Origin of the sequence: Nostoc sp. MS1 (assembly GCF_019976755.1) — a bacterium.
GTDB lineage: Bacteria > Cyanobacteriota > Cyanobacteriia > Cyanobacteriales > Nostocaceae > Trichormus.
Window position 1 is genome coordinate 6,586,560 of sequence record NZ_AP023441.1, and the last position, 57,671, is coordinate 6,644,230.

46 protein-coding genes, 1 tRNA gene and 2 pseudogenes are annotated in these 57,671 nt (G+C 41.1%); 27 read left to right on the plus strand and 22 right to left on the minus strand.

Annotated features, from left to right (window positions below; genetic code table 11):
- Positions 1-226: 226 nt before the first annotated feature.
- From NSMS1_RS28535 to NSMS1_RS28550, 4 genes are all read right to left on the minus strand, one after another.
- On the minus strand, positions 227-472 hold the full coding sequence (locus tag NSMS1_RS28535; RefSeq protein WP_224088021.1) for a UPF0175 family protein: 246 nt from the start codon (positions 470-472) through the stop codon (positions 227-229).
- A gap of 56 nt (positions 473-528) precedes the next feature.
- Positions 529-2,043, minus strand: a complete 1,515-nt coding sequence (gene trpE / locus NSMS1_RS28540; RefSeq protein WP_224095380.1) for an anthranilate synthase component I — start codon at positions 2,041-2,043, stop codon at positions 529-531.
- A 105-nt stretch (positions 2,044-2,148) separates the two neighbouring features.
- Complete coding sequence (locus NSMS1_RS28545) at positions 2,149-2,568, minus strand: photosystem I reaction center subunit II PsaD (protein WP_224088023.1); 420 nt, start codon at positions 2,566-2,568, stop codon at positions 2,149-2,151.
- Positions 2,569-2,733: 165 nt separating this feature from the next.
- On the minus strand, positions 2,734-4,743 hold the full coding sequence (locus NSMS1_RS28550; RefSeq protein WP_224088026.1) for a DICT sensory domain-containing protein: 2,010 nt from the start codon (positions 4,741-4,743) through the stop codon (positions 2,734-2,736).
- A 1,152-nt stretch (positions 4,744-5,895) separates the two neighbouring features.
- On the opposite strand from NSMS1_RS28550, the gene NSMS1_RS28555 reads away from it, so the two are divergent.
- The 6 genes from NSMS1_RS28555 (at position 5,896) to NSMS1_RS28580 (ending at position 14,885) form a co-directional block, all read left to right on the plus strand.
- Complete coding sequence (locus NSMS1_RS28555) at positions 5,896-8,187, plus strand: amylo-alpha-1,6-glucosidase (RefSeq protein ID WP_224088028.1); 2,292 nt, start codon at positions 5,896-5,898, stop codon at positions 8,185-8,187.
- A gap of 584 nt (positions 8,188-8,771) precedes the next feature.
- Positions 8,772-10,598 (plus strand): hypothetical protein, encoded by a 1,827-nt coding sequence (locus NSMS1_RS28560; RefSeq protein ID WP_224088036.1) that lies wholly within the window; start codon positions 8,772-8,774, stop codon positions 10,596-10,598.
- The gene (locus NSMS1_RS28565; RefSeq protein WP_224088038.1) at positions 10,595-11,875 is read left to right on the plus strand and encodes a TolB family protein; all 1,281 of its coding nucleotides are present in this window, start codon (positions 10,595-10,597) and stop codon (positions 11,873-11,875) included. The genes NSMS1_RS28560 and NSMS1_RS28565 overlap by 4 nt, the downstream gene beginning before the upstream one ends.
- A 92-nt stretch (positions 11,876-11,967) precedes the next feature.
- The gene (locus NSMS1_RS28570) at positions 11,968-12,567 is read left to right on the plus strand and encodes a gamma-glutamylcyclotransferase (RefSeq protein ID WP_224088040.1); all 600 of its coding nucleotides are present in this window, start codon (positions 11,968-11,970) and stop codon (positions 12,565-12,567) included.
- A gap of 260 nt (positions 12,568-12,827) precedes the next feature.
- Positions 12,828-13,421, plus strand: a complete 594-nt coding sequence (locus tag NSMS1_RS28575; RefSeq protein WP_224088041.1) for an NIL domain-containing protein — start codon at positions 12,828-12,830, stop codon at positions 13,419-13,421.
- Positions 13,422-13,532: 111 nt separating this feature from the next.
- Positions 13,533-14,885 carry a selenium-binding family protein gene (locus tag NSMS1_RS28580; protein WP_224088043.1) on the plus strand — a complete coding sequence of 451 codons (1,353 nt, stop codon included), beginning with the start codon at positions 13,533-13,535 and terminating at the stop codon, positions 14,883-14,885.
- Between the two features lie 556 nt (positions 14,886-15,441).
- Here NSMS1_RS28580 and NSMS1_RS28585 read toward each other — a convergent pair.
- Both NSMS1_RS28585 and NSMS1_RS28590 read right to left on the minus strand, forming a co-directional pair.
- The gene (locus NSMS1_RS28585) at positions 15,442-16,401 is read right to left on the minus strand and encodes a 50S ribosomal protein L11 methyltransferase (protein WP_224088045.1); all 960 of its coding nucleotides are present in this window, start codon (positions 16,399-16,401) and stop codon (positions 15,442-15,444) included.
- A gap of 20 nt (positions 16,402-16,421) precedes the next feature.
- Positions 16,422-16,559, minus strand: a complete 138-nt coding sequence (locus tag NSMS1_RS28590) for a hypothetical protein (protein ID WP_224088047.1) — start codon at positions 16,557-16,559, stop codon at positions 16,422-16,424.
- Between the two features lie 123 nt (positions 16,560-16,682).
- Between NSMS1_RS28590 and NSMS1_RS28595 the strand changes: the two are divergent.
- Positions 16,683-16,991, plus strand: a pseudogene (locus tag NSMS1_RS28595) (O-methyltransferase); the annotation flags it as partial.
- A 34-nt stretch (positions 16,992-17,025) separates the two neighbouring features.
- Here the strand turns inward: NSMS1_RS28595 and NSMS1_RS28600 are convergent.
- Positions 17,026-18,137, minus strand: a protein-coding gene (locus tag NSMS1_RS28600) for an IS630 family transposase (RefSeq protein ID WP_411908649.1) whose coding sequence is annotated in 2 segments (ribosomal slippage) — positions 17,026-17,717 and positions 17,717-18,137 — 1,113 coding nt in all. Because the reading frame shifts where the segments join, the coding sequence is not laid out codon by codon here.
- A gap of 86 nt (positions 18,138-18,223) precedes the next feature.
- Here NSMS1_RS28600 and NSMS1_RS28605 point away from each other — a divergent pair.
- The 6 genes from NSMS1_RS28605 (at position 18,224) to NSMS1_RS28630 (ending at position 24,279) form a co-directional block, all read left to right on the plus strand.
- Entirely contained in the window at positions 18,224-18,559 is a 336-nt protein-coding gene (locus tag NSMS1_RS28605) for an O-methyltransferase (RefSeq protein ID WP_224088049.1), read from the plus strand.
- Between the two features lie 73 nt (positions 18,560-18,632).
- Positions 18,633-20,036 carry a 3-isopropylmalate dehydratase large subunit gene (gene leuC, locus NSMS1_RS28610; RefSeq protein ID WP_224088051.1) on the plus strand — a complete coding sequence of 468 codons (1,404 nt, stop codon included), beginning with the start codon at positions 18,633-18,635 and terminating at the stop codon, positions 20,034-20,036.
- A gap of 92 nt (positions 20,037-20,128) precedes the next feature.
- Entirely contained in the window at positions 20,129-20,737 is a 609-nt protein-coding gene (gene leuD / locus NSMS1_RS28615) for a 3-isopropylmalate dehydratase small subunit (protein ID WP_224088053.1), read from the plus strand.
- 171 nt (positions 20,738-20,908) lie between these two features.
- Positions 20,909-22,288 carry a glutathione-disulfide reductase gene (gor, locus tag NSMS1_RS28620; protein WP_224088055.1) on the plus strand — a complete coding sequence of 460 codons (1,380 nt, stop codon included), beginning with the start codon at positions 20,909-20,911 and terminating at the stop codon, positions 22,286-22,288.
- Between the two features lie 102 nt (positions 22,289-22,390).
- Positions 22,391-23,029 carry a YqiA/YcfP family alpha/beta fold hydrolase gene (locus tag NSMS1_RS28625; protein ID WP_224088057.1) on the plus strand — a complete coding sequence of 213 codons (639 nt, stop codon included), beginning with the start codon at positions 22,391-22,393 and terminating at the stop codon, positions 23,027-23,029.
- Between the two features lie 101 nt (positions 23,030-23,130).
- The gene (locus NSMS1_RS28630; RefSeq protein WP_224088059.1) at positions 23,131-24,279 is read left to right on the plus strand and encodes a histidinol-phosphate transaminase; all 1,149 of its coding nucleotides are present in this window, start codon (positions 23,131-23,133) and stop codon (positions 24,277-24,279) included.
- A 303-nt stretch (positions 24,280-24,582) separates the two neighbouring features.
- Here the strand turns inward: NSMS1_RS28630 and NSMS1_RS28635 are convergent, their stop codons facing one another.
- Positions 24,583-25,122: a hypothetical protein gene (locus NSMS1_RS28635; RefSeq protein ID WP_224088061.1), complete on the minus strand. Its 540-nt coding sequence runs from the start codon at positions 25,120-25,122 to the stop codon at positions 24,583-24,585.
- Positions 25,123-25,914: 792 nt separating this feature from the next.
- Positions 25,915-26,628, minus strand: a complete 714-nt coding sequence (locus tag NSMS1_RS28640) for a GNAT family N-acetyltransferase (RefSeq protein ID WP_224088063.1) — start codon at positions 26,626-26,628, stop codon at positions 25,915-25,917.
- 483 nt (positions 26,629-27,111) lie between these two features.
- Between NSMS1_RS28640 and NSMS1_RS28645 the strand changes: the two genes are divergently transcribed.
- On the plus strand, positions 27,112-30,573 hold the full coding sequence (locus NSMS1_RS28645) for a response regulator (protein ID WP_224088065.1): 3,462 nt from the start codon (positions 27,112-27,114) through the stop codon (positions 30,571-30,573).
- A 52-nt stretch (positions 30,574-30,625) separates the two neighbouring features.
- On the plus strand, positions 30,626-31,963 hold the full coding sequence (locus NSMS1_RS28650) for a hypothetical protein (protein WP_224088067.1): 1,338 nt from the start codon (positions 30,626-30,628) through the stop codon (positions 31,961-31,963).
- A gap of 21 nt (positions 31,964-31,984) precedes the next feature.
- On the opposite strand, the pseudogene NSMS1_RS28655 reads toward NSMS1_RS28650, so the two are convergent.
- Positions 31,985-32,125 (minus strand): annotated as a pseudogene (locus tag NSMS1_RS28655) (IS982 family transposase); the annotation flags it as partial.
- 124 nt (positions 32,126-32,249) lie between these two features.
- Between NSMS1_RS28655 and NSMS1_RS28660 the strand changes: the two are divergent.
- From NSMS1_RS28660 to NSMS1_RS28685, 6 genes are all read left to right on the plus strand, one after another.
- Positions 32,250-32,320: transfer RNA gene (locus NSMS1_RS28660), tRNA-Gly, on the plus strand.
- Between the two features lie 319 nt (positions 32,321-32,639).
- Positions 32,640-34,583 (plus strand): Mu transposase C-terminal domain-containing protein, encoded by a 1,944-nt coding sequence (locus NSMS1_RS28665; RefSeq protein WP_224088069.1) that lies wholly within the window; start codon positions 32,640-32,642, stop codon positions 34,581-34,583.
- Between the two features lie 3 nt (positions 34,584-34,586).
- The gene (locus NSMS1_RS28670; protein WP_224088071.1) at positions 34,587-35,393 is read left to right on the plus strand and encodes a TniB family NTP-binding protein; all 807 of its coding nucleotides are present in this window, start codon (positions 34,587-34,589) and stop codon (positions 35,391-35,393) included.
- Between the two features lie 29 nt (positions 35,394-35,422).
- Complete coding sequence (locus NSMS1_RS28675) at positions 35,423-35,938, plus strand: TniQ family protein (RefSeq protein WP_224088073.1); 516 nt, start codon at positions 35,423-35,425, stop codon at positions 35,936-35,938.
- A gap of 121 nt (positions 35,939-36,059) precedes the next feature.
- Positions 36,060-37,016: a hypothetical protein gene (locus NSMS1_RS28680; protein ID WP_224088075.1), complete on the plus strand. Its 957-nt coding sequence runs from the start codon at positions 36,060-36,062 to the stop codon at positions 37,014-37,016.
- A gap of 144 nt (positions 37,017-37,160) precedes the next feature.
- Positions 37,161-37,706, plus strand: a complete 546-nt coding sequence (locus NSMS1_RS28685) for a hypothetical protein (RefSeq protein ID WP_224088076.1) — start codon at positions 37,161-37,163, stop codon at positions 37,704-37,706.
- Between the two features lie 146 nt (positions 37,707-37,852).
- Here the strand turns inward: NSMS1_RS28685 and NSMS1_RS28690 are convergent, their stop codons facing one another.
- The 3 genes from NSMS1_RS28690 to NSMS1_RS28700 form a co-directional block, all read right to left on the minus strand.
- Positions 37,853-38,188: a transposase gene (locus NSMS1_RS28690; RefSeq protein ID WP_224085446.1), complete on the minus strand. Its 336-nt coding sequence runs from the start codon at positions 38,186-38,188 to the stop codon at positions 37,853-37,855.
- Positions 38,154-38,504 carry a transposase gene (locus NSMS1_RS28695; RefSeq protein WP_224085447.1) on the minus strand — a complete coding sequence of 117 codons (351 nt, stop codon included), beginning with the start codon at positions 38,502-38,504 and terminating at the stop codon, positions 38,154-38,156. Before NSMS1_RS28695 ends, NSMS1_RS28690 begins: the two co-directional genes overlap by 35 nt.
- 102 nt (positions 38,505-38,606) lie before the next feature.
- On the minus strand, positions 38,607-38,753 hold the full coding sequence (locus NSMS1_RS28700) for a hypothetical protein (protein ID WP_224088078.1): 147 nt from the start codon (positions 38,751-38,753) through the stop codon (positions 38,607-38,609).
- A 220-nt stretch (positions 38,754-38,973) separates the two neighbouring features.
- Between NSMS1_RS28700 and NSMS1_RS28705 the strand changes: the two genes are divergently transcribed.
- Positions 38,974-39,234 (plus strand): helix-turn-helix domain-containing protein, encoded by a 261-nt coding sequence (locus NSMS1_RS28705; RefSeq protein ID WP_224088080.1) that lies wholly within the window; start codon positions 38,974-38,976, stop codon positions 39,232-39,234.
- Between the two features lie 38 nt (positions 39,235-39,272).
- On the opposite strand, the gene drmC is transcribed toward NSMS1_RS28705, so the two are convergent.
- The 6 genes from drmC to NSMS1_RS28735 are packed head-to-tail and all read right to left on the minus strand — an operon-like array spanning position 39,273 to position 48,133.
- The gene (gene drmC, locus NSMS1_RS28710; protein ID WP_224088082.1) at positions 39,273-40,070 is read right to left on the minus strand and encodes a DISARM system phospholipase D-like protein DrmC; all 798 of its coding nucleotides are present in this window, start codon (positions 40,068-40,070) and stop codon (positions 39,273-39,275) included.
- 5 nt (positions 40,071-40,075) lie between these two features.
- On the minus strand, positions 40,076-41,227 hold the full coding sequence (drmB, locus tag NSMS1_RS28715) for a DUF1998 domain-containing protein (protein WP_224088084.1): 1,152 nt from the start codon (positions 41,225-41,227) through the stop codon (positions 40,076-40,078).
- Entirely contained in the window at positions 41,196-44,249 is a 3,054-nt protein-coding gene (gene drmA / locus NSMS1_RS28720; protein ID WP_224088086.1) for a DISARM system helicase DrmA, read from the minus strand. Before drmA ends, drmB begins: the two co-directional genes overlap by 32 nt.
- A 7-nt stretch (positions 44,250-44,256) precedes the next feature.
- Positions 44,257-45,396 carry a hypothetical protein gene (locus NSMS1_RS28725; RefSeq protein ID WP_224088088.1) on the minus strand — a complete coding sequence of 380 codons (1,140 nt, stop codon included), beginning with the start codon at positions 45,394-45,396 and terminating at the stop codon, positions 44,257-44,259.
- A gap of 18 nt (positions 45,397-45,414) precedes the next feature.
- Positions 45,415-45,714, minus strand: coding sequence for a hypothetical protein (locus NSMS1_RS28730; RefSeq protein WP_224088097.1), 300 nt, complete (start codon positions 45,712-45,714; stop codon positions 45,415-45,417).
- 22 nt (positions 45,715-45,736) lie between these two features.
- Positions 45,737-48,133, minus strand: coding sequence for an Eco57I restriction-modification methylase domain-containing protein (locus NSMS1_RS28735; protein ID WP_224088099.1), 2,397 nt, complete (start codon positions 48,131-48,133; stop codon positions 45,737-45,739).
- A 1,424-nt stretch (positions 48,134-49,557) separates the two neighbouring features.
- Between NSMS1_RS28735 and NSMS1_RS28740 the strand changes: the two genes are divergently transcribed.
- Positions 49,558-50,094: a GAF domain-containing protein gene (locus NSMS1_RS28740; protein ID WP_224088101.1), complete on the plus strand. Its 537-nt coding sequence runs from the start codon at positions 49,558-49,560 to the stop codon at positions 50,092-50,094.
- Positions 50,095-50,239: 145 nt separating this feature from the next.
- Here the strand turns inward: NSMS1_RS28740 and NSMS1_RS28745 are convergent, their stop codons facing one another.
- Positions 50,240-50,467 carry a hypothetical protein gene (locus tag NSMS1_RS28745; protein ID WP_224088103.1) on the minus strand — a complete coding sequence of 76 codons (228 nt, stop codon included), beginning with the start codon at positions 50,465-50,467 and terminating at the stop codon, positions 50,240-50,242.
- 255 nt (positions 50,468-50,722) lie between these two features.
- Here NSMS1_RS28745 and NSMS1_RS28750 point away from each other — a divergent pair, with 255 nt between their 5' ends.
- The 3 genes from NSMS1_RS28750 (at position 50,723) to NSMS1_RS28760 (ending at position 54,331) form a co-directional block, all read left to right on the plus strand.
- Entirely contained in the window at positions 50,723-52,540 is a 1,818-nt protein-coding gene (locus NSMS1_RS28750; protein WP_224088105.1) for a tetratricopeptide repeat protein, read from the plus strand.
- 120 nt (positions 52,541-52,660) lie between these two features.
- Entirely contained in the window at positions 52,661-53,371 is a 711-nt protein-coding gene (gene rpiA, locus NSMS1_RS28755) for a ribose-5-phosphate isomerase RpiA (protein ID WP_224088107.1), read from the plus strand.
- A 420-nt stretch (positions 53,372-53,791) separates the two neighbouring features.
- A complete protein-coding gene (locus tag NSMS1_RS28760; RefSeq protein ID WP_224088109.1) occupies positions 53,792-54,331 on the plus strand; it encodes a DUF4126 domain-containing protein in 540 nt (179 codons plus the stop codon).
- A gap of 332 nt (positions 54,332-54,663) precedes the next feature.
- Here the strand turns inward: NSMS1_RS28760 and NSMS1_RS28765 are convergent, their stop codons facing one another.
- A complete protein-coding gene (locus NSMS1_RS28765) occupies positions 54,664-55,293 on the minus strand; it encodes a hypothetical protein (RefSeq protein ID WP_224088111.1) in 630 nt (209 codons plus the stop codon).
- A 257-nt stretch (positions 55,294-55,550) separates the two neighbouring features.
- Complete coding sequence (hemH, locus tag NSMS1_RS28770) at positions 55,551-56,717, minus strand: ferrochelatase (RefSeq protein ID WP_224088114.1); 1,167 nt, start codon at positions 56,715-56,717, stop codon at positions 55,551-55,553.
- A 93-nt stretch (positions 56,718-56,810) separates the two neighbouring features.
- Between hemH and NSMS1_RS28775 the strand changes: the two genes are divergently transcribed.
- A complete protein-coding gene (locus NSMS1_RS28775; RefSeq protein WP_224088116.1) occupies positions 56,811-57,443 on the plus strand; it encodes a class I SAM-dependent methyltransferase in 633 nt (210 codons plus the stop codon).
- Positions 57,444-57,671 lie beyond the last annotated feature (228 nt).

Sequence of the window (57,671 nt, forward strand, 5' to 3'; positions counted from 1 at the left end):
TCAAGTTTAACTTGTAGAGGTTGAAGCAGAGTAATATTTGTGATAGGTACAACTTGAATCCAATCTAGAGTTTGAATTGCTAGTGTACCTGGGTCTGTAGCTCCAGAATTGAGAATTTCTTGATAAACAGTTGGTGGAATAACTACATTCCCATAAAGTTTATTTAACAAACTTAACTGCCTAATTGCAGCAAGATTGCTGATAGGAGATGTGTTACTAACAACAATTAGCGCCAATCGTTTAGTTTTAATGTTTTTACATCCTCTCTAAGTTCAGCAATATCATAGTGGAGAGGAATTTTACGATTAGCCAATAAGCGCTGAAATTCTAATTGATTCATTTGGGCAAAATTACTCGCCTGTCCTAGAGTAAAACGCTCTTGTTGAAATAGCATAATAGCAATTTCTTGAAGCATTTCAGTTTCAGACATCTGTATTGTTTGTAATACCTCGTCTGGAATTATAAGGCTCATATTTTAATTAGCTTATTTGCTTCGCGTAGCGGTACTACCTAATTGATTTATTCTACTCACTGCAAACAACGAATTGCGACAAGTAACCCTCTAGCTTTATTTAAAGTTTCCTCATATTCTTTTTCTGGTTCAGAGTCAGCCACTAAACCTGCACCAGCCTGTACAGTTACGGTCTGGTCTTTAACTACCATTGTGCGAATAGCGATCGCACTATTTAATTGTCCTTCAAAATCGTAATATCCATACACACCAGAATATACACCCCGGCGGCTGGGTTCTAATTCATTAATAATTTCCATCGCCCGAATTTTGGGTGCGCCGCTAACTGTCCCGGCGGGAAAACAAGCTTTCAATAAATCCCAAGCGCTTTTATCTTTGGCTAATTTCCCCACAACATTACTCACAATGTGCATCACATGAGAATAACGCTCAACTACCATCAATTCATCAACTTTTACACTCCCGCTTGCACAAACACGCCCTAAATCATTACGTCCCAAATCTACCAACATGACGTGTTCGGCAATTTCTTTGGGGTCTTGGAGTAAATCTGCGGCGAAATCTGCATCTTCCTTCGTTGTTTTACCCCTTGGACGTGTTCCCGCAATGGGACGCACTGTAGCTACTACTTCACCATCGCCATCAAGTTCTGCTTTCACCATGACTTCAGGACTGGAACCGATGATTTGCCAGTCTTGGAAGTTAAAATACGCCATGTATGGCGAAGGATTTATTTGCCGTAGGGAACGGTACAAAGCGAAGGGATCGCCTGTGTATTGGGTGGAGAGGCGCTGCGAAATGACTACTTGAAAGATATCCCCAGCTTTGATATGTTCCTTAGCTTTTTGGACGCTGGCGCAAAATTCTGGACGAGTGAAGTTGCTGCTATATTCTTGTGTTTCCCCCGCCTTGTGGGTTCCTGGGGGTGTCCATTCTAAGATGGTTTTTTGTGGGGATAGAGGTAAAGATAATTTATTTACCATCTGACTGACGCGATCGCACGCTTGCTGATACGCTGCTTTTAAATCTACATTGGGGTCACGTAAATCAGCATAGGCTACAGCCCAAATTTTCCGCTTCACTTGGTCAAATATCAACAAGTGGTCTACCTGCATCCACAACCCATCAGGAATGTTGCGTTCATCTTGAGGATGCACTGGTACACGCTCTTCTATCCAATGAATTAATTCATAACCCCAAAACCCAAATAAACCGCCAATTCCCGGCGGTAGTTGGGGTAACTTGACTGGTTGATATGGTGCGAGACAATCAGCTAAAGTTGTAAATGGGTCGCCTGTAAACACAACCTGCGAACCATCACGGTGGGTTTGCGTAGTTGTTTCCCCCCTAGCTTCCAAAACCCATAAAGGATTACACCCCACCAAACTATAACGCCCGATTTTTTCCCCACCTTCCACCGACTCCAGCAAAAAGCTGTGAGGTTCCCCAGCACAAACTTTGTACCAAGCCGAAACGGGGGTATCTAGGTCTGCCACCCATTCCTGATACACTGGCACAAAATTACCTTGTGCAGCTAACTGCGAAAATTGAGAGAAATCGGGAAAAATCATAGGCGAATTAAGGATATTAGGTAGTGCTGAGTCCTGAGTCCTGAGTTCTGATGAAATTTTACTCGGAACTCGCAACTCATAACTCAGCACTATTTTCTCTAGTTCCTACGCATCGTAGGTAGCTGTACCAGAGAATTTAACTTTTGCAGGGCTGGGGTTTTCCCCAATACTGCGGGCGTTGAAACGAACTTTCTCACGACCTTGATTGACTTTTTCAGGGAATACGCCATCAGCTGGGTGAATGAAGGTGGTTTCACCGTTGGGTAAAATCCGGTAAATTTTGTAATCTGTGATTTTGAATTTTCGGAGTTGACCGCCTAGAGCGATACCATATTCCTTGCGAGCCAAGTACAGAAGGTTTTGACCTTCGTTCATAGTAGCTGCGCCACCTGTAGGTAGTTCAAATACCTGTTCCTTGGGGCTAGTCCAAGTGATAGCGTATTTTTCTTCTACGACTGCTTTGGTGAGCAAGCCACCAGTGCTGCCAGCAAATTTGGGAGTTTTACCTGAAAGTGTTTCTGCCATAAGGTTTTTCTCTCAACGTTTTTAGGGCATCGTAACACCGCTATCATGATCATATTGCGATCGCGTTATAGTCTGTAACAGTTTTTAGTCATTGGTCATTAGTCATTGGTCATTAGTCATTAGTCCATAGTCCATAGTCAACAGTCCATAGCCCATTACCCATAACTATCGACTCTTAACCTTCGACCGACTCTCCTCTTGCCTATTCTGGGCGATGGGGATGGTGAAATGAAACTGGCTGCCTTGGTTTTTGCCAGAGGACTCTGCCCAAATCATGCCGCCCCAGCCGTTGACGATTTGGCGACAGATGGCTAAACCTAGCCCTGTACCGCCTGCTGTGCGTCTTAAAGCCCCTTCTTCTTGGTAGAAGCGGTCAAAAACTATTTCTAGGCGATTTGGCTCTATACCGCGCCCTGTGTCGGCTACGGTGACTTCTACCATTTGACTGCCGTTGTGGGTGGCACTAATCTTGATTTCGCCTTGTTCTGGAGTAAATTTACAGGCGTTATCTACTAATTTCGCCAACACCTCGACTAGCCAATCGCCGTCTGCTCTTACTAAAGGCAAGTTTTCGTCGATTTGGGTTTTAATGGCGGGTGGTTTTTCTATTGATGGACGGGTACGGATACGGCTGAGGGCTAAATCAATACATTCTTGTAAGGTCAAGGATTCTGGATGCCATTCCACTCGACCGCTTTCTAGGTTAGATAGGGTTAAGAAATCCTGTACTAACTTCCGCATCCGTTCTGAGTCTGCCAACGCAGTATTCAACATTACCTGTTGCAACTCCACAGGCATATCTGGTTCTGTCGCCAAACTTTCTAAGCACACTTGAATTGTGGATAAAGGTGTGCGTAACTCATGCCCTGTAATGGCTATCAAGTTGCTGCGGGTACGGTCTAAGGCTTCTAGTTGCTTGTTGAGTTCTTCTAGGTTAGCGAAGGCTTCTGCTTGAATTAAGGCGGCTCCAATTTGAGTGGCGATCGCTTTTACTAGATCCAGTTCTCCTTGTTGCCATTGATGGGGGGGTAAGGAGCAATAATGTAATTCAACAATGCCTAACAATCGCCCTTGAAATAATACTGGTTCGATTAACCAGGAACGAATCGCTAATCTTTTGGCAATTAAGGACAAACTAGGGAAATTATTTACCCGATAGTCGTTTAAGGTATCGCTGACACAGACACCTTCACCATGATCTACCACTTCTTGAAATAGAGAATTTTTCTTTAATTCCCAGGTTTGACCACTAATTGAGACAGTGCCGGGAGTGATAAATTCATGCTCTATCACGGCTTGGGCTTCACCAGCCTGGGCGCGGTAAATTAAACAACGACTAGCCCCTAAATGCTGCCCTAATTCTTGGGCGGCGATTTGTAACACTTCATGAGGGTCGAGCGATCGCCTAATTGCTGTACTAATTGAGTTTACTAAACGCTCTTTTCGTGCTTGCTCTGCGATCGAGCGGTAAGCTTTGTGTAATTTGTACTGACTAGCTTGTAAGTAGGTAACTAAACGCTGCACAAAGGGATCTGTGTCAATATCACAAGCATATTCAGTCAGGACATTGCTGGCAGAGTAAACTTTCGTTTCTCCTATACCAAATCGCTGGCAAGCCCTTGCTACCTTTTTCGCCAAATCTGGGCGATAAATCAAAATCCTGTCTAATAGCAGTTGAGCTGCTTTGATGCTCACTCCCCGTTCTGATGTCCAAATACCTTCAAATCTTCGCCCTGCGTCCATATCCAGACCAGGACTCAACTCTGCTGGTAGCTTATTTTTAGCGATCGACCCTTTGCTTTCTCTACATACTAGACAAGTAGCATAATTATCAGCCACTACTACCAAATGCCACTCTTGACTCAAAGCATCACTAGGCTCAAATGCTACTTTTTCGTAGTACTCTGAGCTATTTGCAAAATCCGTCTCCGGTGCAGATAAAACATATATTTGATTACTACGTTGTGCTAATCGCTGATAGCGATGAGCTTCTTGGCGATAGAATCTCTCTCTTTGAAAGCTAGCAATCACTAAAGGCTGGTCTAGAGTCGCAGCCAACACCTGATCTTCCATTGCATGTGAAAGGGCCGTTAATGAAGCTTTGAAATATAGCTGGGGCCGCAGGTAAGGTAGGGACTGTAGCAGATCACTCAGCACGGAAGTTGAAATGCTCATGAATATCTTTAAAAAAGCCCAATCTGAAACAAGATTCGCATCACAGCTGCATTGTACAAATTACAACGGACGTTCAGGTGAAGTAGACTGTTGCAATATGTAAATAAATTTATAGTTGGGAGGCAAGAGGCAGAAGGCGGAATATCTTTCTTTTTACTTACTACTCAGCACTCAGCACTCACTAACTAGAAGATAAAGTCTGACTATTCCTAGCATTCCAGCTTTGAATATAGCCTAACCTGGGTGACTACGACTATAAATTCATGTACAGATTTAAGAAAATAGAGTCACAAAAAAACCCATAACAGCTATTAATTCGTCGTCTAAGCTCAGAGTTAACTAAAGGTATAGACAGATCATAGCGACTTTGGTCTTTAAATCTTAATTGTTATTTATCCCGTTACTGGCATGTAAATTTTCCCCAATAGGCTACTAAGCTCAATATACATTCTCAAATACCCCTCCTATCATGCCTACCGTGTATACACAAGTCGAATTGGAAGTCAAATGGGCAGAAAAGAACGGGAAATTATTTTTTAAATCCTTGATTTTCCGTTAAAGCTCTATCAATAAGCTGACACTATTGATAATCACTCACTCAACTCAAAACCTTGCCTACTAAGGCTTGTATCTTACTAAGCAAGGATTTTAGGACTTGTGTATACACCGTAGCCTATCATGCTGGGGATAAGTTTCTTGACGTGGGAGTGGGGGAGGTAGGGAAGATGAGGGGGAAGACAAGGAAGATGGGGAAATTTATTACTCGTCACTCAGCACTCACAAATCATTACTCCTAACTAGCAAACTCAGCCTTACAAAAAATAATGTTGTATCTTAGTTAAGTATTATATAGTTCTTCAGCTTTTGGTGTTTTATTTGGCAATAAATCGTTTAAAAAGCCCATTTTTCGACCTTGACATTAGATTCAAAGCAGATAAATTTATAAAAATTTGTAATTACTTTAATGTCTAGTCTGTTCGACTTTCCAACAAATTCAATCCCAATCTAAAAAGCCTCCTACTCCCTGCCCTTTCAATTTTGGATTTGGGATTTTAAATTTTAGATTAGATGGTTCAATCCAAAATCTGAAATTTTCCTACCGCCTTGAATACGATCGCAAAAATTTAGACCTTATATACGGAATTTTGGCTGATGACACCGGATACACTGACTACCCCGGACAAAATATTATTGGATGGTAAAACTTTTATCCCCGCCGAAGATTTACCGATTCCTGAGTGGCCTTGTGTGGTAAGTGAAAGACCACAACCAACTCTGACGGTAAAAGATGATGATTTATTTTTAGTCACGGACACGATGGGGAATATCTCCGGCTGTTCCCTAAATGATGGGAATCCTAGCATGGGGTTATTTTGCTGTGATACGCGATTTCTCAACCGTTTAGAGTTACAAATTGATGGGCGATCGCCTGTACTTCTCAGTAGTAGTGCGGAAAAAGGTTTTGCCCTGTCGGTTTTGTGTACCAATCCCAGAATTGATGAACAGATGAAGGCTGATACTGTAGGTATTCGTCGGGAGTTGGTACTTAATGGGGCTTTATTTGAAGAGATCGAGGTTGCTAACTACAGCACAACTACCGTTACCTTTGAACTCAGTATTAGCTTTGATGCTGATTTTGTAGATTTGTTTGAAGTCCGAGGTTACGGCAGAGGAAAACGCGGTAAACTTTTACGCTTAGTGGAACCAACCTCTGAGGATGGAGGCAGCTTGCATGGTGATAGTGTTGCATCTGTACAGTTACCTCATCTCACCCACAAGGAAGAATCTTTAACCTTGGCTTATCAAGGTTTAGATGGCTTAATTATGGAATCGCGTATCCAATTCCAGCATCGCCAACCAGACTATTTCAAAGGCTACACAGCGATTTGGCGTTTAGAGTTACCTACCCACGCCACCCAAAAGTTAGGCTATCGGGTAAATATGTTTACCAACAACAACTCTAGCTCTAATGTGAGTGCGGCTGTTACTTTAGTACAAGCCAAAGCCTCGGAGATGATGGAGGAACAGAACTGGGTACACAAAATTACCAATATCCGCGCTGATAAAAGTAACTTCAATCAAGTGATTGAACGCGCTGAACAGGATATGTATTTGTTACGCCAGTCTTTTGACAAATATAAAACCGTTTCTGCGGGTGTACCTTGGTTTTCAGCACTCTTTGGACGAGATTCCATCATTACCGCCTCCCAAACCTTGATGCTAAACCCGGAAATAGCCAGAGAAACCCTGATGTTGCTGGCGGCTTACCAAGGTAAACAAGATGATGAGTGGCGTGAGGAGGAACCAGGGAAGATTCTCCACGAGTTGCGTTTGGGAGAAATGGCAAGATGTCAAGAAATTCCTCACACTCCATACTATGGTACGGTGGATGCCACGCCTCTGTGGTTGATGTTGTATTCTGAATACTATTCTTGGACGCATGACCGGGAAACTCTAGAACAGCTATGGCCGAATGCTTTGGCGGCGATGGAGTGGATAGACCGCAATATGCAGCCTACAGGTTATCTTAGCTATCACCGCAGGTCTAAACGTGGTCTAGATAACCAGGGTTGGAAAGATTCTGGTGATTGTATCGTAGACCGCAAGGGAGACTTAGCCACTGGCGCTATAGCTTTGTGTGAAGTACAAGCTTACGTCTACGCTGCTAAAATGCGTCTGGCGGAAATTGCCAGGATGAAGAAGCGTCTTGATTTAGCTGAACGCTGGCAAGATGAAGCCAAAAGCCTCAAGGAACGGTTTAACGAAGATTTTTGGATGGAAGACCAAGATTTTTGTGCTTTGGCTTTGGATGGTGCGCTTAAGCAGGTGGATAGTATTACATCTAACCCTGGTCATTGTCTACAGTTGGGGATTTTTACACCAGAGAAAGCTTATAACGTGGCAGAACGTTTACGCGCTCCTGATATGTTTAACGGCTGGGGGATTCGGACACTAAGTAGTTTGTCGCCAGCGTATAATCCGATGGGGTATCATATTGGCTCAGTTTGGCCTCATGATAATTCTTTAATTGCGATGGGATTGCGATCGCTCGGTTTAATCGACCAAGCTTTAGAAATCTTTCAAGGTTTGTTCGATATGACAAGTCAGCAACCTTACCAACGTCCTCCAGAACTATTTTGTGGCTACGAGCGTAACGGCGATCATTCTCCTGTACAATATCCCGTTGCTTGCACACCCCAAGCCTGGGCTACTGGTACTATCTTTCAACTCATACAAATGATTGTCAATTTAGTACCTGATGCGCCAAACAATTGCCTAAGAATTATCGACCCCGCTTTACCAGAGTCAATCAGTAAATTGTCATTGCACAATTTACAAGTCGGTACAACCGTTCTGGATTTAGAATTTGAACGTTCTGGTGGCACTACTGCCTGTCGGGTAGCGAAAAAACGGGGCAACCTGCGGGTAGTAATTGAGGCTTAATATCCCATTTCCAGCATTGCCTGATACCGATACATGAATAGGGGCGCAAAGTTTTGCGCCCTTACAGTCAAACAATTTTAGATTTTGGATTGACGATTTTGGATTGACTGCACCCACAAGGGGATGCAGCTTGGAGATTTTGGATTGACGATTGCGCGATTTGTTTCGCCCACCAGGGGCAGGGCTTGAACCAAAAATGATCCAAAATCCAAAATTTAAAATCTAAAATTAGTACGGTCAATTTATCTGTGACAAACATTTTTGGAAATAATGTCTATACCCTCAAAAAATGTTTAGGAACAAACAATTAATACACCAGTCTATCTTGATATCTACACTAGCTAAGACTGTATCTCATAGAAGAAAAGCACAACCAAGCCTAAACATATTTTTTCCTACAACCTTACATTTGTTTTTCAGCTATATAACCACATAGCTAAAAACCCATGAATGGGTATAAAAATATGTTTGCTCATGTCTAATTAGAGAAGAATTACGGAATTAATCTTACTGATTTGGTATTAAATCTCAATCCTTGCAACAATCACTCTCATCATTTATTTCAGAGCTTTATCTGCCGAATTATGCTGCGAATTTATCGTTATACTAAACCAACTCAACTTATTACTGCTTTAATTTTAACTGGCATTTTATCTGCTGGTAATGGTTTCACATTTATTAAATCTGCCAGTGCTTCATCTACAGATTTTTTAGCACAAATACCCAATGAACAGCTAAAACAAAATATTAGAACCAATGGCTTACCTCGTTCGGTTGTTAATGCTGTCTTGCGCGATATCTCTCGTAGACAGGGAAGTTTTGCCGGAGCATTTCAAATTACCGACTATAGTCAACAGACTTGGCGCAATGGTTGTTTAGAATTGCAACGTCCAGAAGAACTTTGTACTCAAGCATTAGTTCCTGGTTGGCGAGTTGTGGTTTCTCGTGGTAGACAAAGCTGGGTTTATCACAGTAACCAAACAGGTTCTGTAATTAGGTTAAATGAACGAGCTAACACAGGCAGATTACCTCAAAATGTGCGAAATGCGGTGTTACGAGAAGCTAGTGAAATTAGCAGATTACCAGTCAGATCGCTGAATATTGTAGACTTTCAGCAGACAAGTTGGACTGAAGGATGTGAAAGTTCCACTTACCCTAATCCTTGCGATCAAGTTTTAGTATCCGGTTGGCAAGTGACAGTAAGTGCTGAAAATCAGCGCTGGGTATTTGTTTCTAATGAAAATGGCTCTAGAGTGGAATTAAGGTCGGGAAGTAATGCAAGCGCGAATTTACCGCAGTCTATTGTAGAAAGGGTAATAGCCGATGCTTCGAGACGGGTCAGCAGCAGAATAGCAGTCAGCCGGAGAAACATTACTCAAGCAGAACGGGTAGTTTGGAGTAATGGCTGTCTAGATTTAGGCGGCGCTGCGGAAAGTTGTCTGTTTGCACAGGTTCCTGGTTGGCGTGTAACTGTCACAGTCGGCTCTGAGAGGTTAGTTTATCATACTGATAACAATTCTCAAGTCAGGTTCAATCGGGCTGCTAGTACGACTGTTGGTAATGTGGATACGGGTGAAGCAATACCGATTCCTGAAAGTGAATTACCGCCTCCTTTAGATACAAATGTGGTGTTCCGCGAAATTTCTAGTGGTGGCTTTGCAGGTAGAACCTATGAGACAACTTTGCTCAATGATGGGCGATTAATTCGGGTGCGTCGTGGTGATGCTAATGATTCTGAGCGGACTGTGCGTCGTCTGAGTCGCCAACAATTCCAACAATTTCAGCAACTTCTGAGACGTTATAGAGGTGAGTTTGACAATCTCCGCTACCCTGCATCAAGAAACAGTGCTGATTACATTACCTACACTCTCACCAGCCAAGATGGCACAGTCGAGTACAGTGATGTTTCCCAAAATGAGCTACCGCCAAATTTACAGGCTGTAATTACTGCTTGGAATCAAATTAACGATAATCCTAGCCAAATTCCAAATGATGATACTCTCAACCCTGTACCAATTCGTCCGAGTGAGTTACCACTACCTTTAGATCAAGGTGTAGTTTTTCGAGAAATTTCTAGCGGTGGCTTTGCGGGTAGAACTTACGAAACGGTTTTACGGGATGATGGGTTGTTAATTCGTGTACGTATTGGCGATGCTAATGATTCTGAGCGGAGTGTACGCCGTGTATCCGCGCAGCAAGTACGTCAATTCCAACGATTGTTAGAACGCCAAGCTGGGGAGTTCCAAAATATCAGCTACCCAGCGCCTAGAGGATCTGCTGACTATATTACCTACACTCTCACCAGTGAAGATGGTACGGTACAGTACAATGATATTTCTCGAAATAACTTGCCTCAAAATTTACAAGATGTGCTAGAAACTTGGAGCAATATCATTAGTAATGCTCGATGATTAGTAAGCGTCTATTTTCTCTAGCAGGCGCATTGTTGATTGCTATAGTTGGCGGCGAAACAATAGCCGCCTCAACCTATGGCAATCTCCAATTTGACAAGCGTCTGGCCTTAGCAGCAGAAAATAATCAAGAAGTCCTGCTTTTAAGTATGCCTTCTGCCAAGCAGATGCAGGAATTTGTCCGCAAAGTTCTACCTCATAACCCAGGACGCTACGGTTATCGTCGTGTGTATTCACCGGAATTAATTCGGGTGAATTGTCAGGGAAAACAAACTAAGATGCCCATAAGACGACAAACAGTAGTTTATAAAGATGGTATTTCCTCTGAATCACTCACGCTAGATTTGCTGGCTTTTGAGACTAAACAGGGACAAAGATGGGTGGCAGAACCAGGTACGGATACGCCAGACTTGCTACCAAATCCCAGCAATCTTAGCCAAATGTTATTTCTTGGTAGAGGTAGGTTACGCAGTCCTTTAAATATTCTTGATGCTAAAACCTTGAAAGTGAAGCAAGTGAATGTTGCAGGATTGCGAGAAGCGATCGCCAAAGTTCAAGCTTTACGCCCCGATGAGGAGTTGGGGCCGCGTCTAACTTGGGTTTCTCAACCTCTTTGGTCACTTGATGGTAAGTTTATTGCTTTCATCTCCAACCGTAACAATTATCAAAACTCGGCTGTGTGGCTACACAATGTTGCTACTGGTGAGGATTCTCAACTTATAGAAATTCCAGGGGTAGTATTTCATCTGCATGGTTGGACAACAGATGGGCGAATTTTAGCGCGGAGTATAGTTGTTAGCAAAGAAGTTAATTCTAGTAAAGAAACAGTAGTGGCAATTAACCCTGTCACAAAGCAAATACAGCAACTTGCCGAAGGAAGTTTGTTAACTGTCAGTGATGATGGCAAAACGCTTTTATACTCTACGAGAAAGAATGAACCGCCATTCTCACAAAAAGTTTATGCCCTTTCTCTGAAAACAGGGAAAAGTCAATTAATTTTTCAAGATAGTCCTCAAGAAAAGTTTGGCAGTCGCATTATAGACTTTTCGGCTAATGGCGATCGCATCGCTTTCGCTCTGGCTGATAGTGGTAAACGCAGCCAATCTTTATTCGTCTACAACTTACCAACGCAGCAAGCCAAGCGTTTTCCTTTACCCCAGAATCATCTGGGCTTTCCAGTAGTTTGGGCTGGAGATCATCTACTAGTTCCTTTAGAAGACTTACAAAAACTTAAATCTCAAACACTATTACTCTCTGTAGAGCCTAGTTCAAAATAAATATATTAATCTACGGTTAATTTATCAACATTGCGGTGTTTGTGAAATCTTTATAGTAGAATATTGACAGTAGTACATACTTCCAGGGATAAATGAGCCAGCAAACCTCACACCCGCATCATACTTGGGTGCAATCTCATCATCCTGTAAAGTTAGAAATGGAATCGCAGCATCAGTTACACAAAGAGCCAATGTTCTATTATTTTGCTTATGGCTCATGTATGTGTCCAGTAGATTTGAAGCGATCGCTTGGGGAGAATACTCACCCCTACATCATCGGCCCTGGAGTATTAAAAGGTTATCGTTTGGGTTTTCATCTCTACTTACCGACTCGCAAGTGTGGCGTTTTAGATATAGTTAAAGACTCCAAAGCCAGTGTTAAAGGTGTACTCTACCAATTACCTCTACGCTTGAGTGAATATTTAGACCAACGTGAAGGTGTGTCTCAGAACCTCTATCGCCACGAATCAGTAGAAATCCATACACAAAATCGTATATATCAGGATGTTCGTACCTACATAGTGGTGAATAAATTAGAGGAAGAAGTCGCACCTAACGACTGGTATTTTAATGTTGTGCTACGTGGTGCAGTTACCTGTGGATTACCAGAGGAATATTGCTGGCATTTATTCAACCATATGTATAAATTACAGCAGCGTCATCAGGAAAAGCAATTCAGGCGATCGGCGTAGTATCAATTCAAAATTCAAATTAAGAAGGCTGTTTTCACAAGGATTTTTGAGTTTGGGGCTGTAGTTACGTCAGTATTAGCGTCCAAATAAAACTTACGCTATAATTAGCGGTAAACTTGTAGGTTTATTGTACTTTTAATAAGACTAACATTTTAATTTATAACTCATCAGCAATTATCAAATAGGGGAATCAATACAAGGTTTCTTGGCAACGCAGCAAATATACTTAATCTCTCATCATTATTTTAGGAATTAAGGTGATGGCTATATCTCCAGTTATACATTCTGTGGTAGGTGAAATTTGCATTCGTGTTCCTCAGTTTTACCATCGCCAGCCAGTCCTCTCACGGTTAATTTCTCGCTATGGTTTAACAGTTAATATTACCGCCGCTTTTTTAGATGCAGATACTAAAAAAGACGGTTGGTTTAATTTGGAAATACAAGGTAAAGAGGAAGATGTAAATGCAGCTATTGAATACTTGCAAACATTAACTATAGAAGTTGAAGACATTAAACTGACATATATAAAAGGCAAAGGAAGCAAATTAAAACTGGTGCATGGTAATGTTAATCAGGAGCGATTGAGCCAAGCATTAGAAGATGAAATTACAGCTATAGAAAGAAAAACTAATCGTGCTAAATTCCATGTCTGCATTCCCCAAAGTTACCGTTCATCTCCTATCATTGCTGGTTTAGTAACTTGTTGTGGATTAACCGTCAATATTTTAGGAGCTTTATTAGAAAAAAGCAGCGAAAATGATGGCTGGTTTGATTTAGAAGTTTGGGGTAGACCACAAGAAATTATCTCAGGATTAAGATATCTCAAAGAACAAGGATTACAAATTTGGTTGTAATTATACTGAATTATATCAAGTTCGGTAATTGGTAATAGGTAATGGGTAATTGTTTAATTCTATTAGCCACTACCTTAACTAAATTTTGTAAATATACAGGGGAATATAATTATGACTCATGCGTGTTGCGGCCCTGGCTATGCTTCTCCAGAAGCAGCTATTCAAGCAGAACGAGAAAAAGTATTATATGCGATCGCACTCTACACAGGTACAGGAATTGAAGCACCAGATTACCTCGCTACTATAGACGTAGATCCAGACTCACTTACATACTCGCAAATCATCCATCGCCTACCTATGCCTTACATAGGTGATGAATTACATCATTTTGGTTGGAATGCTTGTAGTTCTTGTCATGATGATGCTAGTAAATCCCGCAGGTTTACGATTATTCCTGGTTTGCGCTCCAGCCGCATCTATATAGTAGATACAGCAGAGGCAAAAGCGCCAAAACTCTATAAAGTTATTGAACCAGAAGAAATAAAAGCCAAGACTAATCTCACTGCACCGCACACCGTCCACTGTTTAGCCGATGGTCATGTGATGATTTCCATGTTGGGTGATAGTGAAGGTAATGGCCCAGGTGGTTTTTTATTATTAGATGAAAACTTTGACATCGCTGGACGCTGGGAACATCAAGCCGAGGGAATGCGGTTTAATTATGACTTTTGGTATCAACCGCGTCATAACGTCATGGTAAGTAGTGAGTGGGGCGCACCCAAAACTTTTTTTCCTGGCTTCGACCTCAATGATGTTACCGCCGGGAATTACGGTCAGCAAATTCATTTTTGGGATTGGCAAAACCGCAAAATCACGCAAACCTTTGACTTGGGTGAAGAAGGGTTAATTCCTCTAGAAGTGAGGTTTCACCATAACCCTGACAGTACACATGGATTTGTTGCTGCCGCACTTAGTAGTAACGTTTGGCATTGGCACAAGCCTAACGGACATTGGCAGGTAGAGAAAGTTATTGATATTCCCTCTGTAGAAGTGGAAGGCTGGCCGATACCTGTGCCATCGCTAATTACTGATATTCTCATTTCTGTAAGCGATCGCTACATTTACTTTTCTAACTGGTTACATGGCGATATTCGTCAGTATGATATTAGTGATCCATCTCATCCCCAACTCACTGGTCAAGTTTGGTGTGGTGGTTTACTCGGTAAAAGTAGTGAAGTCCAAGGTCATAAGTTGGCAGGCGGGCCACAAATGATTCAACTTAGCCTAGATGGTAAACGCCTTTACGTGACCAATTCCCTATTTAGTAGTTGGGATAATCAGTTTTACCCAGACTTATCAAAAACGGGTTCTTATTTATTACAAATTGATTGTGATACAGAAAATGGTGGCTTGAAAATCAACGAAAACTTCTATGTTGATTTTGGCAAAGAACCCGCAGGCCCATCTCGCGCCCATGAAATGCGCTATCCAGGCGGTGACTCCACATCCGATATTTGGATTTAAAAATTGCCCTCAAGTATAAATCAATTTACTAGCGCGATCGCCTAAGCGATCGCGTTTTTTATTTTAAAATGTCTCCATTATCAACAGATTTCGACAACAGCAGTAATTGTACTTATATTGTCAATAGTTCTTCATTATTATTTTCATTAATTGCTTCAGATTGTCTCTCGTAGCAGTACTAATAATTTAGCTTTCTAATTAATTTATGTAAGCAAGTCTACTTAATAAATATATACCTTTAATAATCTTTATACTTTTTTGCGTATTCTTACTGAAGATATTATTGAGTAAAAACATAATGATTTAAATAGATAAGTAAAGAAACTCTTATTTACTTATCTTTACATTTTTTGAAATAACTTTTTATAAATTTTCAACATCATGAATAATTGTCCTTGCTGCTCTACTCGGCTTTTACGCCAAATTCGCAGTCGTGAGGTCTACTTTTTTTGTCGCCAATGTTGGCAAGAAATGCCAATCTTACAACAGACATATCATCCAGAGTTGTTCTGTAGGTTAGTTGACAAACCCAGTTTTTTGAAAATCGATAAAGTTATTACATCAGACGATAAGCAAATGCAACCCACTCATTTAACCGTTCACAATCAACGAACTCGAACCCAGCATTGGTAAAAGCAGTAGTAACATTTTCTTCATGGTCACTAGTAAAACCGGAGGCAATTAATAGCCCTTTATTTGCATCAGTTTGACGCAGCGCAGATTGAAAGTCATCAGCGAGAGCGACATGAACTCTTGCCAAAATATTTGCAACTATCAGGTCGAAGCTTTTTGTCGGTTGAACTGTTGATACATGATCTGTAATTTCTTGGTTCATCCAATGTCCTAAAGCGCTACCAGAACCCAAACTGCCAGCCATAACTTTTACTTGCTGCTCAACCTGATTAAGCATAACAGCATCTTGAGTAGCTTGGACAGCAGCACTATCATTATCTAGCGCTAAAACTGTTGCGCCTAATTTTGCCATAGCTACGCTAAGAATACCTGAACCTGAACCTAAATCCAGAGTATTCATTCCGGGGAGGACATATCGCTCAATCAACTTGAGACTGAGAATTGTTGCAGGATGAAAACCACTACCGAAGGCGAAACTTTTATTTAGTCTTAAAATAACTTCATCGGTTGTTTCTGGTTGATAGTGTACATAAGGAGCCAGTACAAAAAACCTTTTACCAACCTTATTAATAACAGGGTTGAGTGCATTTACGTTTGTAAGTTTATCCTCAACCATATTTGTGCGAATTGCTGTTGCTATTCCTGTACGTTCTAAGGGAGATAGCAAACTAATTATTTTGTCTATCCGTGTCCGTGAATAGACATCATAGGCTAAGTATAAATTAATCGTAAATGCCCAACTAGGATAGCTAGTCTCCTCTTGATTGACTTGGGTATATTCTGTGATGTAAACATCATTAATATCGATAGTTTGTGCAACTAACGTACATACCCAATCAACTCCTTCATTTGTTGTATCGAGGCTTAATTCTATCCACGACATAGTATTTTCCTCTGGCATAACTATAAGAACATATACTGTCTGGATGGTGGAGCAACTGACGGTATACAACCTCTTAAGTCTACCAGATGGGTTTTGAGTAGAATACATCTAGCGATAGATGCAGAAGCGATCGCACATCGCATTACTTGATTGCTCATCTGTGAAATCAAGTTATATCGGCGGTTAATTCTTATCTGAACTGTATTAAGCTAAACTACCTCAAGTAGATTTAGACAGCATTTTTTTACAGCCGATTCTTGAATAATACTCGGTAAAAATATATGACTCAGGAGCAATGGAACGCAGTCGATCGCTACATCACCGATTTGTTCATACCACCCGATCCTGTCTTAGATACCACACTCCAATCTAGTGCTAATGCTGGCCTACCACCACACAATGTTTCACCAAATCAGGGTAAATTGCTGCTACTGCTGGCACAAATTCAAGGAGCGCGAACTATTCTCGAAATTGGGACACTAGGGGCTTATAGTACAATCTGGTTAGCACGAGCTTTATCTACTGATGGTCGTCTCATCACCCTAGAAGCTAACTCAAAGCACGCCGAAGTCGCTCATTCTAATATCGTCAATGCTGGTCTAGTAGTCTGCCAAGACAACTTTGCTAGGTTAGAGTTGGATATAAACGCTGCATTTTTCGGCGAGCATCTTTGGTTTGGAAACCCCAATAGACACTGGCTTTTTGCTGATTACGTTGTTTCTCCCAAGCGGCAATCTCAGAAGTTAATGTTTCTGCATTAGGAATACGCCGTTCTAAACATTGGCGGGATAAAACAGATAATTCAATTTCTACTTGATTCAACCAAGAAGCGTGCTTAGGAGTATAGTGAAACTCTAATTTTTGAATAATTCGACGTGCTTCTTCTGGTGGAAAAACTTCATATAATGCGCTGGGAGTATGAATATTCAGGTTATCAACTACCAAACGAATAACATCAGCATCTTGGTAGCAAACATCTACTAAATTTTTCATCTGTTTAGCAAAATCGACTTTAGTTCGACGTTCTGTAACTTCGATATGCCGCCAACCTGCCAAGGGTTGAAAACACGCAAATAAATTTACTGTCCCGTTACGTTTATACTCGAAATCATAACGTTCAGGCTGCTCCGGCTCTGGTGGCAAAGGAAGTCTTACTTCTTCTACTAGTTGGTAGGGACGTTCATCAAAGCAGACTACAGGACGTTTAGGATCATAAGGCTCATTGTATAAATCCAACACATCTTCCATTCGGAAAACATATTCTGCGTTAACTTCAGGAATGCACCACTGTTGTTTTAACCACGGTTTGATTTCATTTTTTTTAAAGTTTGACGCACTGTTTCGTCCGAAATTGAATCTATGATACCAACGTTCACTAAATGATCCGCTAATAATTGCATTGTCCAACGTACTCTTCCAACTGGTGGATTGGAACAAGCAGTGGCAATTAAAAATGCTTCTTGTTTTTCATCTAACTTTTTAGGTTTTGGTGGATGAACTTCATCCTTTAAAGCAAAATCTAACCCCCCAATGACAAATTTTTCTCGTATTCGTTGCACTGTTGCAACATGCGCTCTAACTATGCTAGCGATCGCTTGATCCGTTTCTCCTTCAGAAGCCATTAGAAGAATGTTTGCACGGGTTATGGTTCTTGCTTTGTGTTTACCTTTTTTAATTATTGCTTGTAGCTGAGAAACTTCCTCTTCATTCAAGTCAACAATGTACTTTTTCGCCATGTTACACCCCGTTTTTGGCTATTTTACCAATTAGAGGTTTTACTTAGCAAAGTTACCTTGGCAGACTACTAGAGGATACTGTAGATTTGCGCATCGGACAAGCTCTCGATACCTTGGCACAACTTGCCACCGAGGGAGTCGGCCCCTTTGACCTCATTTTCATTGATGCCGACAAGCCAAACAATCCAGAATATTTGAAGTGGGCGCTTAAGCTGTCCCGTATTGGTACTCTCATCATCGCCGATAATGTGGTGCGTAACGGAACTGTGATTGACCCTGATAGTAACGATCCTAATGTTCAAGGAATACGCCGTTTCAATGAAATACTAGCTTCTGAACCGCGTATAAGTGCAACAGCAATCCAAACAGTAGGCAGCAAAGGTTACGATGGTTTTGCGCTGATCCGTGTTATTGCTGATTAAGAGCATATACATAACAAAGATTGACTTTTTTTGATACTATAAAAACTCTGACTCGTTATTTAACGATTGACGTATGAGCAAAGGAACCCTGTTCGATAAAGTTTGGGACTTACACACTGTTGGTACTCTTCCTTCAGGGCTAACACAGCTATTTATTGGGCTACACCTTATCCATGAAGTCACCAGTCCCCAAGCCTTTGCTATGTTACGGGAACGAGGCTTAAAAGTATTATTTCCTGGGCGGACTGTGGCGACGGTCGATCATATTGTACCCACAGATAATCAAGCACGCCCCTTTAGCGATCGCTTGGCAGAAGAAATGATCCAAGCGTTAGAGCAGAATTGTCAAGAAAATAACATAACTTTTTACAATATCGGTTCTGGCAACCAAGGTATAGTTCACGTAATTGCCCCCGAATTAGGACTAACCCAACCGGGAATGACCATTGCTTGTGGAGATAGCCACACTTCTAGTCATGGGGCATTTGGTGCGATCGCATTTGGTATTGGTACTAGCCAAGTGCGCGACGTTCTCGCCTCTCAAACACTGTCCCTCTCCAAACTCAAAGTCCGCAAAATTGAAGTCAACGGCACTCTCAACCCCGGTGTATATGCTAAAGATGTCATCCTGCATGTCATCCGTACTCTGGGCGTAAAAGGTGGTGTAGGTTATGCCTACGAATTTGCGGGTACGACCTTTGAACAAATGAATATGGAAGAACGGATGACAGTCTGCAACATGGCCATTGAAGGTGGTGCAAGGTGCGGTTATGTCAATCCCGATCAAGTAACTTACGATTACCTCAAAGGTAGGGACTTTGCCCCCCAAGGCGCAGACTGGGACAAAGCCGTGGCTTGGTGGGAATCAATTAAGAGCGATGGTGATGCTGAATACGATGATGTGGTAGTCTTCAACGCCGCCGATATTCCCCCGACAGTTACCTGGGGAATTACTCCCGGTCAAGGTATTGGAGTGAACCAATTGATTCCCCAACCAGAAGAACTATTAGAAGAAGACCGCTTTGTAGCTGAAGAAGCTTACCGTTACATGGATTTATATCCCGGTCAGCCAATTAAAGGTACTAAGATTGATGTTTGCTTCATCGGTAGCTGCACCAACGGACGACTCAGCGACCTCCAAGAAGCCGCCAAAATTGCCCAAGGTCGCCGCGTCGCTGAAGGAGTCAAAGCATTTGTAGTTCCTGGTTCCGAACGAGTGAAAAAAGCTGCTGAAGCCGAAGGTTTAGATAAAATCTTCCAAGCCGCAGGCTTTGAATGGCGCGAACCTGGATGTTCGATGTGCTTGGCGATGAACCCCGACAAATTGGAAGGTAGACAAATCAGTGCCTCGTCTTCCAACCGCAATTTCAAAGGCAGACAAGGTTCAGCCTCCGGTCGCACCCTGTTAATGAGTCCGGCGATGGTGGCGACGGCTGCAATTAAGGGTGAAGTCGCAGACGTACGAGAGTTGCTGTAGGACAGTTATCAGTTATCAGTTATCAGTGAACATCACCTAATAATTTATAACTGACACGCCCCTAATATTTATTCAGCTAAAAAATTAAAATTATGGTGAGCGAAGTTAAACAAGTTACAGGTCGTGGTATAGCTTTAGTGGGTAATGATATAGATACCGATCGCATCATTCCTGCTCGTTATCTTAAAGCTATTACTTTTGATGGGTTGGGTGAAGGTGCGTTTATTGATGACCGCACAGCCTTAAAAGGTGAGCATCCTTTTGACCAACCCCAGTATCAAGGTGCAAACATTTTAATAGTTAACCGTAACTTTGGCTGTGGTTCATCACGGGAACACGCACCACAAGCCCTAGCAAAGTGGGGTATTCAAGGCATAATAGGCGAAAGCTTTGCAGAAATATTCTTCGGTAATTGTGTAGCGATAGGTGTACCTGCTGTAACGGCAGATGCGGCAATTGTCAAACAACTGCAAGATTTAGTCTTTGCTAATCCCCAAACACCTATCACCATAGATTTAGAAACCCTACAAGTGCAATTTGGTGATTTCAGCGCCCCAGTTAGCATTAGTGAGGGAACAAGAACAGCTTTCACTACTGGGGTTTGGGATGCTTGCGGTCAGTTGGTAGCAAATAGTGAGCAAATTCGTGTTACCGCTAGTCAGTTGCCTTATGTGACTTGGGGTAAGTTAGCTGTTGGTTAGACTTAAGCAACGTTGGATTTATGGGAGGATTCTCATAAATCCTTTTTAACGCGGCGGTACGCAGAGATATTTCATAGGTATTTGCTTTGTCCCTCAAATATGTTTTCAGCAGTTAACAGTCAACAGTCAACTGTTAAATTTAAAGAGTCAGCAAAAATATGTTAGGTTATTATGACTTTTGATTATGACTTGTTCGTCATTGGTGCAGGTTCTGGAGGTTTGGCTGCTTCCAAAAGGGCTGCAAGCTATGGGGCAAAAGTTGCGATCGCTGAAAATGATCTAGTTGGGGGAACCTGTGTTATTCGGGGTTGTGTTCCGAAAAAACTCATGGTTTATGGTTCTCACTTTCCGGCTTTGTTTGAGGATGCAGCCGGCTACGGTTGGCAAGTTGGTAAAGCAGAACTAAATTGGGAACATTTCATTACATCTATAGATAAGGAAGTCCGCCGACTGTCACAACTGCACATCAGCTTTTTGGAAAAGGCGGGTGTAGAACTAATCTCAGGTCGTGCTACTTTGGTAGATCCACATACAGTGGAAGTAGGCGATCGCAAATATACTGCCAATAAAATTTTAATTGCCGTTGGTGGTCGTCCTATAAAACCAGACCTACCGGGTATGGAGTATGGCATCACTTCCAACGAAATATTTCACCTCAAAACCCAACCAAAACACATAGCCATTATTGGTTCTGGTTACATCGGTACAGAATTTGCTGGCATTATGCGCGGTTTGGGTTCAGAAGTCACCCAAATTACCAGAGGCGACAAAATTCTCAAAGGTTTTGACGAAGATATCCGTACCGACATTGAAGAAGGAATGAAAAATCATGGTATTCGGATTATTCCCAAGAACGTAGTCACGGCAGTTGAAAAAGTCCCAGAAGGTTTAAAAATCAGCTTATCTGGTGAAAATCAAGAACCAATCATCGCCGATGTATTTTTAGTAGCTACAGGTAGAGTTCCTAATGTAGATGGACTTGGTTTGGAAAATGCTGGTATTGAAGTCGTTGGTTCTGCTATAGAAGGGCCTGGATATAGTACCACAAATGCCATTGCGGTAAACGAATACAGCCAAACCAGCCAACCAAATATCTTTGCAGTGGGCGATGTCACAGACCGCTTAAACCTAACCCCCGTAGCTATTGGCGAAGGTCGCGCCTTTGCTGATAGTGAATTTGGCAACAACCGCCGAGAGTTCAGCCACCAAACCGTACCCACGGCTGTATTTTCCAACCCACAAGCTTCTACAGTCGGGTTAACAGAAACCGAAGCAAGAGCAAAATTCGGTGACGACGCTATAAAAATATACCGTACCCGCTTCCGCCCCATGTACCATAGTTTCACAGGCAAACAAGAGCGGACAATGATGAAGTTGGTAGTAGATGCCAACACTGACAAAGTTTTAGGCGCTCACATGGTAGGTGACGATGCTGCGGAAATTATCCAAGGTGTAGCGATCGCTGTCAAAATGGGAGCAACCAAAAAAGACTTCGATGCTACTGTCGGCATTCACCCCTCCGCCGCCGAGGAATTTGTCACTATGCGATAGGAGGAGGCAGGAGGCAGGAGGCAGGAAGGAGGCAGGAGTTAAAATTTTCTCCCTCATCTCCCTCATCTCCCCCTACTCCCCACTCCCCACTCCCCATTTCCCATGACCAAATATATCTACCTCCACGGCTTTGCTTCTAGCCCTCAATCTGCTAAAGCACAAGATATTAGTCAGCGCTTTGCCCAAATTGATACACTAATCACAATTCCTGACCTCAATACAGGGGGATTTTCTGAGTTAACTATCACACGCCAAATTCAACAAGTAGCGGCGCTTCTTCCTGATAATTCTGTTCAAGTCACACTAATTGGTTCTAGTTTAGGGGGTTTAACTGCTGCTCACATGGCACAGCAATATTCACAAGTGCAACGTCTAGTTTTATTAGCGCCAGCTTTTGGTTTTCTATCTCACTGGTTGCCCAAACTGGGAGAAGAAGCAGTACAACGTTGGCAGCAACAAGGGTACTATCCGGTGTATCATTATGGCGAAGGACAAACATTACCCTTGAGTTACAATTTCGTCACAGATTCAGCCCAATATCAAGAAGACTCCTTACAGCGCCCTATCCCCACCTTGATTCTCCACGGTAAACAAGACGAAGTTATCCCCATCACAGCCAGCCGCGATTTTGCTCGTTACCGTCCTTGGGTAGAATTAATAGAACTAAACAGCGACCACGCCTTAAGCAATGTGATGGAAGAAATCTGGCAAGCAATTTGCCTATTCGTCCATAGTCAATAGTTAACAGTCAATAGTCCAAAACCCTTAGCTGTTTGACTGTTGACTAATGACTAATGACTAATGACCAATGACCAATGACTAATGACTAATGACTAAAAATTATGCTCCCTTTTATCCGCTCAGATTTAGCCCAATTCACTGCCTACAAACCCCATCCCAGCAGCGCTACAGCCGCAGCCGTTCCCACCCAATTAGATCGGTTGGATACCAATGAAAGCCCCTATGATTTGCCATCCGAGTTAAAACAAAAGCTCGCTTGGCATTTTCAGGAGATAATCGAAAGTAATCGTTATCCCGATGGCGGACATGAGGCGCTTAAAAGTGCGATCGCTGAGTATGTCAATGAGTCGGCCAATCTTCCATCATCACAATTTACAGCCGCTAATATCTCTGTTGGTAATGGTTCGGATGAGTTAATCCGTTCTTTATTAATTGCTACTTGTTTAGGCGGAGAAGGAGCAATTTTAGTCGCCAATCCCACTTTTTCTATGTATGGGATTTTGGCACAAACTTTAGGTATTCCTGTAGTGTCGATATCTAGAGATACTACAAATTTTGAACTCGACTTGACAGCAGCCCAAACTGCCATTAGCCAAACACAAAATCCTCCTATTCGAGCGGTGTTTGTCGTTCATCCCAACTCACCAACAGCTAACCCTTTAACTGCAAACGAGTTAGCTTGGTTGAAAAGTCTTAATGAAGGAATTTTAGTAGTTATTGACGAAGCTTACTTTGAATTTAGCCAAAATACCCTCATTAGTGAATTAACACAGCGTCCTAATTGGGTAATTTTACGCACCTTTTCCAAAGCTTTCCGGTTAGCAGCCATGCGCGTTGGCTATTGTGTCGCTCATCCAGAAGCGATCGCTATTTTAGAAAAAGTCCGTTTACCTTACAATCTACCTAGTTTCTCAATTGCATCTGCTCTAGTTGCTTTACAAAATCGTGCTACATTGCTAGAGTCAATTGCCCAAACCTTAGAGGAACGCGCCAAACTCATCACTGCTTTCTCTGAACATCCAGAATTGATAGTTTCCGAAAGCGCCGCCAACTTTATCTTCCTAAGACTCCAATCAAATAGTGACACTTCATCAGCAGCTACATTACAAAACCTACATCAACAACTCAGAAATTATGGAACCTTAATACGCCAAATTAGCGGCGGATTAAGAATTACTATCGGCAGCCCAGAAGAAAACCAACGTACACTTAATCATATACAAGCGGTATTAAGAGAAGTAAGAGGTTAGCTAGAGTAGGTTCGGTTAAGTGTAGCGAAACCCACCCAACCTATATCTACTTTCAGATAAAAAGTATCCAAAATTGTAGGGTGCGTCGGTATGAATATTTTCTTGGTATAGCTAGGGTTTTTCGTACTGACGCACCCTACTAACTACTTTGCCAATTGAATGCCTTTTGAGTCTGTCTCTACTCTCCAGAAGTTTTTAAATTTTGAATTTTGTAGCTTTAGCTTTCCTTCTCTACGAGAGGCTGCGCCAACGGAACGCTCCGCGAACCCGTAGGGTATTTTGTATTTTGAATTGATCTGTCCCTTATTCAATTTCACTACCCCAACGGCGCACCATATTCACCGTTTGCGGTAACACCCCTACTAATAAAGCAAAAGCAATATCAGGTAATTCAGCCACTGTAGCAGGTGGGAAATATTGTTCAAATTGATCTAAAATTCTTTGTACTCGCTGCTGAGGAACTGTATTTTCTGTAATTTGTTTAATTAAGCGAATCCACTGTCGTCTAATTAAATAAGCTTTTTGACGTTCTTCATAGGATTCTGGTGTTAGTAGAGAAAGATTACCTATAGGTATTACCATTTGGCAATCGTAATCATAATCTCCGCCGATAGCTGCACCAGGACCTGCAAATTCTGCATGATAGCGTTTAAATAATATTAATCCGTTCCGTCTCCGACTATTGACGATAAGAACTTCCCCACTGTGCAGAAGTGTCATAATGTCCGAGCTATGCGATTGCTCAGTTCCATCTGGCATGACAAAATTGTCAAGGCAACTTGTGTCAGGGTAGTAAGTTGATATCATAGTTACTTGATAGCGTCGGAGTTTTTCGCTATCCATGTTTTGTAAACTTTTGAATAACTGAGTTACTTGAAAGACTAACAGTGGAGTTTGTAATTAAATCCACTTTTGCTCTGTTGTTTCTTAGTAGTATAGATTTGCTATTCAATTTAACTAAGACACAAATGAATCCACAACAATCTCTAATTTGGGTAATCACATTGTATGTGAATTAAGCGCAATTGTCTCTAAATTATGCACTTTTTTTCTTAAAGTTTTGATAAAGTCATCCATATTCAATGACAAGTTACTGTAAGGATTTAGGAAATTATTTAAGGTAATTTTACTGATACTGGAATCAAACCATAATTTTAGATTTTACTAGATTTTTTTTTCACTAAAGTTATAGTAAATCCATGTTTTATGTGAAGATTGCATAATGAACATCATATGATTTTGCCAGCAAGAATATAAATTCTGGAAAAACTATAAGGGTATCAATCCCACAGGGAATTTAGTACAACTTTGCTAAAGTTATTTTCAGGGAATTAGGGAAAGTTGTTACCCAAAGAAGCTATAAATCTGCTATATCAAAGCATACAAGCTCATTTATACAACTGTTCTAAATTCTCAGCCTTGTAATTTCTTATTAGTTAATAACCTAGTTTATCAGCTTATAACTTTTAACCAAACTATTAAGGTGATTGACACAAAATACTGATTAAAAACCTCTGCACAGAGAATAATAAACTAAGATAAACTCACTCAAGATTAAGAAATCTTCGTAACAGGTATGTCAATTTATCCTATAGGCGATCGCCATCTCCTCACCTTTCTACCATACAAGAAAATTTAGCTAACTGAACTAATATTGATGTGTTTATGGAGCAAAATCTGTTGAGAGCGCTTAAAGAAAAAATTATTCCACTGCGAATCAACCTTGTGTACGCGATAGCCCAGCTTAAAATAAAGTTGCCGTGCTTGGTAGTTGTTTTCTAGAACGTGGAGGTACAAGTCTTGAAATCCCCATTCCTGAGAAACTTGTTCACATTTGAGAAGTAACTGTGAAGCCACTCCATGCCGCCGATATTTGGGATGAACAGCTAAGTTCGACAGGTAAGGAAAACTTTTACCTGATTGTGTCCAGTAATCATTAAAACGTACACCAATTTCTACAGTTCCCACTAACTTCTCAATGCCGTTATCGGTAGTTTCCACAGCCACCAAACAGAGGTGATGAGGAGCGGGTGACAGAAGGCGATGCCTGAAATCCTCATAAATCCCTAAACGTAGTAGTGGAAAGGCCCATCCCCAGAAACCATTCTGAGAGTGAAAACTTTCGGCAATAATCTGAGAAATACCAGTCAAATCAGCAGATGTGGCAGCACGAACCCGGAATTGGTGAGAAACAGACTCTGCTGCTGCTGTAACTGGCTTGCGGCGGGATGGATCAAAAAACCAGTATGTCAAGGTTAGTTGAATATTAATCTTATTCAAATAAAATCTTCTCAAATATTCTAAACAGCAACTGAGAAAATTGGACTTGTAAATTGATTTAATAGTCATTGGTAATTGGTCAATAGTCAATAGTCCACAGTCAGGAGACAGAAGAGGTAAGGGAGCAGGGAACAGAGGAGAAAATTCTCACCCTTGCCCCCGCCCGAAGTTCGCCCCCCTGCTTCTTTCCTTTAGCACTCCTCACTTCCTTGCCTCTCCTTCACTTTTCACCCTAAAAAACTGCGATAAATAAAATTTACGTAAATGTGTTAGTGCAATAGTGACAAAGGGCAAACTTAATATGTAGCTTCATCTGGTTTTAGCGCCAGACTGAGGAATGTATAGAGTAACACTTAATTTCATTTATCGGAGGTGAGGCAAGATTTGGTTAGTCAGTATCAAATCTGTAAAGCAAAAGCTATACACAAACCCATTGCACAGCGCCAGCGCATATGGCAGTTTTGAAAAGCCATTGAGGCAAATTACTGTGAAAAACTCCTTCCCAATCACATTAACCTTTATCCGACTGCCATTAAAGCAGGAAAGCGGTGCATGAAATCCCCAGTAAACAGTAAGCCTAAAATATTGGTTGTTGACGATGAACCAGACAACCTTGACTTGCTTTACCGCACCTTTTATCGTGACTACAAGGTGCTGAGGGCTATATCTGGCCCTGCGGCACTGGATTTGCTGGCGCAAGAGGGAGATGTCGCTGTGATCATCTCCGATCAGCGAATGCCGATTATGAGTGGTACAGAATTTTTGAGTTTAACAGCTACACAATACCCAGATATTATTCGGATTATTTTAACTGGTTATACTGACGTAGAAGACTTAGTAGAAGCAATTAATGCTGGTAAAGTATTCAAATATGTCACCAAACCTTGGGAAGCTGAAGAACTCAAAGCTGTAGTCCGCCAAGCCCTTGATACTCATAATGTCTTGAAAGCACGCACGCGGGAATTAACGCGCACCCTGCGGCAAGAGTCGCTGCTGAACACAGTTACTAATACCATCCGCAGCGCCTTAGACTATCGACAAATTTTGCAGGCAATTGTCGATACAGTCGGTCATATGTTAGAGGTAGATGTCTGTCTATTACGTCCCTTTCAAGATGGGCAATTAGTAGACGAAGGGTTTACCTATCAAAAAACTGCATCATCTGCAACCACAAATATCATCAATGATACTGCTCCCTTGACTTTGGTGGCTGAAACTGTCTGGGAAACCCACGAAGTGCAGATTATTCATGATGTAACAGGCGATGAGCGCATTCACGGAGTACAGCGCAGAAGTGATGCTTTTGCGGCGGCTGATATTCGTTCTAGTTTAATTGTGCCTTTAATTTGCCAACAAGAATTAATGGCAGTCTTGGCACTACATCAATGTTCTCAAGGGCGTATCTGGGGGGAAGAAGAAGTACAGTTAGTTTCGATGGTAGCAGATCAAGCTGCCTTGGCTTTGTCGCAGGCTTATGCCTACGAACAGGTAAGGGCGCTGGCAAAGCGGGAGTCTTTAATTAATACAATTACAACAGCTATTCGTTCTAGCCTTAACCCTGAAGATATTTTTGCAGCTATTACCCAACAACTGGGGCAAGCCTTACAAGTTGATGGTTGTGTTCTTTCTTTGTGGACTGAAGACGATGAATTTGTTAAGTGTGTGGGGTTGTATGATAGCTCTCAACATGGCCGAGATTTTAGAGAAAATCATCATCATGTAATACAGGAATTACCTGAATCTCACACGCCAATTTTAGAAAATCCGATTTTACAAGAAATATTAAGGACACATGAGCCTGTAATAATTACGGATATAAATCAGTCCGCTTGGGAAACCAAGGGCTTTGACTTACCATTGAAAATGCCAGCGCAATCGCTTATGCTTGTGCCTTTATTGGCAGATGGTAAATGTATCGGTAGTATTACCCTCCGAGAAGGGAAGAAAAGCCGGAACTGGTTAGCGTCTGATATTGAACTGACAAAAGCTGTAGCTGCACAAGCGGCGATCGCAGTACAACAAGCAAATTTATACCAAAAAACCCGCGAACAAGCCGAGCGCTTGCTGCAATTAGATAAACAAAAAACCGAATTTTTCCAGAATATATCCCATGAATTTCGCACACCCATCACCTTAATTCAAGGGCCATTAGAATCGGCTGTAGGAGCGGGTGAGGGGTTATCTTATGCCCAAAGTGCGATCGCTTTGCGTAACTCCCGGCGACTGTTGCGGCTAGTCAATCAACTACTAGATTTGCAACGCCTCGATGCTGGAAGAATGCAGCCAAATTTCCGTCCCTGTGACTTGGTTGATTTTGTCAGTCAAATTGCCGAATCATTTCGTCCCTACTCCGAGAAAAAGGCACTAAATCTAGTTACCCAATTAGATGAATGCCCCCAAGTATATATAGACATGGAAAAATTTGACAAAGTGGTTTATAACCTCTTGTCAAATGCCATGAAATTTACGCCAGAAGGTGGGACAATCACCGTCAAGCTGGCATCTCAAGGCAACCACTGTATATTGCAAGTCGAAGATACAGGTATTGGTATTGTTAAAGAACAAATCCCCTATCTGTTTGAACGTTTCCGCCAAGCCGAAGGTTCAGAAAACCGTTCCTATGAAGGTAGTGGTTTAGGTTTAGCTTTAGTTAAAGAATTAGTAGAACTACATGGTGGTAAAGTCACTGTTGAATCAGTCTATGGTAAAGGCACAACTTTTACCCTGTGGTTGCTGGCTGGGAATACTCACCTACCTACACAGCAAGTATTAGACACCCCGACAGAACTCACCACCAGCCGCGCCAGTGTAGAACTAGCTGACTTGGAACTGGTAGAAACAACATCAGATGATTTACATATAGACACCACTTCCCACTCCCCACTCCCCACTCCCCATTCCCAACTCCCCACTCCCCACTCCCCACTTAGTACTCATACCATCCTCGTTGTTGACGACAACCCCGATTTACGGACTTACGTTTCAGATATCCTCCGTCGTAGTGGCTATCAAGTCTATACAGCTCGTAATGGTTATGAAGGATTTGGTAAAGCTCAGGAAATCTCACCCAACCTCATCATTACTGATTTGATGATGCCTTTGGTGACGGGAGTAGAAATGATTCGGATGATTCGCAATGAAGATCAAATCAAAGGAACACCAATCATCTTACTAACGGCTAAAGTTGATGAAGAAACCCGCATCGAAAGTACAGAAAATGGGGCTGATGCTTATTTAGCTAAACCATTTAATGATCGGGAACTTCTGGCAGAGGTTCGGAATCTTTTAGCCTTGAAAGAAAATGAAAGGCGAGTCTTGGAGTTAAACACTTACCTCACAGAATCAGTTCTCAAACGCTTTTTACCCCCTGCATTGGTTTCAAAAGCTGCTGCGGGTGCGTTAAGCTTAGACTTACGGCCAGAGCCACGCTTAATTACGGTGCTGTTTAGTGACATCGTTGGTTTTACACAGTTAGCCAATACTCTCAGATCCCGCCGAGTGGCAGAATTACTCAATGAGTATTTGGAAACCATGACCAGGGCTGTGTTTGATAATGGTGGCACTGTTGATAAGTTTATGGGGGATGCTATCCTCGCTCTCTACGGAGCGCCGGAAGAACTTACCCCAAATGAACAGGTGCGTCGAGCCGTAAATACAGCTAAAGCAATGCAACGCACCTTAGTTCAATTAAATCAGCGCTGGCGTGATCAAGGAATCTTTGATTCTCACGCTGATGGTGGTGTACAGTTTCGCTGCGGTATTCACCAAGGGACGGCTGTTGTGGGTATGTTTGGCAGTGCTGAACGTGCCGACTATACAGCAATTGGCCCTAGTGTAAATATTGCTGCTCGATTGCAAGCGGCGGCTGTCCCAGGTACAATTTTGGTTTCTGCGGCTGTGGCAGATTACTTACAAGACGAAGAAATTACTAAAGGTAGTCCGCTAAAACTTAAAGGAGTAGATGAAACCGTTCTGACCTTTGTTGTTAAATCAGAATTAATGGCTAATAGCTAATATTCAATCTACATCTAACAGCAGTAGCTCCGAAGCATATATTTACATTGTCATGACAACATCGGTAGCGGATAAAACTCCTATTCCCGCTAAAGTGTGGCGGCGACACAGTGATCCTCCTGGCTTATGGTTTGGTGTAGCTTTAGGTTCAGCTTCACTACACTTATTGGCTTTTTGGTTAATACGTTCATCTAATGTTGTGGGATTATGGTTTCCGCAGCAAGAGCAGAGTTTTGTCCTGATTGAGTTGATAGAAGTTGCTCCTCAAACCACCTCTACAGATAAACCTTCAGGGCAAACTCAACAGCCAGTAGCGCCAACCTCTACAAATCGGGATGCTGAAATTATAAATTCTGGTGAGCAATCTCAGCCAGAAAGTAATAGTAATATTGCTCAATATCCACCGGAAGTTATTCCTCAAGCAGAGTCTACACCAACACCAACCACAGAACCAGCACCTACACCCGAACCAACACCGACAGTAACCACAAAACCAGAAACCACATCCACACCCGAACCAACACCGACAGTAACCACGGAACCAGAACCAGCACCGACACCAACAACATCTACAGTTCCTGTAGGTGAACTTCCTTGGCAGCGTCGTGAAGAAATTGAACTGGGACAGGGACAGCCATTACCCTCAGATATTCCACCTGTTACACCAGAACAAGTACAAAAATCGCCAGCCACAGAAGAACAAACTCCACGTGGTAACGAGGATAATGCAGGAACATCAACTGGTGACACCGCAAATTCTCCACCTGAAGATAATTCATCTAATCCTAATGGAGACACTGCCAGCACTCCACCTGAAAATAATTCCGCTAATCCCTCTACAGAAACTACAAACACCCCATCTGCGGAAAGTTCACAAAATCCATCTACAGACACTGCAAAAATTCCGACTGAACAATATACACCAACTCCAACAGAAGCACCTGCAAACACGCCGACTGAGAATAATTCACCAAATTCTACCCCTAGAGGAGCGACATCTAGCGACAAGCCGTTTAGCGTCTACGCTACATTATCACCTGTACCAGAAGCAGAAGCACGCCAATTAGCCAATGATTTACCTGAAGTCTTGGTTCAATATGGAGGAAGTAGTGAAAAAACTGTAGACTCTAGCTATCTTCCAGGCGATTCCACCATCAAATCAGCACAGTTACTAGCTAGTTTGGTCATTAATAAAGATGGTAACTTCCAACAGGCCATAATCCTCAATATAGAACCGACAAGTTTACAAGCAGACAAGGGTGTATACCAGCAACTTGTCGCTGATTTATTTAAAGATGAAAAATTTACCGCAGCGCGTAATCGTGATGGTACAAAACCAGACTTCAGTAATTTTTTCGTCAGAATTACAATACAGCCAACTGGTCAATAGCTTAGTTAACCTGAGTTCGGGTTAAAGATAAGAAGGTAAAACCCAGTCCAGATGTAGGCTAGGCTTCTTAGGTTGATGACAATAAGCAATTAATCCGCACAAAACGTTGACGCAAAAACTAACGGGACTACGGTGTCTTGAATGCTCAATTTGAGAAATGTGAGTTGGTCTGCGTTTGGTATTATATTTTTGTTTATCTTTGCTCTCCTGCTTTTACCTATGCAAGTTTACAAAAGATACTTGAAGTTCAGGTAACACTGTGCTATATTATTTAAGTTGGAAACTTGCGGGCGTAGTTTAGTGGTAAAACTATAGCCTTCCAAGCTATTAATGCGGGTTCGATTCCCGCCGCCCGCTTTCATATTAAACCCCTTGTCAGCAGGCGTTTGGTAAGTCGAACGTCGCTCTACACGTGTAGAGCGACAAATAATTTGTCCACTTCGACAAATTATTTGTCACAGTATTTTCTTAACCAAAAATCCATACATACCAACACTTTTCAGCAATGAAAGCCGAATCAAGCTTATTCAGTCTTTAGCGACAAATTACATGACTTTTTTAAACGACTGCGACTTATTAGATGGCAATTATTAATTTAGCGAAAAATTAAATGTCAATTATTCAAAGTTTCATAGTAGTATGAATGTACCCAAATAATCAAAGATAAATCACATCTATGAGTTATTTAGATGTAGATAACCAGTTTGAACTGGAAAATGATGAGGATGCAGACATACTCGATTTTTCAATGGAACTTGAGTCATTGAATGATCATGGAAACTTTGTAGAAGAAGACAAATCAGTTGAGTTTTTGGATCAGAGATACTTAGACGATTCAGAGCTTAGGTTGTCAGGAGAGCAAAGACTCAAACTGGAAATAATCCGTAATTTACGTGAACCTTGCGATCGCCTAACTTACGGACAAAGGTTGAAGGAAGCGGCCAAAAAGCTTGGTAAATCAGAACGAACGGTTAGACGTTTAATTAAGTCTTGGGAAGAAAAAGGTATAGCTGCTTTAGCGGAAGTTCCTAGAGCAGACAAAGGACAGGTGCGGAAAAGCGAATACTGGTATAACTTGAGTCTCAAAATTTATAAACAAGGGAATACAGGTAGCGATCGCATGACTCGCACTCAAGTCGCAGAGAAGATTGAGGTTAAAGCTTACGAATTTGCTAAAAAAGAATTAGAAACTGAAATATCAAGGTTAGAAAGTCAGGGATTGCGGGGAGAAGAATTAGATTGGGAGATCAACAAGCTGATAAAAATCAAGGCGCAGACACAAGGATTTAAGTATTGGTCAAAGTATGGCAAACCTCCTAGCACTAGAACAGTAGAAAGATGGCTCAAGCCGGTTGAACAGAAAAGGCATAAGTCACGCACTAGTCGCAGCCCAGGATGGCACGGTTCGGAACACGTAATCAAAACCCGTGATGGTCAAGAGATATCCATTAAATACAGCAATCAGGCTTGGCAAATAGACCATACTAAAGCTGACATTTTATTAGTGGACGAGTATGGTGAAGAGATAGGTCGTCCTCAATTAACGACGGTAGTAGATTGTTATTCTCGCTGCATCGTGGGGTTCCGTCTAGGTTTTGCTGCACCTAGTTCTCAAGTTGTTGCTTTGGCACTGCGGAATGCAATTCTGCCGAAAAGGTACAGTTCTGAGTATGAACTCAGATGTAAGTGGAGTGCTTACGGTGTACCCAAATATGTTTATACAGATGGTGGTAGAGATTTTATCTCAAAACATTTAGTGGAATGGATTGCTGACGAATTAGATTTTGAACCAATACTGCGAAGTCAACCTTCAGATGGTGGCATTGTAGAACGACCATTTAGAACCATGAGTGGACTGCTTGCGGAAATGCCAGGTTATACCGGGTCAAGTGTCAAAGACCGTCCAGAGGGAGCTGAAGAAAAAGCTTGTATAAGTCTTCCTGAGCTAGAAAAATTAATTGTTGGTTACATCGTTGATAGCTACAACCAAAAGCCTGATGCCCGAAGTCAAGCCAACCCTTTAACACCAAAACAAAGTCGGATTGAGCGTTGGGAGAAAGGACTACAAATGCCTCCTACTTTACTGAACGATAGAGAACTTGACATTTGTTTAATGAAGGCGGCAGAACGGGTTGTATATGACAATGGCTATCTGAATTTTTCTGGTCTTCGTTACAGGGGAGAAAATTTAGGAGCTTACGCAGGCGAAAAAGTTATCTTAAGGTTCGATCCCAGAGATATCACTATGGTATTAGTATATGGTCGGAAAAATAATAAGGAAATATTTTTAGCCCGTGCTTATGCTGTTGGTTTAGAAGCAGCCAGACTATCAATTGAAGAAGTTAAATACGCACGTAAAAAAGCAGAAAATAGTGGGAAAGGTATAAATAATATTGCGATTTTAGAAGAGGCTCTTAGACGCAGAAACTTTTTACAACAGAAGAAAAATAAGACTAAAGCTGAACGTCGCCGTTCTGAAGAGAAACGTGTAGAGCAAATACCACAAGTCTTGATAGAAAAGAAAAATGAACAGGTTGTGGAATTAATATCTCAACCCGAAGACGATGATCTAATAGAAAAATTAGATTTAAAGTTATTGCGTGAAGAGCTAGGTTTGTAAACCATGACAAATGAAGAAATACAACAAGAAATTGAGCGTCTTAGACAACCAGATATTTTAAACATTGAACAAGTGAAAAGATTTAGTGCTTGGTTAGATGAAAGGCGAAAATTACGAAAACCTGGAAGGGCAGTGGGAGAGTCAGGTTTGGGCAAAACCACAGCTTCTCTTTTTTATACCTACCAAAACCGAGCAGTTAAAATTCCAAATCAAAACCCAGTTGTGCCTGTATTATATATAGAGTTAATAGGTAGTTCTTGCAGCCCATCGCTTTTATTTAAAACGATTATTGAAATTCTAAAATTTAAGGCGAAAGGTGGCAACGAAACTCAGTTAAGAGAAAGAGCATGGTATTTCATTAAGCAATGTAAAGTAGAAATATTAATTATTGATGAGGCTCATAGACTTCAATTTAAAACGCTGCCAGATGTTAGAGACTTATTCGATAAAGTAAAGATTATCCCTATATTGGTGGGTACAAGTAGTCGACTTGATACATTAATTAGTAAAGATGAGCAGGTTGCTGGACGTTTTGCAGCATACTTTAGTTTTGAAAAACTAATAGGAGAAAACTTTACAAAAACGGTAAAGATTTGGGAACAGCAAATTCTGAAACTACCTGAGCCATCAAATTTAGCAGAGAACCAAGAAATTATAACTATTTTACAGGGAAAAACTGCTGGACAAATTAGATTACTAGACCAAATTCTTAGAGATGCAGCAGTTAAAGCATTAGAATCTGGTGTTAATAAAATTGATAAGTCACTTTTAAATAGTATTGAAGGTGATTATTTATTAACGGCAAGCTAAAATATACATCATCAAACCGATCAATCCAGATGCCAGAAGAAATATATAATTTTGAAGCTTGGATAAATATAGTTGAACCATTACCAGGGGAAAGTATAAGCCACTTTTTAGGTCGTTTTGAGAGAGCTAATTTACTAACTGGGTATCAGGTTGGTAGAGAAGCGGGAGTTGGTGCAATAGTAACACGATGGAAAAAACTGTACCTTAATCCATTTCCAACTCTACAAGAATTAGAGGCATTAGCAAGGTTTGTTGAGGTGGGAGTCGAAAAATTCAAGGAGATGCTACCACCCAAGGGGGCGACTATGAAGCCTCGACCAATTAAATTGTGTGCTGCTTGCTATGCAGAAGTACCTTGCCACCTTATCGAGTGGCAATTTAAGGACAAACTTAAGTGCGATCGCCACAATTTACGCTTGTTAACCAAATGTACTAACTGTGAAACGCCTTTCCCAATTCCCGCAGATTGGGTGGAAGGAAAATGTTCTCATTGTTCTTTGCCTTTTGCAACAATGGCGAAGCGTCAAAAGCTTTATTCACTTTAAATATGATAAATAAATACAAGTCTAGGAAAAACTAAGGTAATATTTATTACCTACGCACCCCAAAATTAGGTTGTTACAATTCAATAGACTACAGTTTACTTGAAACAAGGTTTAGGCGAAATTGGACTGGTCTAACTTTAACCTTTACGGTGATGCCCCTGAACGCGCTTTTGAGTCTCTAACAGGGATTATTTTTGAGCGCTGGTGCTATCATGAGTACCCTTCACAGGTTAGTCAGGTGATATTTGTTAATGGAGCTGGAGGGGATGGAGGCGTTGAAGCATATGCTCTGCTGAATAATGGAGATATTATTGGTTTACAAGCAAAATGGTTTAGAGAACGGATTGAAACTTCCCAAATTAGCCAAATTAAAGGTTCTCTTGATACAGCAGCAGCTCAGAGAAAAGGATTAGTTCGATATGTAGTTGCCGTTCCTCGCGACCTGAGTGATGTCAGAAGAACTGGTAAAAACGGAACAAGAGTTGAGACTGAACGCGATCGCTGGAATAACTTCATAAATTTTGCTAAAACAAATCATCCAGGGATCGCTGTTGATTTGTGGGATGAAACTCGGATTACTGCGTTACTAGCTGAACTGGGCAGTGAAGGATTACACCGTTATTGGTTTGAAGGCTCAGTCACTGATCTAGAGTATCTTGATCTGAAGTTTAATCAAGCTCAGAATGGTTGGCTCCGTAACCGATATACCCCAGATTTACACCAATCTGGGCAAATAGAGCAGGATTTGAATATTCGCTTGAATGGCCCTGGTAGTTATCCTGTTTGGCTTCAAGGCGTTACGAAAATGCGTCATCTGCTAGAGGATAGGCTCATCGCAACAAATCGCTTGCGACGCTATCCAGAATTTATGGAGTTGCCACAGGCAGAAAATTTGATTCAATCTGCTGAAGATTGGTTGATAGAAGCGATCGCTGAACAGGTAGAGTTAGAAAAACGCCTTTCTCCTGGTAATTCATTCCCTGTTCCTGATTTTGAAAGCAAATTGGACACCACTGGCACTGGGGATTTGCAGAATTTAATTGATGTATTGCTGCCCGACGACAGAAATCACGCGTGAGAAAATGCTGTTGAACCTATTGGTAGGCAATTAAATAAATTACTAGAACTTTGGTACGAGCGAGAAATTACGCCTCAAAAGCTACGGGATTGGGGGCAGCCAGTCCTATATATCGGTAATCCAGGTATTGGTAAAACTGATGCTTTGGCAAACGCAGTTCAGCAGCATCTATCTCAGAGAAAGCCTGCTATTTTAATTCGAGCTAGAGATATTGATTTAGCTCAAAGTTGTGATCTAATACTAGCAAATGCTATTGGTCAGCCTACTTGGAATCTAAGACAAGTTCTTGATGCCCTCGCATCGGCAGCAATTCAAGCTGAGGTTCGTTATGTCGCTAATACTGGTTCAATATTAGAAGGTTTACCTGTTCGAGTGCTGATTGCGGTAGATGGTTTAGATGAGACAACTAGAGCAGAACGTTGGGCAGAAAAACTTGGAGAACTGGCTGTAGTAGCTCAAGAATATCCCAGAATCTTATTTGCATTCTCAGTTCGACCAAGTTTAGTCAAGCGAATTTCTCTACCGAGAAATATAAATAAGATTCGCTTGAAAGGTTCTGACGCACCACTTGCGTATGTCTTTAAAAAATATTGTCAAACTAATCATATTCAATGTCCACCTCTTCTACGGTGGGCGTTGCAAACCCCACTAGCAATTCGCGAACCTATCCCACGAATAAAATTCTGTTAATCCAGATGTGAATTGTCGCAAGAGAAAGAAAACCGTTGAAGCAGGCAGAAATTCTTTCCCACCGAACAACGAGTCGGCGATATTTTCTTTGAAACCAAGCAAAACAGCGCTCTTGTTGAAAACGCGGAACAGAAATTTTAATTGGTCTACCCCGATTTTTTCGATTCTTCCAAACACGCGCGCGGCAATTGAGGTCTGATTCCACGTTTACGCAATGCAGCCCGTTTGTCCTTGGAATCATAGCCTTTGTCAGCAGCCAGAACTTTAACACGTTTACGAGGTCTACCGGGTCTATTCGTTTTAACTTTGACACTATCTAACAGTGGTATCACTTGATCTGTTTCACTACCGTTGGCTGGAGTTGTGCGATTAGCCAAGGGCATACCATTACCATCAGTTAAGGTGTGTATTAAAATTCCCTTACCTTTATGACCGTACTTAACGCCTTCACCGCCACCTTTGCCAGGGGGAAAAAGACCCATCAACAGCACCGTAATTCCAGTTGATTAGGCTTCTTTCCTCTGCAATTCCTAGTATCCTTGCTTGTAAACTTTCCAAAGTTCCGTCCGTTTCCCAACGTTGCAACCATCTGTGCGCTGCACTTTTTGATGCCCAGATTTCTCCTGTGGGAGCATCACACCAACGGCATCCTGTTATCAATATATACAATAACGTGTTCAGTACATGACGAAATGGTGCATGAGGCATTCCCCTTCCTCTGTTTTCTGGTTCCTTGGGGAATATATCTTCAAACAACTTCCACTCCATATCACTTAACCCTTCAAATTTCCCCGCCATACCCTGATACAACTTACCGTTTTCAACAGCAGATTATCATATTGCTGGTATTAGTGGGATAGGTTCACGGTTTTCTTTCTCTTGCGACAATTCACATCTGGATTAACAGAATTTTATTAGTGGGATAGGTTCATCCTTCACAGAATCAATCTCTATTTCTGGTGGTGCAGGCTCAGTTATTCGGTCAATATATTCCTCAAACTTTGATTGCTTCAAAGTTTGGTCATCAAATACTTCGTGTGTAATCATGTGAATGACCTCATCAATGGGGTTTTACAAAATGCGATCGCAGTCTCTTCCCGGAGGGCGATCGCTTTCGTTTTTGTCTACAATTCAATCTACGCGACACGTAGATTTACGTCAAGCGTAGATTAATAAAACTTACAATGTTATATATCTACTTGTTGTATAAAATACTAACGAGTAGATAAATCTACATCTAGCAGCGACTAAACTGGTGATGTAGTCTATGTCTGAGAATCAAGTGATTCGCTGGAAATTAAATGAAGTGATGGCGCGAAAGCGGGTTAAAAATAAGGATTTAGCTGTGATACTTGGTATAACTGAAAACTCAATTTATAGATTGCGTAAGGTTGATGAAATGCCAAGATTAGCACCGGAACGATTGAATGGCATTTGCAAAGCGTTGAATTGTCAACCAGGGGAACTATTGGAATATCTGCCAGATGAAGGTGAAGGGAATGTTGTTTCTCAGGCTGATATAGTTTAAGTGCGATGGGCTTACACTGTAGGCGATCGCTACAACAATCAAATCCCAGGAATAGGACGCAGTATTTTGTGAGACACCAAACTGTCAAACTGTGATCGTAATGCTTGGGCTGTTGCTGAGTCAGTGAGCAACACGCCTGCTTCAATATTGCGTTCGTGGGCGGCTTCTGTAAAGTTAGCTGATGTGATCAGCACAAATTCCTCATCTACAACAATGCACTTGGCATGGAGAGATGATTTTTGCTTAACATCAACTGCCAGCGATCGCACATCATAAAATACTTCTGGTAATCTCCCCCCTACCCAGATATCGCGGCGAAAGGTGTGTGCAAATTCCCTCAATAATACTGACTCTGGTACTTCGCTGTGATGTGGACGTTGGATATTCAGAAACATTTGCACATATAGTTCTGGGTGAGCATCCATGCGTTCTGCAAGTACCTGGAATAATTTTCTTGCTTTCTCGCCTTTATCAATGGCAAAACTGGAGATGAGAACGGTTTTTTTCGCGTTACTAAAAAGTTCGCGGACAACGACGCTAGTATCACGGCTTTGAGAACCAGTCACCTCTGGGCCAGTCCATACTAACTCAATGCGATCGCGTATTTGTTGAGATGTGCTTCGTTCTGCTGCCAATAAGCGGAGAGTATAAGCAATATGGCTACACTTTACGCCTTCACCAGTAAGACGATTAAGTTCATCAACTACGGTTTGGCTTAAGTTTGCGGGTACGTAGTTAGCAATAGTCGAAACTAGAAAAGGTGGGGATAGCCTGCCATTTTCTAGTGCTGTTACTAGTTTCAGTAAAGTTGGACGGCTAAGTTGCAAAAAAGCCATTGTGATTACTCTGGGAAAAACTCTGCCCCTAAACCTTCAACTGTAGAGACAACCAAGGCGCGGTCAAGAAATTCATTGCGGCGTTCGCAGGATGTTTCTGCAATTAGCAAGCATCCGTGACAAGCCGAACCGTGGAGAAAACGCTCCTCTTGCTCATTATCTGGCCGATGTTGAGCGCATACTGGGTCATTTGAACATAATCTTCCTTGCTCTAGTGCTACCTCCAAATGGTGTTCAATGCGTTTGCCAACTTCTACCAGTCCGCCTAAAGTCCCTTCTGAACCAGTTGAGCCAGTGTATAAAAGAATGCCATAGCCAGATTCACCAGCATAGATGCGTTCACGGATGGAACTGGCAGCATAGCCGCATTCTAACGATACAGCCACAATCAATAAGTGTGATAGAGAATGCAGCATAATATATGGCAAGCCAGGAAACTTAACTTTTTCTTTTTCCTGGTCGATACCTTTACGCGCACACCAAATATCAAATCCTCTTGATAATTCTCTTCCTCGCTTTTTAACGGCTTCTCGTTTTAACCAATCTTCAATAGCTTCCTTACGAAAAGCAATAAACACACCCTCGCCTTTATTCTCAATTGCCGGAACCCAAGTGGTTTCAATATCCAACGCAGCACGCCTGACACTGATATCAAGTTCGCCGTCGATATCTGGCATTTCGGCTTCAAAGCGAGTAAAACCCACCTGGGCAATTACTTCACGTAAACGATGGACTAAAACAATTCGTTCAATGCAGGAAGCAAACGCAGGCTGTAAATTATCTAAACTACGTGACCTAGCATGAAAATCACCGTCTGGGAAATCTTCCCCAACTTCGACTGGGCTGGAAAGTAATGTCTCTATTTCTACTTGCTTAATGCTTTTATTTGGTTTTCCTTGCCCACTTTGTCGCTGTTGTACTTCTTCCCAGACGGCTTCATCAGTAAATTTTTCTAAAGCTACAGCAACCTTCTGTTTTTTACGCTCTTTTTTTACATCGCTGGCGCTTTCTGCATATTGGAGAAAATCTTCGTAAACTAAATTCACTGCATCTCGTAAACCCGCATCTAGGTCAGGTAGGGAAATAACGCTGAGAATTTGCGAAAAATAGGCGTTACTGGCAGACCTAACTAATAAGCGGTTGTACTCCTCGGTCAATAGCGCGGGGGGAAAAGGGAGTTACGCTGGTGGCTTCTACTGCTCGGTAAAATGTTGAATGCCAAGCAAAAAAGCGTTCATAATGAGAGCGATCGCGTGGACGATGAATGTTCAATAACGTCACTACTAAACCCGGTTTTTCCTCATCCCGTCCTACACGGCTGGTAGCTTGGATATATTCGGCGGCTGTCTTGGGTTGACCGAGAACTACCATTAAACCTAAGCGGGTAATATCCAAACCTACGGAAATCATATTTGTTGCTAAAACTACGTCAACCTTGTCGTCTTGATCAAAGGTTAATTCCATTCGCCGTTTAGCATCTGCAACTTTATTGGTACTGACACGGGAGGTTAATTCTTTTGGTTCATCATCAATTTTCCGGTCAGCAAATAACCCTGAAGTTTCACCAACTCGCTGACGCTGGCTGTAACGCAATAGACGAGATTTAACTTCATCCTCAACAATCCGCCGACTACCACCTAGTTCACGTAGGGAGTTAAAGTAACCTAACAGCGTCATGTAAGGGTCGGCTGGGTTCTCAGAGTTTTTCTTGCCTCCTTGTTCTAGCCATTGCTTTTGGGCTGCACCTAATAATGCTAAATAGGTACGCAATAATACTACTTTTAAACTCCGTCCTTGAGCAGCAATTCCTACATAGGTACGGGCGTTTTTTACTGTGGCGGGGACGGTTTTAGCAAAGAATGAATCGCGTCTATCTGGCCCTGGTGGTGGAAATATATCAACTTCACTGCGCCCGAATAGAGCTTGAATTTGTTTGCTGGCTCGGCGAACTGTCGCAGTGGAAGCAACTATTTTCGGACGAATTTTTTTACCGTCTATTTCTTGGCTACATAAAGCATCAATGGCGGTTTCGTATAAACCTACCATTGTTCCCAAGGGGCCGGAAATTAAATGTAATTCGTCTTGGATAATTAGGTCTGGTGGTGGTAAATAACCGCCAAGGGGTCTACCACGATTTGGTTGAGTGGGGCCGTAAAAACCATCATTGTCGTAGCGGTCTACTCGTCCAAATAATGCACCTGTTTCTCCCACCCAAGGCAGGCTGGCGAATTTATCTACTGTAGAGATAATAAAACAAGGTAGGCGACGGTATATTGGTTCGTCTACGGCGACTATTGGTAAAGGATTATCACCACGGAAATTACAACGACGGTTAGCACAAAATACTTGTAAATTGGTTGGTTGGTCGGGGTTTGGCTGTAATTGGAATGAGTTGCGGTTAAATTTTGTCCCACACCAAGGACAATTTTCCAAAGGAATGGGTGAGGGATTGTGATCGTTATTTTGAAAAGTACGAGTACGTTCTCTAGCACTGTTTTCGTCGTTATCTCCCTTTTTACCCATGCGGTTGGGTGTTGCGGTTTGTCCTACCCATAGCCCAATTTCAAACGGCCAAGTTCCCAACTTCTGCGGGTTTTTTTGACGTTCCAATTCTAAGGCGCAAATCATCGCCGCAGCCCTTCCGAGTTGGTCGAGGGTCAAAAGACGCAGGGTATAGCGCATGAGGACGCTTAAACCAGCCGATTTGACACCAGGATAACGCAGTCGCCGCAAGACCAGGGTAAAGGCTGCGAGTCCTAAGTAGGCTTCGGTTTTACCGCCACCTGTGGGGAAGAATAGCAAATCGACTAATTCGCGATCGCTATTTTCGGGGTAAGCTATCCCTACTAAGTTCATCAGTATAAACGCTAACTGGAAAGGTCGCCATTTTGGTGGTGCAAGACTTTCAGGAGTAATATTTTTGCCATGAGTAGCACGCTGACGGATATAGGTAGCAATAGCCCGATTTCCTATTTGAAAGGCTTCAAATATTTGTGGGTCATTTAAGGCTTGGATACCAGCGTTGATTCGCTTGTTAGCAATTTCCGCACGGCGGAGTAAATCTAGGGCGACATTTAACCGCTTGGGTTCGGTGGGACATTTGGTGCGTTGCTCCTTAATCCAATCAGCGTAAGCATCTACCATTCGACTCAGCATATTTTGTAATGCTGCTGGTGTGGGTGCGTTGGCTAAGGCTTCCATTCCCAATTCCACGTTTTTTACTTCGGTGGCGATGACCTTTTCCACATCAGCCGTTGGTATCCATGCTGTACGTATTTCCTGACAGCTACCATCAGGATTGGTGAGTGCGATCGCACTAACGTTATGACTTACTGCATATTCATAATCATCGCGGTATTGTAAATCTGCGACGTTTTCATCCCAATCAAGATTATCTCGTCCGCGTAAGTTGGGACGGGCTACTAATGGTTCTGGGGTATGGATGATTAAACTGGTTTGAAAAATATAGCTAATATCGCGCTGTTTATCTGAGGTGGGGAGGCGATTATTGACGAGAAATACAGAAACGGAACGAGTTCCTGCCGGGACAAGTTCCTTGGATGTGACAGGACGGATGGAGACGACAAGTTGTAAACCGTTGCTATCAGGTATGGGAATAGTTCTTGTTGATTGGTTTTGATGATGCGGTAATTTTAAAGGAACAGTGATTTGGGCTTGGCGTGGAATCCGCTTCCAGCATCCTGATAAATTGTTATTTGCTTCCTCTTGGGGAATTGTCGTTTCTAGTTCCAGAGGTAAGACAGTTTCCTCTGCACCAGAATCATCTTGAGATTGTGCCACAGTATTATCTTTGATGGGGAAGTAATCACCCCATTGCGCTGTGAGATTAAGTTGACTGGCGTTTTCAGCAACTAGAAAACTTAAACCCATCGATGAAGGGAAAAAGGCTTTCTTGGCGAATGGTTTGTCTGGGACAGCTTCATCTTCACCCGCGCTACCGCCTTGCATTACGTCTAAATCATCATCACCAGTATCATCTCCACGCTGTTCGATGGGTGCGCCGTATGGCACTAGGAAACCTGTAAGATACCATTTTGATGGTGCTTGGTCGAGAATTTCTTCTGCGTGGTCAATATCATCGGGGGTGGGGCCTATAAGGTCGAGTTGTAAGGCTTCAATGAGGTGCGATCGCACTTCGGCAGATGTAGTATTTTTCATATAAATATTAGAAATAAGCAAACATAGAATTTACATCATTAAATTCAGGGATTTTATCGGTTTTCAAGGTTACTTCTTGAGAAGCTATATATGTTATTTTGTTTTTTATCTCTGTTAATAGTTGCGGATTTTGGTAACTACTTTTGCTATCAAAATATATGAGTTTATCTAAACATTCCATTAAGGTTTGTGGTTCAATATACTTGAGGGTTTTATTTTTAATTAATATTTGTTCTTGAGACGCTACCAAGTTTTCTATGTTTTCAATATCTGGCTCATTATCTGGTTTATTTCTTCTGGTTTGTCTGATTATATGAGTTACTTTTTGCTCTAATCTTCTAGCACTCCTGTATTTCCTTACTTGAATATTTTTTAAAACTTTTTCTTTAAATTTGATTTTATACTCATCAATAATTTGTTTGTTATCTTGAGCGACCATCTTATCATCGTAGCTATCTTGGGCAATGCTGAGTGATTTGTGGTAATATGCCAGCATACTTTCTGCTAACTCTAACAATTCGTTAGTCTTTTTAAACAATAAAATATCTAATAATCGCTTTGGTTTTTTAGTATCAATGTTTATTAAAGCATTTTCTTTTAATGAATCAGTGGTTAAATACAAATATTCTTTTATCAAAGAAAGAATGTCTTTGATAATATTAAGTTTTTTATTTTCCTCCTCTATTAAAATCTCTTGAATATTCCGATATTTATTTTTGTATTCTTTCAAAGCTTGTCCTTCTAATTCGGAAATATTTGCACTAATAGAAAAGAGTTGGGCGAATATGCGGACTAAAGCTTTAATAGTATCTTCGTCACGCGCAGCCCAAATATAAAGAGGACTAGCTTTTTTATAGTTGTCACGTAAATTATTTAATTGTTCTAGCTCTTGGTCTCTTTTTTTAGTTTTCGCAACTATGTTTGCATCCTTTCTCGAAGTTAATTTGTTGCGTTTCATATAAATTTCAATTTCCTTGTCATATTTTTCTAGGATGCTTTCTTTCCTATCACATAGTTTTTCTAGTTCTTCATCTAAAGTTTCACGGAATTTTTGTTTACATTCCTTAATTGCATCCAAACCACTTTTGACTTGCACAGGATATAAATAATCTTCGTGTTCTATAATTACATCCCATTTCCACTTCACATCAGCATTACTATTAGGTTATGTTTGCCAAGCTTTAATTTTTGGTAAGGCATTTAAAGCGCAAAGCAGAATATCTACTGTCCATTGTCCTATTTCATGCTCTGGAGTATTAATGTCATAAAATGTCCCAGAGGTTTGTTTACATAATAAGTCTACGAAATCTTGAGGTTGTGAGTAACAATTACCAAAAATACCGTATTCATCTTTGTCTATTTGACCTGTGATTACTTTTCGCGGTGGTTCGGTAATTAAAGATAATTCATTATCCTTGTTGGAATTGTTAGGTTGAGAATTAGTGCGTGGAATAAGAATACCCATGAGTTTTTCTATTTTGTTGAAACTAATTTGTTTGTGATGCTGTTAAACCAGGAATAGTAGCAGTGCTATTGATTGTGGGTTTTCCGGCTTTACGAGTCTTTTTAGTATTTCCTTTTGTTTTGGATTTATCTGCACCTTTACCGCCTAAAATTTCGGCTTCGGCGCGTTTTTGGTTTAAATCAAGCAAGCGTGCTAAAACTTCATCGTGGATTTCTTCGCGCCAACGATAACGCCAGGGTTTTTTCTTTTGTCGTCCACTGCTGTTTTCTGTGTCTTCTTCCTCTTCGTAGTCGAGGATAAAATCGCAGTCGGTGGGGATATCAGACCAGCCGTAAGCGTCGAGGACGGCTTTATCCATTGCGGTGTGGAGTTCGCGTAGTTTGAGGATTTCCGGGTCGTATTCGTCGGGGTCGTGGAAGCGGTTGTAGGTGTCGGTGAGTCCTTGGTTGTTGCGAACCATCAAGGCGGCGCGGTATTCGTAGTATTCTTTGCCTATGGCTTCTAGGGTGGGATCAGTTTCCCAGTTTTCGGGGAAGGGGAAGGTTTGCAAACAATCAGAGGGAGCGTAACGAATGTCGTCTTTCATCGATGAACTAAAAAGTTTTACCCATATCTCATGGATACGAGATTGAAGTACAGCAAAACCAGAGTCAAGCTCTGTGGCAACGACCACATGAGGCGAGGCAATAATTGTATTAGCAGGAACAAACACAAAGCTTAAATATGAGGAAGTAAAAGGATGCGCTAAACATCTTCTTTTACCTAAAATGGCTTGTTGCATTTCAGTTCGGACTCGCCAAAATTGCCACCAAGGATGAGCAGCCACTTCTTTAGATTTAGTAGCCCTTTCTACCTTAACTTTTTGTTCACATATATGTAATAAATCTGGCCAATCAGATGCTTCCTCCTTACTCATGTTTCCAAAACTTATTACATACTTTGAAGTTATATGTCTTGGATGAGTAAGTATTTCTTCTCCTCCTAAATATGGAAATATTCTTTCTGCATTTCGTTTATCTTTATTAATTAGCCTGTGCATTTCTTCTATAGGGTTAGCATCTGCAATATCATCAGCAAATAAAAACCCTTTTCCGTATGGTTCTTGCCCTTTAAACGATAAATATTTATTTAAGATTAACTTGTTTGGTTCTTCGCTACTTCCCATATGGAGTAGATACGCAGTTATATTCGTTACAATATTCTTATCAAGAAGACATTTAGAATATGATGATTTTTTTATTACATGAATAATACTAACAACAACAGCAGCCGAGCCTGTCCACTTAATTCTTTTATTAGCATTATAAATAGTTCCTCCACTACGACATATTTGCATCAAACCTGCATGGCGAGTATCACCTTGTGATATGGTATTGGTTGCTATAAGACCTGTAGACCCTCCATTACGTAATAATGAAAAACTCCGTCTGAAAAAATAGGCAACATAATCTGCTTGTCCTCCTGACTCAGGAAATATATATAACAACCAATCCAAGTATTCTTTTCCAAAGCTACTAGATATTTTTCTTCCACCTAAAAATGGGGGGTTTCCTACAATTGCATCAAAACCTGGATTATCTCTATCAAATACCTCTGGAAATTCAATCTCCCAATTAAACGGTTTCACAGGTTTATCTGCTTGACGTAATTTTTTACTAATACTTAAAACTTCTGCACTCTCATCTGGATTTCGCCGCCATTTAAAATACTTCTGAAATAATTCATCGCGCCCCTCTTTCCTCGCTTTATCTTTCTCCGCCGCAAAGAAAGAAGCAATCACTAAATCACCTTTGAGACGAGCATCATGTAATAATTCCTCAGTTGCTTGATAAAAATCACGCTTGGCATCGTAATTATCATCACCTAAACTTTGAATTTCATCACGGTTAAACTTAACCTTATTTATCTGCTCATTAAATAAAGGCAATTCTTTATCATCATAGGTAGTATCTTTTTCCCAGTTAAACTTAACAAGTTGGTCACGGGTTAAACCTACCAACGAATCACCACATTTCAACGCATGGTCTAAAAATGTAAAAGGATGCTTTTTCGCTAAAGTTACCAACCACAAAGATAACTTCGCCAAATTCACCGCAAACGGGTTTTTATCCACCCCATACAAACAACGCTGCGCCACCAAACGCCGCGCATAAAGTAACGGTTCTTCATCCGATGGCACTTCTGAAATCATGCCATGTTGATTCCAAGCTTCCACCAATTTTTCAGCTAACTGACGACAAGCTTCCACCAAAAACGCGCCTGACCCTACGGCTAAATCGCAGACTTTCAAAGCCAAAATTTGCTCTGGTGTGGGACGTTCACCCAATGCTTCCAAAACAGGTCTGAGGGTTTCTTTAACTATCGGTTCGGTCAACGCACGAGGATTATTATTCAGATAGTCGCCACAAAGTTTCCACAACCATCCCGGCTAGGCGTGAGATGAAAAAGTTTCAGTTATTAGGTGGGTTGAAAGTAGTAAATGCTTGGTATTTCAGTTTTAGACCTGAAATAAAGATTACAGATAGAATTTTGAGAGCTAATGTAACTCAAAATCAAGCGTAGCCGAATGAGTGCTATTCTGTGACTGCGTATGGTAAAAAAGTTTGACAAATAATGTGTCGCTAAACGATCTTTGACAAATAATGTGTCGCCACAGTCAAATAATTTGTCGCTCTACACGAAACAACAAAAAAGGCTTGGTCAACCCAAGCCTTTATGTATACCAAGCATTTACTACACCAAATCTAATTTAAACCTTCTATGACTTTAGTTCATCTGCCTTTAGGCTGTATTCAAATACTTATATAACTGGTATGGGATAACTTAGTTACACGCAAAAAAAGATTTAGCTCTAAACCACATCATGATAACTGCTGTGCTTAACAACTGAGTTCTTAACTTAAGCTATCTTCATTTTGCTGATTATATTTCTTTCGTTATGTCTTCTCAAAGATATCAATTTTTATATTTATTACTCACAAAAATATAATTAATCTAAAATAGAGACACAAATCATAATTCAGCCTCTGTATTTACCATATATCATGAATTTATTTCTTAATAGATAAGAGTTTATCTATCTAATAGGTGTAGACAAGAGACTATATATTCGCTAATGTTACAAATTTTGTAATAAAAATCATAATTTTGCTTGTATTGGATACTTCAGTCCAAAATCTATAGTCGTGCAATTAGCTTGTTAAAATAATTGACCAATATACTAATTAAGTAATAGGTCATAACAAGACTATAAAAAACTATTTTTTTGAATAAATTAATTTCCACAAATTTATGAGGCTATAGGTTAAAAAATAGAGGCTTTAACATCTATTGACTGATTTGAGTACCTTTTAAAAAGAAAACCCTGGCTTACACTCCAGGGTAAACACACGTTTTTCAGGCATTAACAGGTAAAAGCATAACTTTTTTATTTTTTTCTTACTCCCGTCTAAAGTAAGAGATTCTATAAATTACGTAATAAGATTGATTCGGACTAATCTTCCAACAGCTAAAACAATTGGGATTAGGATTATATACCATTGATATTTGATTTTTAATTGTCACTTTCAATAATCAAATCTGATTTATCTATAAAAGTTGGGTTGAGGTGATTATTTGAGAAGAGACAAAATAATTAAAAAACAATCACAAAACTTGAGTGTAAAGGTTTATTCAAAAGTCATTGCCAAGAAATTGATACTCCATTCTTCGCTTGTTATCTATTAATATTTTACACATGCTACGCAAATAAAAATCAAAGTCTGATTTATGTCTGTGTCGTGGGGTTGATGTGTTTCATTGTGGGTTTTTGAGAAGATATTTAATACTTAACTAAGATTTTTTATGACAGATATAGCTCTACCCGGAACAATCCAAAGTGTTCTCAATAAATATAGTGACCCAGATGCTCTATTTTCTGCATTACTGCCGATACTTGGGCAAGTGTTAAACTGCGATCGTTGTTTTCTGTACCTACGCCATCCTGAAGCTAAACTGGGTAGAATTACTCACATCTGGCGGCGTAATCCTGATATTCCAGATATTGGTGATCCTGAATGGGAATTAGAACCCCCATCATTACCACAGGAAGACCCCATGTTTGCAGCTGCGTTGCGAACAGACCCCTCTATTTACGTTGAGGATGTGGAAACCGCAGACCCCACAGTGCTGAACAAGGATTTTGAACGCCGCAGCTTTGGTCATCGAGCGCTGATTCATGCCCATCTATGCCACAATGGTCAACTCTGGGGAGTTTTACAGCCTTGTGTGTTTAGTCAAAGTCGTGTTTGGTCAGACTCAGACCGCGCTATTGTGACTCAGCTAGAAAACCAAATAGTACCTGCGGTTGTGGAATATGTGAAAAAGTCAATAGTTCAATAGTTCACAGCTCATAGTTTGCAGCGTTTAATTTGTGTTAGCTCACTAATGACCTATAAGTATTTAAAAATGTTGTTAACTCCTCTGTGAACATGGGACTTGTAAGTATATACTTAAGTAGGTACGGAAGTAGCTAGGTACTTGCTATTTAATACAGGTCAGCTTTGATTTTTATTTTTCCTACAGACCTACCAACTTTTTCCCAAGCTCTAGCTGTTTCTATGTCGTGCCAGTCAGAGCGCAGAGTTTCTGCTTTTTCATAACAAATTTGCGACATAATCTTGAGTATCTCTGACACATTCATGCTATCTAGTATGGCTTGAATGTCTTCTTTGCCATACATTTTGCCGTTTCTATCGTCCGCATCTAGTCCCATAGGTCGCTGAAAATTTATATTTTCCAGATATATTTGGATGATACCTGGATTGTATCTATCTTCATATAATGCAATGGAATGAGATAAACCTGAGCTTAACAACATTTAGGTATATATCTTCTGATTAATCCAATTGTTTAATTAAGACAAATACCGTACTCTATTATTAATGATGTTTAAACTACTCCGACTAGTAGCTGGGCAATTTATGCCTACATCATAGTTTTGATGGAGTGTAATAACACGAAAAAATAGATGAATGCTGACTATTTTTTTAACCAAGGATTATCCGATAACTTATCGAGAGAATATCAAAGAACTGCTACTGCTGGCACTAAGTCAACCAATCGGAGGGCTGATGCGGAAAACTACTGTAAGCGTGGTGTTACTTTTAGCCGTGACCTGAAAGATTATCAAGGAGCGATCGCCTTTTTTAATCTGGCAGTAGAAATTAGACCAAATTATGCTGAAGCCTATTATCATCGGGCGAATGCTCGTTATTGTCTAGCAGATTTTGCAGGCGCGATCACCGATTATGACCGGGCATTACAAATAAATCCTACATACGCAGAATATTATTATTGTCGAGGTAATACATATTTGGCTCAAGGTGACTATGACCGAGCCATCGCTGACTATATCAGCACTATCGAGTTTGACCCTCTGTTAGCTAGTAATATTAATGAAGATATTGCCCACGCCTATTATTATCGGGGTGTGCAGAATAGCGATCGCGGCAATTATCAAGAAGCGATCACAGATTTACAGCAAGCTTTACAATGGCATCCTTATTTTGCCCCGGCTTACAGCATTCGCGGGAATATTTATTACAACTTGGGAGAATATTGTCAAGCCATCACCGACCACGAACGAGCAGTACAATTAGACCCCAACCTAGCAGAAGCATACCAAAACAGAGGTAATGCTCACTACGCCTTGGGAGCTTATCAAAAAGCGATCGCCGATTACAACCGCACAATAGAAATTAATCCCAACCAAATGGGAGCCTATTATAATCGCGGCGTAATCAGTTTTTGTCTCAACGATTATGAGCAAGCCTTCGCTGATTTCAACCAAGTCTTAAAGTTCAATCCCAAAGATGCGCAAGCCTATTATCAACGGGGACTAATCCACGAGGCTAGGCAAGATTACCACAGCGCATTGGCAGACTATAACCAAGCACTACAACTCAACCCAGAACTAGCAATAGTCTATGGTGTACGTGCTAATATTTACCGTCAACTAGGAGACTATCCTAGCGCCTTAGCAGATAGTAATCGCTTACTGGAATTACAACCCAACTCCGCCGCCGGATATTGCGATCGCGCTACATCTCGTCGGTGTTTAGGCGATTATCGCGGCGCAATTGTCGATTATAATCAGGCATTACAAATTAATCCGAATATTGCTGAGGCTTATTACGGTCGAGCTATTACCCATGAGGCCTTACAAGATTTGATTGGGGCTATAGCAGATTATACCCAGGCAATCCGCATATCTCCTGATTATGCCCCAGCTTATTGTAATCGCGGCAATGCCCGTCGCCAGTTGGGAGATGCTAAGGGAGGGTTAACAGACTACAATCAAGCTTTAAGTATCAATCCTCAACTGAGCGAAGCCTACTATAATCGAGGTTCCCTGCACTACGACCAAAAAAACTATCGCAGCGCGATCGCCGATTACACCCAAGCTTTGCAGATCAAACCAGAAAATGCCACTTATTATAGCGATCGCGCCCACGCCCGTTATGCCCTGGAAGACTATCATGGAGCAGTAGCAGATTATACTCAAGCGATTGCCATTAACTCCAGTTACGCAGAAGACTGGTATAACCGTGGTCGTAGCTATTTACTCTTAGGGTATTTAGAAGAAGCACTAGCTGACCTCAACCAAGCCCTCAAATTTCAACCCCACTGGGCTTCAGCCTACCTCCTACGAGCCGATATTCTCCGCAATCGAGGAGACTATCAAGCGGCGATCGCTGACTTCCAAAAATCTGCTGACCTTTATGCTCAAGAAGGCAACATGCAAAATCACCATCAAATTCAGGAAATCATCGCTGGAATGAAATAATTCAGATGTTGACGGTTAACTGTTAACCGTCAACAGTCAACTATCAACGATGGCGCGAATATAGTATAGTCTGCTGTGGATAGTGCCATCTGTTTAGTAATTATTTCAGGAGTTTTGGGAATGACCGTTTCAGCAGACCCCGTGACTTTGATGAAGCAAGAAGTGGGTAAAGCCGCAGCCGCCTTAGTAAAATCCGGCTCGATTGTCGGATTAGGTACAGGGTCAACGACAGCTTACACAATTCAGTATTTAGGCGATCGCCTCAAGTCTGGTGAACTGACAGATATCGTCGGTATTCCTACCTCATTTCAGTCAGAAGTACTGGCCAAGCAATACGGCGTTCCTCTTACCACCCTTGACGCTGTTGATCATATTGATATTGCCATTGATGGAGCTGATGAAGTTGACCCCCATAAAAACCTCATTAAAGGTGGTGGTGCAGCGCACACCCGCGAAAAAGTAGTTGATTATTTAGCCAATCAATTCGTTGTCGTTGTAGACAGTGGTAAATTAGTAGACCGCTTAGGTGCTGTGTTTGCAGTACCAGTAGAAGTGATCCCAATGGCAATTACCCCAGTTACCAATGCAATTAAGCAACTAGGTGGTAAACCAGAACTGCGAATGGGTGTTAAAAAAGCCGGCCCAGTCATCACCGACCAAGGAAACTTTGTCTTAGATGTCCGTTTTGACTCAATTGACGACCCAGTGAACTTAGAAAAAACCTTAAATAATATTCCTGGGGTTTTAGAGAACGGTATTTTCGTCAACTGTGCAGACATAGTATTAGTAGGCGAAGTCAAAGACGGTCAACCATTAGTACGACAGCTATAGAATTGAGGGTGTGGGTGTTGAAATTGCCTACACCCCTGATTATTTCTCAATATAATTCACATTCTTGAAGTGTTTGGATAAAGAGTCCATCTAAAGAATCTTAGAATTTGAACATCTTGCTTATACAAAACCAAAATATAAATTAAATCTGGATGCTGTTCAATAAGCTTTTCAAATATTTCTACCTGTAGAGAATAATAGCCGAGAGGTAAATATTCACATACTTAACAGGTTCAAGCCTGACTGTAATAAATAGCAGGCGATCGCACTATCTTATTTGTAATTAATAAGACATCGGTTAGTATCATGTAAATGATGAGTCTTAACAAGTAATTTAAGATACCTGCTTAAATTTTCTCAAGTAATGGGTAATCTGAATAATAAGTACTTGCTTATTTGTAATTTCTTTGGGTTAACCCAATGATTGAAATCCTAGCGACGCTTTCTGCCTCTGCGGCAGCAGGCATGAGAATAGCTATACCCTTATTAATTATGGGATTATTGCAGGGGAGTAACTACTGGTCAAACGTGCCTGTTTTATCCAATATTTCCGCACCTTTTCTGTTAGGTTGCTTAATCAGTTGGTCATTAGTAGAATTGTTTGCTTCCAAAAGACTATGGGGTCAAAGAATTTTACAAATAATTCAGTTATTCTTATCTCCCCTTGTAGGGGCAATTATGGGTTTGGCGGTGGTTTCAGCTACCACAACCCCCAATTGGCTAATTATTTTAATAGGAAGTTCACTAGCCTTAGTTCTTCAGTTAGTGCAAGTCGGCTGGTTTTATCGCCTGCGTGGTTTGCCACTGTGGGCTGTTTTTCTACAAGATATGCTATGTGTGGCTTTAGTGCTTTTTGCCTTTGATGCTCCCTGGCAAGGAGGAGTTATTGCTTTAATCCTGCTGTGGTTTGCAGTTCGCAGTGCTAAAGAGTGGTATCAATGGTATCACAATAGATTGTAGGGTATAAGAAGATTTTAGATTGAACCATATAAAATTCAAATTCCAGCATAACTGGAGATTGGTAAGTAGAAGGACTAAATTAAACTTAACTTGAGAGCGCCGGGTTTCGATACTTCTCTACGAGACGCTAACGCGAACTACAAAGCTCAGTGACCACTGCGCTCAACCCTCTTCTAATAAGGTTAACGAGCATTGAACGTAGTCTAAATGCGTCTTATAAATAATTGTGTCCACCTACTTAACATAATTATTCAAAACTGTTAATTAAAATGAGGGTAAAGAAATTCAAAACTTCTTTACCCTGAAAATCACTTAATTAAGTTTCAAAGCAATTAATACACTTGAAACTGAGCTAAACCGTAGGGAATTTCTCGATTGAAACCAGTGTAACCACCAGCTAATTCATAATTGAAGGTACTCTTGGAAGGATAAGGATAACCAAATGCCAAATCTGTTAGGGCGATTTCTAGAGTACTACCAGGGGCAACAGGTTGAGCAAAATTAACTCTAACTTTGTCGCCTTCTCTGGTAACTTTAGCTTGAATGTTTTGACCAGATTGATCTGTAACGGTGATATTATCGCCAATAGAAATATAATCTGGTGGCAAAATTGTTACATAAGTTAAAGGCTGACTACCTGTATACAAACTAATGTAATTAGCATCGCGTAATGCGCTTGTACCTTTAATTCGTGGCGCACTATAGGTAGCGTCGGCTGAGGGTGTTGTTGGTTGAATCTGAGTTCCTGGTTGAACGGCTGGTGTTTGAGTATCGGGTATTTGAGTTCCTGGTGCTGGAGTATTGGGTGTTTGAGTTCCTGGTGTTTGGCGTTCTCCTGGTGTTTGGAGTTCTGGTGATTGAGTTCCTGGTGTTTGTGGACTATCTTGTGTTTGGGCTAAAGCTGGTAGACTAGTAGCTGCGATCGCTAAACCTAAAGTTGATAACCAAAGTAATTTCTTCATTGTCAATCTCCTCGTAAATACACTCAATCAGGATTAACGCAATTTATAAGTCAAATTAAATTCACATTAAAAAATATCAGCGCTTAATACGTCTTGCTAATGGGATATTTGCATTGTCAAGCTTAAGCCTGTATTCCTAAACTTTTGAGAGAATTTCTACTATTCTTTAGACATAAAAAATCGGACATTGAATATTCATCAATACCCGATTTTCAATTGTTTTTTACTATGATCAATTACCCATTACCCATTACCAATCACTGCAAAAGTCCTACCATATGTAGTAGACCATGACCTGTAATCAGCTCGATCATCAGAGCAATAAAACCTAGCATAGCAATCCGTCCATTCCATACTTCAGCGCTAGTTGTCATACCCCATTCCCAACTTTCTGGAGGATACATTTTCACCCGTTTCTTCATTTGGGCGGCTTGGGAAAGTTTAAAACTGGGTTGATTGAGTGCATCAATTACCAAGTCTGCCAAAGCGCGAATAAATAACGGATGGGTATTAGGTGCGGGTACACGCCGGAAGTTGTGTATTCCTGCTTCCTCGGCTATTTCTCGATACTCAATGTCAATTTCTTGTAACGTCTCGATATGTTCGGAGACGAAACTAATAGGTACAACTACTAAATCTTTCACACCTTGCGCCCCTAGTTCTTTGAGCGCATCTTCAGTATATGGTTGTAGCCATTCAACAGGGCCGACGCGACTCTGGTAAGCTAAGGTATGAGCATTTGGACGATTGAGGGTTTGCATAATTAATGCAGTACATTCCTCGATTTCCTGTTGGTAGGGGTCGCCAGCTTCTTCTACATAGCTTTTGGGTACACCGTGGGCGCTGAAAAAGACATGAACCTCATCAGGATTGGGGAACTGGTCTAATTCTTGCCTGATGAGTTCCGCCATTGATTTTAAATAATTTGGCTGTTTGTACCAGGAGGGAATTACAGTATATTCAAGACGTTGTAGATTGGGGTCTTCTTGCCACAGTCTTTCTAATAAACGGAAACTAGAACCACTGGTGCTTATGGAAAATTGGGGATATAAGGGCAGAATAACTAAATTATCGATGTTGTCTTGAGCTATGAGAGCGATCGCTTCCTCAGTGTAAGGATGCCAATAACGCATTCCTACATAAATATTGGCTTCGTGTCCTAATTGGTGCAACTGTTCTTTTAAAGCTTCTCCTTGGGCTTCCGTAATTCGCCGCAGTGGAGAACCACCACCTATTTGCTTATAGTTTTCTTGAGAAGTCTTAGTGCGCCGAGATGCAATAAACCAAGCCAGGGGTTTTTGCAACCATTTAAATGGCAGGCGTATAATTTCTGGATCAGAAAATAGGTTAAATAAAAACGGGCTTACATCCTCCAGCTTATCGGGGCCACCGAGATTGAGTAATAATACGCCTACACGACCCATAGCAGTTATTTTCCCCCAACCTTTTCAGATTTTTTACTAATGTTAACAATATATCTTTATTAAATATAAAGCTTAACAGTTAGGAATAGCACAATGGCAACAATTTTCAGAGACTTAAGTTATCGCTATCAGTGGCTATACGATTCTATATCTCGTGTAGCCGCGCTCAGTGTGGGTGGAGAAGGCAAATTTCGTAAATTAGCCTTGCAAGATTTAACGATACAGCAGAATACTGCCGTACTAGATGTTTGTTGTGGTAGTGGTCAAGCAACGCAATTCTTAGTGAAATATTCACAAAACGTAACAGGTTTGGATGCTTCTCCCTTATCTTTGCGACGAGCAAAGCAGAATGTACCCCAGGCTAATTATGTAGAAGCTTTTGCGGAAAAAATGCCTTTTCCAGACAATCAGTTTGATATAGTGCATATCAGCGCCGCCTTACATGAAATGCAGCCGCAACAATTAAGAGAAATTGTTCAAGAAATTTATCGAGTGTTGAAACCAGGAGGAGTTTTTACCTTGGTAGATTTTCACTCACCTACCAATCCCATATTTTGGCCTGGGTTGACGGTATTTTTACTCCTATTTGAGACAGAGACAGCTTGGCAGTTATTAAAAACTGATTTAGCTGGTTTATTGAGTAAAATTGGTTTTGAAGTGAACAAATCAACCTTGTATGCGGGAGGGAGTTTGCAGGTAATTCAAGCAAATAAACTTAGTCATTAATCAGATCAAGTTCGGTTAAACAATTATCATATCGTGGGGGCTGGTAATTGCTAATCGGTAATAGGTAATGGCTCAAAACAATTACCTATTACCAATTAAAAAAACATAAGTAATTAGCTGAAACTGATATTATTTCCTGGTTAAATTCATATTTAACGATTAAATTACGATATTTTAGTGAAACGCGACTCTATTTTATATCAAATATTTATACACTAACAGGACTTA

Bases quoted from the DNA above. Each gene is read 5' to 3' on its own strand.
- NSMS1_RS28535 (WP_224088021.1), bottom strand. From the start codon at position 472: ATGAGCCTTATAATTCCAGACGAGGTATTACAAACAATACAGATGTCT.
- trpE (WP_224095380.1), bottom strand. From the start codon at position 2,043: ATGATTTTTCCCGATTTCTCTCAATTTTCGCAGTTAGCTGCACAAGGT.
- NSMS1_RS28545 (WP_224088023.1), bottom strand. From the start codon at position 2,568: ATGGCAGAAACACTTTCAGGTAAAACTCCCAAATTTGCTGGCAGCACT.
- NSMS1_RS28550 (WP_224088026.1), bottom strand. From the start codon at position 4,743: ATGAGCATTTCAACTTCCGTGCTGAGTGATCTGCTACAGTCCCTACCT.
- NSMS1_RS28555 (WP_224088028.1), top strand. From the start codon at position 5,896: ATGACACCGGATACACTGACTACCCCGGACAAAATATTATTGGATGGT.
- NSMS1_RS28560 (WP_224088036.1), top strand. From the start codon at position 8,772: ATGCTGCGAATTTATCGTTATACTAAACCAACTCAACTTATTACTGCT.
- NSMS1_RS28565 (WP_224088038.1), top strand. From the start codon at position 10,595: ATGATTAGTAAGCGTCTATTTTCTCTAGCAGGCGCATTGTTGATTGCT.
- NSMS1_RS28570 (WP_224088040.1), top strand. From the start codon at position 11,968: ATGAGCCAGCAAACCTCACACCCGCATCATACTTGGGTGCAATCTCAT.
- NSMS1_RS28575 (WP_224088041.1), top strand. From the start codon at position 12,828: ATGGCTATATCTCCAGTTATACATTCTGTGGTAGGTGAAATTTGCATT.
- NSMS1_RS28580 (WP_224088043.1), top strand. From the start codon at position 13,533: ATGACTCATGCGTGTTGCGGCCCTGGCTATGCTTCTCCAGAAGCAGCT.
- NSMS1_RS28585 (WP_224088045.1), bottom strand. From the start codon at position 16,401: ATGTCGTGGATAGAATTAAGCCTCGATACAACAAATGAAGGAGTTGAT.
- NSMS1_RS28590 (WP_224088047.1), bottom strand. From the start codon at position 16,559: ATGAGCAATCAAGTAATGCGATGTGCGATCGCTTCTGCATCTATCGCT.
- leuC (WP_224088051.1), top strand. From the start codon at position 18,633: ATGAGCAAAGGAACCCTGTTCGATAAAGTTTGGGACTTACACACTGTT.
- leuD (WP_224088053.1), top strand. From the start codon at position 20,129: ATGGTGAGCGAAGTTAAACAAGTTACAGGTCGTGGTATAGCTTTAGTG.
- gor (WP_224088055.1), top strand. From the start codon at position 20,909: ATGACTTTTGATTATGACTTGTTCGTCATTGGTGCAGGTTCTGGAGGT.
- NSMS1_RS28625 (WP_224088057.1), top strand. From the start codon at position 22,391: ATGACCAAATATATCTACCTCCACGGCTTTGCTTCTAGCCCTCAATCT.
- NSMS1_RS28630 (WP_224088059.1), top strand. From the start codon at position 23,131: ATGCTCCCTTTTATCCGCTCAGATTTAGCCCAATTCACTGCCTACAAA.
- NSMS1_RS28635 (WP_224088061.1), bottom strand. From the start codon at position 25,122: ATGGATAGCGAAAAACTCCGACGCTATCAAGTAACTATGATATCAACT.
- NSMS1_RS28640 (WP_224088063.1), bottom strand. From the start codon at position 26,628: ATGACTATTAAATCAATTTACAAGTCCAATTTTCTCAGTTGCTGTTTA.
- NSMS1_RS28645 (WP_224088065.1), top strand. From the start codon at position 27,112: ATGAAATCCCCAGTAAACAGTAAGCCTAAAATATTGGTTGTTGACGAT.
- NSMS1_RS28650 (WP_224088067.1), top strand. From the start codon at position 30,626: ATGACAACATCGGTAGCGGATAAAACTCCTATTCCCGCTAAAGTGTGG.
- NSMS1_RS28665 (WP_224088069.1), top strand. From the start codon at position 32,640: ATGAGTTATTTAGATGTAGATAACCAGTTTGAACTGGAAAATGATGAG.
- NSMS1_RS28670 (WP_224088071.1), top strand. From the start codon at position 34,587: ATGACAAATGAAGAAATACAACAAGAAATTGAGCGTCTTAGACAACCA.
- NSMS1_RS28675 (WP_224088073.1), top strand. From the start codon at position 35,423: ATGCCAGAAGAAATATATAATTTTGAAGCTTGGATAAATATAGTTGAA.
- NSMS1_RS28690 (WP_224085446.1), bottom strand. From the start codon at position 38,188: ATGGGTCTTTTTCCCCCTGGCAAAGGTGGCGGTGAAGGCGTTAAGTAC.
- NSMS1_RS28695 (WP_224085447.1), bottom strand. From the start codon at position 38,504: ATGGCGGGGAAATTTGAAGGGTTAAGTGATATGGAGTGGAAGTTGTTT.
- NSMS1_RS28700 (WP_224088078.1), bottom strand. From the start codon at position 38,753: ATGATTACACACGAAGTATTTGATGACCAAACTTTGAAGCAATCAAAG.
- NSMS1_RS28705 (WP_224088080.1), top strand. From the start codon at position 38,974: ATGTCTGAGAATCAAGTGATTCGCTGGAAATTAAATGAAGTGATGGCG.
- drmC (WP_224088082.1), bottom strand. From the start codon at position 40,070: ATGGCTTTTTTGCAACTTAGCCGTCCAACTTTACTGAAACTAGTAACA.
- drmA (WP_224088086.1), bottom strand. From the start codon at position 44,249: ATGAAAAATACTACATCTGCCGAAGTGCGATCGCACCTCATTGAAGCC.
- NSMS1_RS28730 (WP_224088097.1), bottom strand. From the start codon at position 45,714: ATGGGTATTCTTATTCCACGCACTAATTCTCAACCTAACAATTCCAAC.
- NSMS1_RS28740 (WP_224088101.1), top strand. From the start codon at position 49,558: ATGACAGATATAGCTCTACCCGGAACAATCCAAAGTGTTCTCAATAAA.
- NSMS1_RS28745 (WP_224088103.1), bottom strand. From the start codon at position 50,467: ATGGGACTAGATGCGGACGATAGAAACGGCAAAATGTATGGCAAAGAA.
- NSMS1_RS28750 (WP_224088105.1), top strand. From the start codon at position 50,723: ATGAATGCTGACTATTTTTTTAACCAAGGATTATCCGATAACTTATCG.
- rpiA (WP_224088107.1), top strand. From the start codon at position 52,661: ATGACCGTTTCAGCAGACCCCGTGACTTTGATGAAGCAAGAAGTGGGT.
- NSMS1_RS28760 (WP_224088109.1), top strand. From the start codon at position 53,792: ATGATTGAAATCCTAGCGACGCTTTCTGCCTCTGCGGCAGCAGGCATG.
- NSMS1_RS28765 (WP_224088111.1), bottom strand. From the start codon at position 55,293: ATGAAGAAATTACTTTGGTTATCAACTTTAGGTTTAGCGATCGCAGCT.
- hemH (WP_224088114.1), bottom strand. From the start codon at position 56,717: ATGGGTCGTGTAGGCGTATTATTACTCAATCTCGGTGGCCCCGATAAG.
- NSMS1_RS28775 (WP_224088116.1), top strand. From the start codon at position 56,811: ATGGCAACAATTTTCAGAGACTTAAGTTATCGCTATCAGTGGCTATAC.